This window comes from Clostridium sp. 001, from assembly GCF_019056555.1.
GTDB lineage: Bacteria > Bacillota > Clostridia > Clostridiales > Clostridiaceae > Clostridium_B > Clostridium_B ragsdalei.
Genome location: NZ_CP020473.1, coordinates 173,014 through 230,684, shown reverse-complemented (window position 1 = coordinate 230,684; position 57,671 = coordinate 173,014). Strand labels below are relative to the sequence as shown.

The 57,671-nt window shown below is 30.5% G+C and carries 58 protein-coding genes, 1 pseudogene and 4 riboswitches (2 of these 63 only partly in view); of the genes and pseudogenes, 46 read left to right on the top strand and 13 right to left on the bottom strand.

Features of this window, described 5'->3' with window-relative positions:
- From B5S50_RS01100 to B5S50_RS01060, 9 genes are all read left to right on the top strand, one after another.
- On the top strand, positions 1–865 hold the 3' end of the coding sequence (locus B5S50_RS01100; RefSeq protein ID WP_065079278.1) for a cell wall-binding repeat-containing protein. Its footprint begins 1,025 nt before the window's first position; 865 of the gene's 1,890 nt are visible here — the last part of the coding sequence; its start codon lies off the left edge, out of view; it ends in the stop codon at positions 863–865.
- A 35-nt stretch (positions 866–900) separates the two neighbouring features.
- The gene (locus tag B5S50_RS01095) at positions 901–1,608 is read left to right on the top strand and encodes an ECF transporter S component (RefSeq protein WP_242872159.1); all 708 of its coding nucleotides are present in this window, start codon (positions 901–903) and stop codon (positions 1,606–1,608) included.
- A gap of 21 nt (positions 1,609–1,629) precedes the next feature.
- On the top strand, positions 1,630–2,373 hold the full coding sequence (locus B5S50_RS01090) for a DUF4430 domain-containing protein (protein WP_065079277.1): 744 nt from the start codon (positions 1,630–1,632) through the stop codon (positions 2,371–2,373).
- Between the two features lie 22 nt (positions 2,374–2,395).
- Complete coding sequence (locus B5S50_RS01085) at positions 2,396–3,151, top strand: efflux RND transporter periplasmic adaptor subunit (protein WP_217302866.1); 756 nt, start codon at positions 2,396–2,398, stop codon at positions 3,149–3,151.
- A gap of 18 nt (positions 3,152–3,169) precedes the next feature.
- Positions 3,170–3,877: an efflux RND transporter periplasmic adaptor subunit gene (locus tag B5S50_RS01080; RefSeq protein ID WP_217302865.1), complete on the top strand. Its 708-nt coding sequence runs from the start codon at positions 3,170–3,172 to the stop codon at positions 3,875–3,877.
- A gap of 12 nt (positions 3,878–3,889) precedes the next feature.
- Positions 3,890–4,858, top strand: coding sequence for a TIM barrel protein (locus B5S50_RS01075; protein WP_065079275.1), 969 nt, complete (start codon positions 3,890–3,892; stop codon positions 4,856–4,858).
- A gap of 200 nt (positions 4,859–5,058) precedes the next feature.
- Positions 5,059–6,312 carry a transposase gene (locus tag B5S50_RS21390; protein ID WP_254306610.1) on the top strand — a complete coding sequence of 418 codons (1,254 nt, stop codon included), beginning with the start codon at positions 5,059–5,061 and terminating at the stop codon, positions 6,310–6,312.
- A 264-nt stretch (positions 6,313–6,576) separates the two neighbouring features.
- Positions 6,577–6,753: riboswitch (cobalamin riboswitch) on the top strand.
- Positions 6,754–6,904: 151 nt separating this feature from the next.
- Positions 6,905–7,579: an energy-coupling factor ABC transporter permease gene (locus B5S50_RS01065; protein ID WP_065079274.1), complete on the top strand. Its 675-nt coding sequence runs from the start codon at positions 6,905–6,907 to the stop codon at positions 7,577–7,579.
- 2 nt (positions 7,580–7,581) lie between these two features.
- Positions 7,582–7,941: a hypothetical protein gene (locus tag B5S50_RS01060; protein ID WP_065079273.1), complete on the top strand. Its 360-nt coding sequence runs from the start codon at positions 7,582–7,584 to the stop codon at positions 7,939–7,941.
- 99 nt (positions 7,942–8,040) lie between these two features.
- A riboswitch (cobalamin riboswitch) is annotated at positions 8,041–8,217 on the top strand.
- Between the two features lie 230 nt (positions 8,218–8,447).
- On the opposite strand, the gene B5S50_RS01055 is transcribed toward B5S50_RS01060, so the two are convergent.
- Both B5S50_RS01055 and B5S50_RS01050 read right to left on the bottom strand, forming a co-directional pair.
- The gene (locus tag B5S50_RS01055; protein ID WP_217302864.1) at positions 8,448–9,623 is read right to left on the bottom strand and encodes a phosphoribosylaminoimidazolecarboxamide formyltransferase; all 1,176 of its coding nucleotides are present in this window, start codon (positions 9,621–9,623) and stop codon (positions 8,448–8,450) included.
- Between the two features lie 52 nt (positions 9,624–9,675).
- Positions 9,676–9,756, bottom strand: a riboswitch (ZMP/ZTP riboswitch).
- Positions 9,757–9,817: 61 nt separating this feature from the next.
- Positions 9,818–10,750, bottom strand: a complete 933-nt coding sequence (locus B5S50_RS01050) for a metal ABC transporter substrate-binding protein (RefSeq protein ID WP_217302863.1) — start codon at positions 10,748–10,750, stop codon at positions 9,818–9,820.
- A gap of 443 nt (positions 10,751–11,193) precedes the next feature.
- Here B5S50_RS01050 and B5S50_RS01045 point away from each other — a divergent pair, with 443 nt between their 5' ends.
- From B5S50_RS01045 to B5S50_RS00995, 12 genes are all read left to right on the top strand, one after another.
- Positions 11,194–11,667 (top strand): HAD family hydrolase, encoded by a 474-nt coding sequence (locus tag B5S50_RS01045; protein WP_065079270.1) that lies wholly within the window; start codon positions 11,194–11,196, stop codon positions 11,665–11,667.
- A 363-nt stretch (positions 11,668–12,030) separates the two neighbouring features.
- Positions 12,031–13,713: a DNA mismatch repair protein MutS gene (locus tag B5S50_RS01040; protein ID WP_217302862.1), complete on the top strand. Its 1,683-nt coding sequence runs from the start codon at positions 12,031–12,033 to the stop codon at positions 13,711–13,713.
- 570 nt (positions 13,714–14,283) lie between these two features.
- Positions 14,284–15,105 carry a molybdate ABC transporter substrate-binding protein gene (gene modA, locus B5S50_RS01035; RefSeq protein ID WP_065079267.1) on the top strand — a complete coding sequence of 274 codons (822 nt, stop codon included), beginning with the start codon at positions 14,284–14,286 and terminating at the stop codon, positions 15,103–15,105.
- Positions 15,106–15,132: 27 nt separating this feature from the next.
- Entirely contained in the window at positions 15,133–15,819 is a 687-nt protein-coding gene (modB, locus tag B5S50_RS01030) for a molybdate ABC transporter permease subunit (RefSeq protein WP_065079266.1), read from the top strand.
- 2 nt (positions 15,820–15,821) lie between these two features.
- Positions 15,822–16,886 carry a sulfate/molybdate ABC transporter ATP-binding protein gene (locus B5S50_RS01025; RefSeq protein WP_065079265.1) on the top strand — a complete coding sequence of 355 codons (1,065 nt, stop codon included), beginning with the start codon at positions 15,822–15,824 and terminating at the stop codon, positions 16,884–16,886.
- A gap of 96 nt (positions 16,887–16,982) precedes the next feature.
- Positions 16,983–17,189, top strand: a complete 207-nt coding sequence (locus tag B5S50_RS01020) for a molybdopterin-binding protein (RefSeq protein ID WP_013238864.1) — start codon at positions 16,983–16,985, stop codon at positions 17,187–17,189.
- 298 nt (positions 17,190–17,487) lie between these two features.
- Positions 17,488–17,850 carry a response regulator gene (locus B5S50_RS01015; RefSeq protein ID WP_065079264.1) on the top strand — a complete coding sequence of 121 codons (363 nt, stop codon included), beginning with the start codon at positions 17,488–17,490 and terminating at the stop codon, positions 17,848–17,850.
- Between the two features lie 25 nt (positions 17,851–17,875).
- Complete coding sequence (locus B5S50_RS01010; RefSeq protein WP_217302861.1) at positions 17,876–19,861, top strand: chemotaxis protein CheA; 1,986 nt, start codon at positions 17,876–17,878, stop codon at positions 19,859–19,861.
- A 28-nt stretch (positions 19,862–19,889) separates the two neighbouring features.
- The gene (locus B5S50_RS01005; RefSeq protein WP_065079262.1) at positions 19,890–20,378 is read left to right on the top strand and encodes a chemotaxis protein CheW; all 489 of its coding nucleotides are present in this window, start codon (positions 19,890–19,892) and stop codon (positions 20,376–20,378) included.
- 20 nt (positions 20,379–20,398) lie between these two features.
- Entirely contained in the window at positions 20,399–20,968 is a 570-nt protein-coding gene (locus B5S50_RS21385) for an MCP four helix bundle domain-containing protein (protein ID WP_254306659.1), read from the top strand.
- 30 nt (positions 20,969–20,998) lie between these two features.
- Positions 20,999–22,066 carry a methyl-accepting chemotaxis protein gene (locus B5S50_RS21380; RefSeq protein WP_254306658.1) on the top strand — a complete coding sequence of 356 codons (1,068 nt, stop codon included), beginning with the start codon at positions 20,999–21,001 and terminating at the stop codon, positions 22,064–22,066.
- A 76-nt stretch (positions 22,067–22,142) separates the two neighbouring features.
- Complete coding sequence (locus tag B5S50_RS00995; RefSeq protein WP_065079308.1) at positions 22,143–23,162, top strand: chemotaxis response regulator protein-glutamate methylesterase; 1,020 nt, start codon at positions 22,143–22,145, stop codon at positions 23,160–23,162.
- Here the strand turns inward: B5S50_RS00995 and B5S50_RS00990 are convergent.
- Positions 23,159–23,941, bottom strand: a complete 783-nt coding sequence (locus B5S50_RS00990) for an SDR family oxidoreductase (RefSeq protein WP_217302860.1) — start codon at positions 23,939–23,941, stop codon at positions 23,159–23,161. The two genes, B5S50_RS00995 and B5S50_RS00990, sit on opposite strands and share 4 nt — an antisense overlap.
- A 748-nt stretch (positions 23,942–24,689) precedes the next feature.
- Here B5S50_RS00990 and B5S50_RS00985 point away from each other — a divergent pair.
- From B5S50_RS00985 to ribE, 8 genes are all read left to right on the top strand, one after another.
- Complete coding sequence (locus B5S50_RS00985; RefSeq protein WP_065079259.1) at positions 24,690–25,052, top strand: response regulator; 363 nt, start codon at positions 24,690–24,692, stop codon at positions 25,050–25,052.
- 25 nt (positions 25,053–25,077) lie between these two features.
- Positions 25,078–27,063, top strand: coding sequence for a chemotaxis protein CheA (locus B5S50_RS00980; RefSeq protein WP_217302859.1), 1,986 nt, complete (start codon positions 25,078–25,080; stop codon positions 27,061–27,063).
- A gap of 28 nt (positions 27,064–27,091) precedes the next feature.
- Positions 27,092–27,583: a chemotaxis protein CheW gene (locus B5S50_RS00975; protein ID WP_065079257.1), complete on the top strand. Its 492-nt coding sequence runs from the start codon at positions 27,092–27,094 to the stop codon at positions 27,581–27,583.
- 20 nt (positions 27,584–27,603) lie between these two features.
- Complete coding sequence (locus B5S50_RS00970; RefSeq protein WP_217302858.1) at positions 27,604–29,259, top strand: methyl-accepting chemotaxis protein; 1,656 nt, start codon at positions 27,604–27,606, stop codon at positions 29,257–29,259.
- A gap of 87 nt (positions 29,260–29,346) precedes the next feature.
- Positions 29,347–29,462: riboswitch (FMN riboswitch) on the top strand.
- 172 nt (positions 29,463–29,634) lie between these two features.
- Entirely contained in the window at positions 29,635–30,753 is a 1,119-nt protein-coding gene (gene ribD / locus B5S50_RS00965) for a bifunctional diaminohydroxyphosphoribosylaminopyrimidine deaminase/5-amino-6-(5-phosphoribosylamino)uracil reductase RibD (RefSeq protein ID WP_065079255.1), read from the top strand.
- Positions 30,754–30,768: 15 nt separating this feature from the next.
- On the top strand, positions 30,769–31,425 hold the full coding sequence (locus B5S50_RS00960) for a riboflavin synthase (protein ID WP_065079254.1): 657 nt from the start codon (positions 30,769–30,771) through the stop codon (positions 31,423–31,425).
- 52 nt (positions 31,426–31,477) lie between these two features.
- Positions 31,478–32,683, top strand: coding sequence for a bifunctional 3,4-dihydroxy-2-butanone-4-phosphate synthase/GTP cyclohydrolase II (locus B5S50_RS00955; protein ID WP_065079253.1), 1,206 nt, complete (start codon positions 31,478–31,480; stop codon positions 32,681–32,683).
- Positions 32,684–32,704: 21 nt separating this feature from the next.
- Positions 32,705–33,166, top strand: coding sequence for a 6,7-dimethyl-8-ribityllumazine synthase (gene ribE, locus B5S50_RS00950; protein WP_013238856.1), 462 nt, complete (start codon positions 32,705–32,707; stop codon positions 33,164–33,166).
- 98 nt (positions 33,167–33,264) lie between these two features.
- On the opposite strand, the gene spoVB is transcribed toward ribE, so the two are convergent.
- Positions 33,265–34,602 (bottom strand): stage V sporulation protein B, encoded by a 1,338-nt coding sequence (gene spoVB / locus B5S50_RS00945; RefSeq protein ID WP_065079252.1) that lies wholly within the window; start codon positions 34,600–34,602, stop codon positions 33,265–33,267.
- Between the two features lie 129 nt (positions 34,603–34,731).
- On the opposite strand from spoVB, the gene B5S50_RS00940 reads away from it, so the two are divergent.
- From B5S50_RS00940 to B5S50_RS00915, 6 genes and pseudogenes are all read left to right on the top strand, one after another.
- On the top strand, positions 34,732–36,039 hold the full coding sequence (locus tag B5S50_RS00940; protein WP_217302857.1) for a hypothetical protein: 1,308 nt from the start codon (positions 34,732–34,734) through the stop codon (positions 36,037–36,039).
- Between the two features lie 40 nt (positions 36,040–36,079).
- A complete protein-coding gene (locus B5S50_RS00935) occupies positions 36,080–36,784 on the top strand; it encodes a zinc dependent phospholipase C family protein (RefSeq protein WP_217302856.1) in 705 nt (234 codons plus the stop codon).
- A 93-nt stretch (positions 36,785–36,877) separates the two neighbouring features.
- On the top strand, positions 36,878–37,402 hold the full coding sequence (locus B5S50_RS00930; RefSeq protein ID WP_217303746.1) for a class I SAM-dependent methyltransferase: 525 nt from the start codon (positions 36,878–36,880) through the stop codon (positions 37,400–37,402).
- 31 nt (positions 37,403–37,433) lie between these two features.
- Positions 37,434–39,146, top strand: a complete 1,713-nt coding sequence (locus tag B5S50_RS00925; RefSeq protein WP_217302855.1) for a B12-binding domain-containing radical SAM protein — start codon at positions 37,434–37,436, stop codon at positions 39,144–39,146.
- 25 nt (positions 39,147–39,171) lie between these two features.
- A complete protein-coding gene (locus B5S50_RS00920) occupies positions 39,172–39,480 on the top strand; it encodes a hypothetical protein (protein WP_063599835.1) in 309 nt (102 codons plus the stop codon).
- Positions 39,481–39,516: 36 nt separating this feature from the next.
- Positions 39,517–39,665, top strand: a pseudogene (locus B5S50_RS00915) (response regulator transcription factor); the annotation flags it as partial.
- 169 nt (positions 39,666–39,834) lie between these two features.
- On the opposite strand, the gene B5S50_RS00910 reads toward B5S50_RS00915, so the two are convergent.
- From B5S50_RS00910 to def, 5 genes are all read right to left on the bottom strand, one after another.
- Entirely contained in the window at positions 39,835–40,011 is a 177-nt protein-coding gene (locus B5S50_RS00910; protein ID WP_217302854.1) for a hypothetical protein, read from the bottom strand.
- 43 nt (positions 40,012–40,054) lie between these two features.
- Positions 40,055–40,114: a hypothetical protein gene (locus B5S50_RS00905; RefSeq protein ID WP_254306744.1), complete on the bottom strand. Its 60-nt coding sequence runs from the start codon at positions 40,112–40,114 to the stop codon at positions 40,055–40,057.
- 506 nt (positions 40,115–40,620) lie between these two features.
- Positions 40,621–41,358, bottom strand: coding sequence for an IS21-like element helper ATPase IstB (istB, locus tag B5S50_RS00900; protein ID WP_217302853.1), 738 nt, complete (start codon positions 41,356–41,358; stop codon positions 40,621–40,623).
- A gap of 2 nt (positions 41,359–41,360) precedes the next feature.
- On the bottom strand, positions 41,361–42,926 hold the full coding sequence (istA, locus tag B5S50_RS00895) for an IS21 family transposase (protein ID WP_217302852.1): 1,566 nt from the start codon (positions 42,924–42,926) through the stop codon (positions 41,361–41,363).
- Between the two features lie 182 nt (positions 42,927–43,108).
- The gene (def, locus tag B5S50_RS00890) at positions 43,109–43,579 is read right to left on the bottom strand and encodes a peptide deformylase (protein ID WP_065079246.1); all 471 of its coding nucleotides are present in this window, start codon (positions 43,577–43,579) and stop codon (positions 43,109–43,111) included.
- Between the two features lie 201 nt (positions 43,580–43,780).
- On the opposite strand from def, the gene helD reads away from it, so the two are divergent.
- Positions 43,781–46,078, top strand: coding sequence for an RNA polymerase recycling motor HelD (gene helD, locus B5S50_RS00885; protein WP_217302851.1), 2,298 nt, complete (start codon positions 43,781–43,783; stop codon positions 46,076–46,078).
- Positions 46,079–46,245: 167 nt separating this feature from the next.
- Positions 46,246–47,415: an FprA family A-type flavoprotein gene (locus B5S50_RS00880; protein WP_217302850.1), complete on the top strand. Its 1,170-nt coding sequence runs from the start codon at positions 46,246–46,248 to the stop codon at positions 47,413–47,415.
- Positions 47,416–47,441: 26 nt separating this feature from the next.
- Here the strand turns inward: B5S50_RS00880 and rocF are convergent, their stop codons facing one another.
- Entirely contained in the window at positions 47,442–48,341 is a 900-nt protein-coding gene (gene rocF, locus B5S50_RS00875; protein ID WP_217302849.1) for an arginase, read from the bottom strand.
- Between the two features lie 220 nt (positions 48,342–48,561).
- Positions 48,562–48,726 (bottom strand): aspartyl-phosphate phosphatase Spo0E family protein, encoded by a 165-nt coding sequence (locus B5S50_RS00870; protein ID WP_023161755.1) that lies wholly within the window; start codon positions 48,724–48,726, stop codon positions 48,562–48,564.
- Between the two features lie 349 nt (positions 48,727–49,075).
- Between B5S50_RS00870 and B5S50_RS21375 the strand changes: the two genes are divergently transcribed.
- The 5 genes from B5S50_RS21375 (at position 49,076) to B5S50_RS00845 (ending at position 53,925) form a co-directional block, all read left to right on the top strand.
- On the top strand, positions 49,076–49,390 hold the full coding sequence (locus tag B5S50_RS21375) for a DUF896 domain-containing protein (RefSeq protein ID WP_242872158.1): 315 nt from the start codon (positions 49,076–49,078) through the stop codon (positions 49,388–49,390).
- Between the two features lie 11 nt (positions 49,391–49,401).
- Positions 49,402–50,322: an HPr(Ser) kinase/phosphatase gene (hprK, locus tag B5S50_RS00860; protein ID WP_217302848.1), complete on the top strand. Its 921-nt coding sequence runs from the start codon at positions 49,402–49,404 to the stop codon at positions 50,320–50,322.
- On the top strand, positions 50,315–50,860 hold the full coding sequence (locus tag B5S50_RS00855) for a 5-formyltetrahydrofolate cyclo-ligase (protein WP_217302847.1): 546 nt from the start codon (positions 50,315–50,317) through the stop codon (positions 50,858–50,860). The genes hprK and B5S50_RS00855 overlap by 8 nt, the downstream gene beginning before the upstream one ends.
- Before the next feature lie 253 nt (positions 50,861–51,113).
- On the top strand, positions 51,114–52,052 hold the full coding sequence (locus B5S50_RS00850) for a magnesium transporter CorA family protein (protein WP_065079240.1): 939 nt from the start codon (positions 51,114–51,116) through the stop codon (positions 52,050–52,052).
- 472 nt (positions 52,053–52,524) lie between these two features.
- Positions 52,525–53,925 (top strand): aminopeptidase, encoded by a 1,401-nt coding sequence (locus B5S50_RS00845; protein WP_217302846.1) that lies wholly within the window; start codon positions 52,525–52,527, stop codon positions 53,923–53,925.
- A gap of 56 nt (positions 53,926–53,981) precedes the next feature.
- On the opposite strand, the gene B5S50_RS00840 is transcribed toward B5S50_RS00845, so the two are convergent.
- Entirely contained in the window at positions 53,982–54,821 is an 840-nt protein-coding gene (locus B5S50_RS00840; protein WP_065079238.1) for a PHP domain-containing protein, read from the bottom strand.
- A 246-nt stretch (positions 54,822–55,067) separates the two neighbouring features.
- On the opposite strand from B5S50_RS00840, the gene B5S50_RS00835 reads away from it, so the two are divergent.
- Complete coding sequence (locus B5S50_RS00835; RefSeq protein ID WP_013238836.1) at positions 55,068–55,268, top strand: alpha/beta-type small acid-soluble spore protein; 201 nt, start codon at positions 55,068–55,070, stop codon at positions 55,266–55,268.
- A gap of 50 nt (positions 55,269–55,318) precedes the next feature.
- Here B5S50_RS00835 and B5S50_RS00830 read toward each other — a convergent pair whose 3' ends face one another.
- Positions 55,319–55,645 (bottom strand): hypothetical protein, encoded by a 327-nt coding sequence (locus B5S50_RS00830; RefSeq protein ID WP_023161741.1) that lies wholly within the window; start codon positions 55,643–55,645, stop codon positions 55,319–55,321.
- Positions 55,646–55,866: 221 nt separating this feature from the next.
- Here B5S50_RS00830 and B5S50_RS00825 point away from each other — a divergent pair, with 221 nt between their 5' ends.
- The 3 genes from B5S50_RS00825 to B5S50_RS00815 all read left to right on the top strand — a co-directional run.
- Entirely contained in the window at positions 55,867–56,229 is a 363-nt protein-coding gene (locus B5S50_RS00825; RefSeq protein WP_023161740.1) for a phage holin family protein, read from the top strand.
- A 207-nt stretch (positions 56,230–56,436) separates the two neighbouring features.
- On the top strand, positions 56,437–56,868 hold the full coding sequence (locus B5S50_RS00820) for a bacteriohemerythrin (protein ID WP_065079237.1): 432 nt from the start codon (positions 56,437–56,439) through the stop codon (positions 56,866–56,868).
- Between the two features lie 36 nt (positions 56,869–56,904).
- Positions 56,905–57,671, top strand: the start of a protein-coding gene (locus B5S50_RS00815) for a MutS family DNA mismatch repair protein (protein WP_217302845.1). The gene runs 1,054 nt beyond the window's last position; 767 of the gene's 1,821 nt are visible here — the first part of the coding sequence; it begins with the start codon at positions 56,905–56,907; the stop codon falls past the right edge of the window.

The following is a 57,671-nucleotide window of genomic DNA, read 5'->3' as shown; positions in this document are numbered from 1 at the left end:
TGGAGTTTCTTCTTCTGTAGACAATTCCTTAAATTCAGCTGTAAGCAAAATACTAAGTAATGCAGAAAAAGAAGGATTAGATGATTGGCAGGCATTAGCAATATCGAGATATAGGGCAGCAGTTCCTGCAAGTTATCTGAGTAATCTTCAAAATAGCATAAGTTCTGTAAATGGAGAATTAACACAACCTACTGATTATGAGAGGACTACTTTAGCACTTATGGCCATAGGACAGGATCCTACAAATTTTCAGGCTGGTGATAAAAGTTATAATCTCATAGAAAAGATATATAATAACAAAGATATATCGGAACAGGGAATAAATGCAGAAGTATTTGCACTTATAGCTCTGGATTCTGGAAACTTTAACATACCACAAGATTCTGCATGGACAAGAGATAAATTAATAAGTGAAGTCTTAAAGAATAGAACAAATGATAAAGGTTGGGATTATGCTGGGGAGAAAGCTGATCCGGATATGACTGGTATGGCACTTACGGCTTTAGCACCTTATAAAGATAAAGAAGATGTGAAGGATGCTGTTAGTACAGCTTTTGATAAACTTTCTTCTATGCAAGATGCAGATGGTGGTTATTCTTCCTGGGGAGTATCTAATAGTGAGAGTATATCACAGGTCATAATAGCTCTCTGTGCCAACGGAATAGATCCTACAAGTGAATCTTTTACTAAAAATGGGAAGACCACAATAGATGCCCTTTTAAGTTATGAAGTAGCAGGTGGAGGATTCTGCCATGTAAAAGGAACAGGATACAATGCTATGGCAACGGAACAGGCAACTCAAGCACTTGAGGCATATAAGATGTTTAAGGGAAATGCAGGGAGAGGTATATATAAATTTAAATAGACTATTAATGTATTAAAAATATTGGAAGGTGTAAAATGATAAAAAAAATAGTAATTCCATTTACGGCTGTTATTATTATAGCTCTTATGGCTCTTACATTTAAAAATGATGTTCAAACAGGAGCTTCTCTTATGTCTACAATTGGGGTATTTGCCATACTTTTTTTAAGCTATTTTTATTTTGAAAAAAGCAATGCAGGTACAAAGGAAATAGCAATTATAGCTACATTAAGTGCTTTTGCAGCTGTTTCAAGAGTAGCTTTTGCACCTGTTCCAAATGTAAAGCCGGTAACTTTTTTAGTAGCACTAACTGGTTTTGTGTTCGGTCCTTATGAAGGTTTCTTAGTGGGAAGCAGCACAGCTTTTTTATCTAATATATTTTTTGGACAAGGACCTTGGACTCCATGGCAGATGTTTTCCTGGGGACTTGTAGGAATTATAGCGGGTTTTTGGGGTAGAAAGGGAACTAAAGTTTCAGCTATAAAGTTTTCTCTTGTATGCTTTTTGTTTGGATTTATGTTCGATTGGATTATGAATATATGGTATGTATCTGCATTTATAAAACCTATAAATATAGCAAGTATTATAGGAGCATATATATCAGGACTTACCTTTGATATTTTGCATGGAGGGGGTTCTTTCATATTTTCAATTATATTTTACGATAGTTTTTTTCCTGTCCTACAGAGGTATAAGAAAAAGCTTAGCATAACTTATATAAATGGCGAAAATATAGTAGATTAAGGGAAAAGGAGATGATTGTGATTGAATAAAAAGAAAAAATATATTATAGCTGTAGTAGCATTTGTGGTCTGTGCCATCTTATTTACATTTGCTATAAAGGCTGAGAGAATGTATAGTGATAGCCTTACAAATAAGCAGACAAGTTCTCAAGATACAAATAGTAAATCAAAGGCACTTAGTCAGTCACAGGGTGCTAAAGATAAAGAAAATGGAAAATCAAAAGATTCATCTAAAAGCTCCAGTGGAGCACCTTCTTCTGAAACTCAAAAAAATGATAAATCCTCATATATAAGTTCTGCGGGAAGTGGCTCAGGGAGTAATTCCAGCCAGAAAGAAAATAATCCTGAAGCTTCCCAATCTTCAGGTGAAAATATAGTGGTTAAGTCGGGTGATCCAGAAGAAAATAATTCTTTTCAGTTTATTGATACAGTTAATGGTAATAGTGTTTTTTTAAGAAAAGATGTAAACAACATGGACGGTGAAACGGTAGGTTACATAACGGAAAGAATTTTGGATGATGCTAAAATAAATTACAAATGTACGGGATCTGCTTCTACAGTATATTTTGCAGCTATAAAAGGGCTGGAAGAGAAAAAGGCAGGAAGGCTTTCTGGATGGTGTTATTATGTTAGAAAAAAGGGACAAAGCAAGTTTGTAAAACCAAACGTTGGAAGTGGTCAGTGGATATATCATACTGGGGATATAGTTGTATGGAAATACTTAGCTGATGGCATACATGACGGTTATTCAGATGATTGGAAATAATATGATTCATGGGAGGATGCAGATGAAAAAAGCTATTTTATTTTGTTTAGCTATTGGAATATTTTTTAGTGGATGCAGTTCTACAAATAGTATAAGTAATACTAAATCTACAAACTTAGCTATATCAAATTCTGATACTAACTTTATAATGGGTGGAAAGATTGCAACAAATGACAATGTAGATATAACTTCTAATATTTCCGGAAGAGTTTCTGAAATATTCACAGAATTAGGTAAAAAGGTAAATTCGGGAGATGTTGTTATTAAATTAGATACATCAGATTTACAGAGCAAAGTTGATCAGGCTAAGTCAGCAGTAAATGCAGCACAGGCAAACCTATCTAGTGCAACTATTTCAACTGCATCTAATATTTCTGAATATCAATCTGAGCTGGCTCAGGCTCAAGCTCAATTAAAAACTTCAGAGGCATCTTTAAAAGATGCCTCTATTACAGCACCTATTTCAGGTACAGTAAGTTCACAAAACATTAATGTAGGAGACATGGTTATTCCAGGTAAACCACTTGTTTCAATAGTTAATGCAGAGAATCTCTATGTAAATGTATATGCACCAATAAACATTTTAAATCAAATTCAAGTTGGGCAGAGTGTAGTGATAAAAGTACCAGATATCTCAGATAATGAGTTTTCGGGAAAGATAGCTGTCATAAATTCAAAAGTGAATTTACAGAGCCAGGATGTTCTTGTAAAGGTAACTTTAAATAGTAAAAATGGACTTTTAAAACCAGGTATGTTTGCAGAGGTTGGATTGAAATAATGAAAAAGGTGGGTTAATATGAAACTTGGTACAGTCATTAATATAATTAAAAATCGTAAAAAAGTGGTTATAGGAATATTAGCATCAGTTTTAATGATAGCTATTGGTTGGGTTTCCTATTATGTATATGAACACGTGTATTATGTAGCTGCTGATGATGCAAAAGTTACTGCTGATGTGATTAAAGTAGGTTCACAAATTCAAGGAAAAGTACTACAATTTAATGTAAACGAAGGAGATTTAGTTAGCAAAGATGAAATATTGGCACGTCAGGATATGGGTAATCTTCCGGACTCTAGTATAGAACAATCTTTAATAAAATCACCTATTGACGGTATTGTTGTAAAAAAGGAAGTGAATGCAGGGAAAGTTTTATCTCCAGGAAAAACTGCAGCACTTTTAGCAGATCCTGAAAATTTTTATGTTACTGCAAAGATAGATGAAACAAAAATAAGAAGATTAAAGGTTGGACAACCTGTTCAGATAACTATAGATGAATATGGTTCACAAAAATTTCAAGGAAAAATAAAATCTATAGGTGAAATGACAGAAGATGCGTTAAATCCCACAGCATATTCAACTGACGGAAAGCATAACAGAAAAGTTGAAAAAATACCTGTAAAAATTGTATTTGACAATTCTAAAAAATTAAAAAGTCAACTTACTATGGGTACCAATGCGTCTGTAAAAATTTGTGTAGTAAACGAAAATACTAAAAGTAAATAGGAGATATAAAAAATGCTAAAGTTAATGAATTTGTCTACATATAATTATGATGTTGAAAGATTTGATTGTAATAAAAATAATATCATAAAATTTTTAAAAAAACATAAAATGAATGGTATTGAGCTTTTGCATCCCATAGGGTTAGATGAAAATATTATTCCATGTAACCTTGTTAAAGGCGTCCATTTAAAGTATTATCCTACATGGCTAGATTTTTGGAATAATAATACACAGGAACTTTTAAAACAATTCAAAAGTTTGGATGTTATTGAAAAATATTATGGTGGTACTAACAGAGAAATTATGATAGAGCACTACAGAAAAGAGATTAAAATGGCTGATAAGATTGGTGCAGAATATGCTGTTCTTCATGTAGCTCATGTACAAGAAAAGCATGTTTTCAATTATGATTTTACATATACTGATAAAGAAATTATAGATGCTGCTAGTGATCTAATAAATGAAGTTTTTAAAGGCATGGATACAAACATAAAATTACTATTTGAAAATGAGTGGTGGCCTGGATTTACCATGTTAAGTTATGAAAATGCGTATAGGTTATTAGATAAAGTTAATTATTCAAATAAAGGATTTGTATTGGATACATCACATTTAATGAATACAAATTTGCATCTTAAAAGTGAAAAACAGGGAATTGAATATATAATAAATACTGTAAAAAATTTAGGAGAATTAAAAAAAATAATAAAGGGTATACATCTTAATTGTTCTTTATCAGGTGAATACGTAATGGAAAAAATAAGTAGCACAAGAGGAAAAGAGTTTACGTTACCTCCAATGAGTGAAGAAATGTATATGCATGTTTTTAATATAGACAGCCATAAGCCTTTTACAGACACTTGTGTAAAAAAGCTGCTGGATTTTGTAAAACCGGAGTATCTTGTCTACGAGCTTGTTGGAAACTCTATTGGAGAGCTAGAACAATATATCGACACTCAAGATGCAGCTTGTTTACTATAATAGGCACATTAAACAGAAGTTTAGCACTTAAAAAATTTTTAGGACGGTAGTCCTTTGGATTATAAAGTCTTATGAATATTTACAGTAGAAGTAATAGATTCCGATTTTTACTGGAAATTATACGGAAAAAATTTGCATAATAAAAGCATCCTTTTTATAATGGTTTTGCTGAAAACTAAAAATAAAAGGATGCTGATAAAATGAGTAAAAGTTATTTAAAACAATTACTTACTTATATTAATAAAGTATATGATATAGGTGAAAAAATCAATAGTTTAAAAGATAAAAGAGTAAAATCTCCAGTAAAAGTTTCAACAATAGTTTTCGTAGTGTTATTTGGATTCATGCTTCAAATAAGAAGTTTCAATAGATTAGAACATTGGATTGAAAAGAATAAATTTAAAAAAGTGTTACCTAAAAATACTAAAATGCTGCACATTGACGCAGTCAGGCGGTGTTTAAGTAACTTTGATATGGATGGCTTGAAAAACATTCATATCAGCATAATAAAAACAACTATAAAAAACAAAGTATTTCGAAATGGTACTATTGATGGTTTAAAAGTAGCTGCCATAGATGGTGTAGAGTTATTTGAAAGTACTAAAAAATGTTGCAATAAATGCCTTTCTCGAGAGAATAGAGATGGAACTACCCATTATTTTCATAGATCTGTAGTGTGTGCAACAGTAGGATCAGACCCACATATTATTTTAGGTCAAGAGATGCTTGAACCTAAAAAAGATAGTTCAAGTAAAGATGAAGGTGAAATTACGGGTAGTAAACGACTAATTAAGAAGTTATATAAGAAGTATCATCATTTCGCTGACATCATAGTGGCTGATGCTCTTTACTGTAAATCTACTTGGATAAAAGAAGTTCTTTCTATAGGAATGGATGCATTGGTAAGAGTAAAAGATGAAAGGCTGCACATTGTAAAAGATGCATTAGCCCTATTTAAATGCCGGGAGGCAGATAAAGATTGGACTGTAAAGGAAAATGTAAATACCTATAGAAAGATTAAAGCGTGGGATGATGATAATTTTCAAATGTCTGATTCAAGTATAGAAGTAAGATTCATAAAATTTATAGAAGAAATTCATACTGGAGATAAAGCAGAAATTAAAGAAGAATGGATCATAACAACAGATAAATTTATATCAGTAGAAACTTTATGGAAAATAATGCATAAAAGATGGGATATTGAAAATAATGTATTTCATCAGTTGAAAACTGAATGGCATTTAGATCATTGTTTTCTTCACAGTTCTACAGGGGTAGAGACAGTTTTAATGTTTATGATACTAGCATTTAATTTAATGCAGTTATATTTTTTTAGGTGTATCAGAGGTTTTAGGAAGAAAAAAATGCTCCAAATAGATATTATTGAAGATATAAAAGATGAAAGATTTACTATAGAAGATGATTGGGATAATCCACTATTCATAAAGACGTAATTTTAAAATAAAAACTGGAAACTTTGCATTAAGATTTTTAGGGGTAGGGGAGTGTATAACAATTTTTACGATCTACCGGTTTAAGGGCTTACCAGACCTTTAAATAAGTGTAAAAAAATATAATTCCAGTAAAAATAAAATTTTCACTGGAATTTAGGTGCTAAATCTCTGCACATTAAAGATCATACTTGACATAAAAGAGAAATTGTGAGAAAATTAACGTAAATAATTACATAATGCAATTTTACAGTAATTATCATAAAAGAATATAAAAAAGATATAGGTGCATTATTATGCTGAAAAGGGAAGCCAGATGAAAAGTCTGCACGGTCCCGCCGCTGTGAGAAAAGGAGTCCTTATTTATATGTCACTGGGAAACTGGGAAGGCTATAAGGATGATGATCTTAAGTCAGAAGACCTGCCTATATTGTTTAGAAACCATTAAGCTCTACGAGTGATAGGGAGGTGACTTAATTTTAGTATACTAATTTATTTATTATACATTTAACCCTCTTAGTTTAGTCTAGGAGGGTTAAAATCGTTTACGATGCGTAAGAAGAAGTAACTTATTAAAATTGGAGGTCTTATAAAAATGCATATTGAAGATGGAATTTTATCACCACAGGCCTGGGGTACATGGTATGTAATAAGTGCCATGTTTATTGTACCGGGTATTAAAGAGATTAAAAGAAGAGTTAAGGAGAATTTATATTATAAACCTTTTCTTGCTATGATGGGAGTGGCAGTATTTGTTATTTCTTGCATGCACTTTCCTGTACCTGTAACCGGTTCCTGCTCTCATCCTTGTGGCACACCACTGGCAGCTATTGTAGTAGGACCACTGGCTACTGCTGTAATTTCAGCTATTGGATTGTTTTTTCAAGCCATATTTTTGGGACATGGTGGTATTACAACTATAGGTGCCAATGATTTTTCCATGGGTATTGCAGGAGGAATTTCAGGATATTTTTGCTGGAAGGTTTTAAGACATTTTAAAAGCCCTATATGGCTTGCAGCTGGAGTGGCAGGTTTTGTTGGAGATATAGTTACATATTTAGTAGCAGCTTTGGAACTTGCAATAAGTTTGCATGGACATATCCCTATAGTCAAGCAGTGGATGATATTTTTTGCAGGGTTTGGACCTACTCAAATACCTCTAGCTATAGGCGAAGCAGTATTTACAGCTGTAATTCTGCAGGTTATGGTAAGCAGGCGTCCTGATTTAATGCCAGATGTACTTGGACGGAAATATAAGGAGGCAAGATAGTGATGAAATCAACTACAAATGCAGTAGATGTAGAAAATAAGAAAGGTACAAGCATTAAGTTTATAGATGGATTTACTAAATCTATTCTAACAGTATTGTTAATTTTGTTGGTTCTTATATTTGGAGCAGGTAAGTATATGAGCAGTCATAACATGGAGGCAGGTGGCACTGATGACAAGGTAAACACCATGGCTTCAAGCAAAATTAAAGCAGATCATCATCCATTTATTGAATTGCCTGGTGATGCAGAAGTAGGAGCTTTTTCTGTGGCAAATTTTTGTGCAGGATTGATAGTTGGACATCATTGGGAGAAAATATTTGGCAAATCAAAGTCAAATAAAAAATCTTTAGAGGAAGAGTAGAGTATAAATAAGTCATTATTACAGAATTTTTTTATAATTAAAATATTTAATGCATTTTACTTGACAAATGAATGACATAAGTATATAATGTAAACATAATCAAATAGTAAAGTATGTGGTTTACGTAGGTAATTAAAAGGGAAAATGGTGAAATTCCATTACAGCCCCCGCTACTGTATTGGGTGACGATTTTAAATTTCCACTGGAGTATTCTGGGAAGGAATTAAAGAGGATGATCCTATAGTCAGGAGACCTGCCTATACTTTTGAAATAATCTTTCGGAGGGAAAGATTAATGCATTGGTAATTTTTAAGCTATGTTTTTACAAAATTGATATAGCTACATAATGTGTTAATTAGGGACTTCCAAAAGAAGTCCCTTTTTATATATTGGTGTTAACTTAAACATATCTAATCCCTTTAATACTGCTGTTGCAATGGTGTGCAACAGCAGTTTTTTTAGATCATTACTTAAACTTTAAATGTAACTACTTAGATAATCTATAATTAATGATGAAATAATCTTAAATTTGAAAATGCCATTACCATATTATAATCGTTACAAGCTTTTATTACAATGTCATCTCTTATAGAACCACCTGGCTGAACAATGTACTTCACACCGCTTTTAGAAGCTCTATCTATATTATCTCTAAATGGGAAAAATGCGTCAGATCCTAAAGATACACCTTGAAGTTTTGAAAGCCAATCCGTTTTTTCATCTAAAGTAAATCTTTTAGGAATTTCAGTAAATACATCTTTCCATCCCATAGTTTCTTCAGGAGTTACGTCATCACGGAGATACTGGTCTATTACATTATCCATTTCAGGTCTTTTAAGTCCTTCTTTAAAAGGAAGGGATAGTACCGTCGGATGTTGTCTTAAAAACCATATATCTGCCTTTGATGCAGCAAGTCTTGTACAGTGAACTCTTGACTGTTGGCCTGCTCCAACTCCAATTACCTGACCGTCTACTGCAAAACAAACTGAGTTAGATTGTGTGTATTTTAGGGTGACCATTGAAATTAGAAGATCTCTTTTAGCGTTTTCTGGCATATTACTATTATCTGTTACTATGTTTTTTAAAAGATCATCTGTTATAACTGCATCATCCCTTTTTTGTTCAAAAGTTACTCCAAATATCTCTCTTTTTTCCATTTCTTCTGGTTCATAATTTGGATCAATTTGAATTATACAGTAGTTTCCTTTTTTCTTTGTCTTTAGAAGCTCTAGTGCTTCCTTGCTATAGGATGGGGCAATTATTCCATCTGAAACCGATGCTTTAAGTATTTTAGCAGCAGATAAGTCAACTTCATCACTTATAGCTGCAAAATCTCCGTAGGAGGACATCCTGTCTGCTCCTCTTGCTCTTGAATAGGCAACAGCTGCAGGGGAGAGTTTCATATCTGAAACTGCATATGCCTTTTTTAATACATCATTTAGAGGCACTGCAACTGCAGCACCTGCAGGACTTACATGCTTAAAAGAAGCAGCACTACAAAGTCCTGTGGCATTTCTAAGTTCCTTTACAAGTTGCCAGGAATTAAAAGCGTCCATAAGATTGATATATCCGGGTCTTCCGTTTAAGATCTTAAATGGAAGAGTACCTTCTTTCATATAAACTCTTGCAGGTTTTTGATGTGGGTTACACCCATATTTAAGTACAAATTCATTCATTTCCATTTATAAAATACCTCCATTTTAAATTTAAGCATAAAAAACCTGGGCAAATTATATAATTTACCCAGGCGGTCGATATCTTTTTTAATCATGCTCCCTATGGTAAACTCCATTTCCGCCAGTTACATGATTATTTTATGCAATTTATTAAATTATATTATATTGAAAAAGTCATGTCAAACAAATTGTTGAAGAATTTATTTTAAGCTGTTATAAATCATTTGCAAATTATATTTCATACTTTGTATGTAATTTTTATTATCTTCATTTCCCTCTATTGTATATATTTTTTCTACTTTTGCTCCAACTTCCTTTGCAAGGGTATTTGATACTTTAGGGCTTACCATGTCTTCCACAAAGATAGTTTTTATTCTATTTTGCTTGCAGTAGTTTACAAGTCCCTCTAATTTTTTAGGTGAGGGTTCTCCTTCTGCAAATACATCTTCTACACTATTTTGTTTTAAACCAAAATCTCTACAGAGATATGCAAAAGCAGCATGGCCTGTTACAAAACTTTTATTTGAAACTGTCTGAAATTTTTTGTTATATTCGTTGTATAAATCATCAAGTTGTTTTGAAAAATCATTGTAATTTTTTTCGTAAAATTTTTTGTTTGATGGATCTGCTTTGATTAAGGCATCTTTTATGTTTTTAGATTGATTCTTGGCATTTTTTAGACTTAGCCACATATGAGGGTCATATTGCCCATGCTCTTTTGTTTCATCACTATCAGTATTTTTAATTGGAACTGAACCTTTTGAAGTATCTACTGCAATCAAATCTTTATTATTTATAGATTTTAAAACCTTGTCTTTCCAGGATTCCATACCCAATCCATTATATATAAACACATTAGCATCACTCAAGTTTTTGAAATCTTTTGCAGTTGGTTCAAAATCGTGAGGCTCTGTGCCAGTAGGTATCATTGTAATAATATCAATTTTATTCTTTCCAATAGCTGAAGTAAATTCTCTCATTGCGTTAAAGGATACAACTACTTTTATTTTGGATTTGGATTCTTTAGTATTATTTGAAGCTGTTCCCGCAGCACAACCTCCCAAAATGAAAATAATGCAGGTAAAAATAAGGGCTAGTATTGTAAACTTAATTGGCGTATTTCTTTTAAGCATAAACTTCCTCCTAAAATATTATATATGCAAATGCAAACAAATTGCATTTGCATATATAATATTACTAGCTGAAAAGGAATTTGTCAATAAATACTAGAAACTTAAGATTTTTATCTTTGGGAATATGATGGTAAAGTTAACATTGACAAGTTATGTTTGAATAGTTTACAGTAAAATTAAGTAATTTGTAAAATGTTATCTGATGGCTACCTACTGTAACACTCCCACGCACACAGCGAAAGCGACTATACCAAATCAAAGATTTGGAATATCTGCTTTTCTATCAAAGTGGGAGATAACAGTAGCTACGCCCCTAGATAATTCATCTAAACTTAGTGGGAGAAACAAAACTCTAAAGAGAAAGCGACTATCACCAAATCAAAGATTTGGGATATCTGCTTTTCCCACTAAGTAAGATTCATTGATAAAGGGGATAATTAAAAATGATAATGTTTGATATACCTGGGAGCAGTAGTATTACAATAAAAAATGTTATTTTTGATTTTAATGGTACTCTTGGACAAGACGGGATTTTAATTGACTCTGTAGGGGATAAATTAAAGGAGTTGGCAGGCAAAGACGTTAATATTTATGTGATTACAGCAGATACTTACGGAACTGTAAAAAATCAGTGCCAGGGTCTTCCAGTTAAAGTTAAAGTATTTAATAAAGAAGATTCATCTAAAGATAAAAAGTATATGGTTGAAAAACTGGGATGTGATGTTACCGCATCTGTTGGCAATGGAAGAAATGATCTGGAAATGTTTAAAAGTAGTATTATATCTATTTGTGTTATTGGGAGAGAAGGATGTTTTACTAAATCTTTGATAGAATCTGATATAGCAGTTACAAATATTTTAGATGCTGTAGATTTATTGTTAAACAATGATAGAATTAGAGCTACACTTAGAACTTAAGCAAAAGTAAAAAACATATAAATTTGTAGGGCTTCTAAGTAGAAAGTTTACTTATACCAGCCATATACTAACAAATTTTATCACACGAAAAACTTTTAATAAGTCTGAAGTTCGGTATTTTGAAAATCTAAAGAAACTTATATAAACTCGTACCTCAGACATATATAAGCTTCTAAGATTTTCTAAAATACCTCACTAAGACTTATAAAAAAAGTTTTTAAGTGTGATTTCAATTTTGTTAGTATATTTTATGTATAAGCTAAAATTTCAATTAGAATCACTATATTTCAATAGATTTGTATATTTTTTTATTTGTAGTATAATTTTTAATTATTCGTTGATAAAATAAAAGGAGGAATAAATATGTGGGTTGTACTCGGATACATAGCTGCTATTATATTAGTAAGTATATTAATATCAATATTTTCAAACATTAAGTCAAATAATGAAATTAGGAGAAGAATAGAAAATGCTTGGGGTGCAGAGGATGAAGAAAAATATACGGAAGATGACCTAAAGAGTACAGCTGAATACTTTAGTAATAGAAAAGAAGCGGAAAAAGAAACAGTTTTTATTGATGAAATTACCTGGAAAGATCTTGATATGGACAGTATTTTTAAAAAAATAAACAATACAGAAAGTAGTCCTGGAGAACAGTACTTATATAATATGTTAAGAGAACCCATATATGATGAGGAGAAACTTAAACATAGAGATGAATTGATAAAATTTTTTCAGAATAATGATAAAGAGAGAAAAAGTATACAATATATACTTGCCAAACTAGGCAAAAATAGGGCTTGTTTTATAACTGATTACTTTTACAATAAGGGCAATAAGAGAAAATCATTACTGCTTTACTATAGAATTTTGTCTTTGATCCCCTTTGCAGGTGTAGGATTAATATTTTTAAATCCATATATTGGGCTGACTGCCATCATATTGTCCTTTTCCTACAATATATTTGTATATTACAAAGAAAAAAATAAGATAAAGCATAAATTTGAGTCCTTTATGTACATACTTAAAATAGTAAAATATGCTGGAGATATTTTGAAACAAGATGTAAAAGAGTTTAAAGATTACAATGAAAAATTAAAGGGGGCTCTTAAAGAGCTAAGATCTATAAAAAGACTTTCTTTTGCTTCAAGAAATAATGGTACGGATGTAGGGATAATAGCTGAGTATACTAGTATGTTTTTACTCACGGATTTAATTAATTATGAAAAGATGTCAAATGCCCTTATGGAAAGAAACAGTGAGTTTAAAGTAATATTTGAAGTAATTGGAGTAATAGACAGCTGTATGTCTATTGCAGCTTACAGGAGAAGAATAAAAAATTATGTTACTCCAGAGCTTACGAAATGCAGAAGAAAGCAGGAAAATGTGAATGTGTTTAAAGATATAAGGCATCCCCTTATGAAAAAATCTGTGCCGAACTCCATAGAGATTTCGGATTCCATTTTAATTACAGGGTCCAATGCATCGGGTAAATCAACTTTTTTAAAAACTGTAGCTATAAATATTATTTTAGCTGAGACAATATATACATGTCTTGCTTCAAAATTTAAATGCAGTTATTTCAAAATATATACATCTATGGCTTTGAAAGACGATATATTTAGCAATGAAAGCTATTATATAGTAGAAACTAAATCTTTAAAGAGAATTATAGATAATTTAAATGAGGATATGCTTACTATATGTTTTGTAGATGAAATTTTAAGGGGAACTAATACTGTAGAGAGAATTTCAGCTTCTTCTCAAGTGCTGAAATATTTAACTTTAAATAATTGTATATGCATTGCAGCTACCCATGATGTGGAGCTTACTCATATACTTGAAAAATATTTTGAGAATTATCATTTTCAAGAAAGTATTGAAAACAATGAAATAAAGTTTGATTATACAATCCATGAAGGAAGGTCTACCACTCAAAATGCAATAAAACTTTTAGGTATTTTAGGATATAATGATACTATTGTAAAAAAGGCGCAGGATAAGGCAAACAAATTTTTAACTGAAGGTATATGGGAAGTAGAATAAATATAAAAACTTTGCGAAGCAAAGTTTTTGAGAGGACAGAGGACAATTGCCAGAGGACAGTGAAGGATGATTTTTCTCCGCTATGCTACGAAAAATCTTCAATATTAAAAGAACATAAGTTTCTTTTACTTTTCATGGGTACTCTTTTAGTAAGTAATTATCTGAAAATCATAGATTTTAGATACCTACTTAAGTGATGTTTTCCTTTAGTAAAACAAGCTTAAAAATAAATTAGTTTTCTGACGTAAGGAGGAAAACTTACCTTCATTGTCCTTTGTACTCTGTCAATTGTCCTCTGAAAAGTTGGTTATATAATTATAATAGTGAGCATTCAATTTACAATTGAATGCTTTTTGTATGAATTAATGCTTTTATGTTAAGTATTATTATAATACTTTTATGATAATGTTTACAAACGGGTTGAATAATTGCTTAAGTAGATGATATAATAAATATATCATAATAAAACACTATATTATGAAATAAAATGTTGTTTTACATAACCCTATATAATGTTATGTTATGATTAACTGAAAAATAATATAAGTCTTAAACACTGGGGGTATTTTAATGAAAAAACTAAAAAAAAGTTTAGTACTTATTCTCGTTTTAATTGTCACAACCATGGCAGCAGGCTGCGGCGGTAGTCAGAGTTCAAGTGAGAAAAAATCAGATTCATCTGCAAAACAAGAGAAAGCAGTGACTTTAACTGTATCTGCTGCTGCAAGTTTAAAGGATTCTATGAATGAAATCAAACAGTTATATGCAAAAGATCATCCTAATGTTACCATTACATATAATTTTGGAGCATCAGGAACTCTTCAACAGCAAATTGAACAAGGGGCACCGGCAGACATATTTATTTCTGCAGCAACAAAACAGATGAATGCATTAAAAGATAAAAATTTACTAGTAAATGATACTATAGCTAATCTTTTGAAAAATGATGTAGTACTTATAGTACCTAAAAATTCATCTTCTAACGTTAAGAGTTTTAACGATTTAGCAAGTGATAAAGTTAAAAAAGTAGCTCTTGGAGAAGTAAAAAGTGTACCAGTAGGACAATATTCCCAGGAAATACTTACAAATTTAAAAATAATGGATAAGGTTCAACCAAAGGCTATTTATGGTAAAGATGTAAAAGAAGTTTTGACCTGGGTTGAAACAGGAAATGTAGATGCTGGTATTGTTTATAAGACAGATGCATTAGTATCAAAGAAAGTAAATATTGTAGCTACGGCGCCAGAAAGCTCTCATAAGGCTGTAGTATATCCAGCAGCTGTAATTAAAGCTAGTAAAAATCCTACTCAAGCTAAAGATTTTCTTAAATTTTTATCAAGTGATAAAGCTAAAGCCGTATTTCAAAAGTATGGATTTAAACTTGGAAAATAATTCATTATAAATAGAGAGGATAAGTTTATGAATTTTGATGTTTCACCTGTATGGATTTCATTAAAAACTACATTTACAGCTACATTTATAACTTTTTTTATAGGAATTGCAGTAGCTTATTTAATGGTAAGTTATAATGGAAAGTTAAGAAATATTTTGGATACTATACTTACCCTCCCACTTGTTCTGCCACCTACGGTGGCAGGATTCTTTCTACTCCTTATATTTGGAATAAATAGTCCTATAGGTAAGTTACTTTCTAAGATTGGAATCAATATAATTTTTTCTTGGCCTGCTACGGTAATAGCAGCAGCTGTTATAGCTTTTCCTCTTATGTATAAAACTACAAAGGCAGCTTTTGAGCAGATAGATAGGAATATTGTAAGTGCAGCAAGAACATTAGGTGTTTCTGAATGGAAAGTTTTTTGGAAAGTTGTACTTCCTCTTGCCTGGCCCGGTATAGGGGCCGCTACAGTTCTTTCCTTTGCAAGGGCTCTTGGAGAATTTGGAGCTACTTTAATGATAGCAGGTAATATACCTAACAAAACTGAAACTATTCCTATAGCTATTTATTTTGCAGCTGAAAATGGAGAGATGGATAAAGCTTTTATGTGGGTGCTGTTAATAGTTGCAATTTCAACTATAGTAATTTTGCTTATGAATTATTGGAATGACTATCAACAGAAAAATATATACGGTGTTAGGAGAAGTTAAAAATGGGACTGTATGTAGATATTGAAAAGAAGTTACCAGGGTTTACTTTAAAAGTAAAGTTTAACAATGAAAAAAATATAATAGGACTTTTAGGGGCTTCGGGATCTGGTAAAAGTATGACACTTAAGTTTATTGCTGGGTTAGATACGCCTGATAGGGGAAAAATAGTATTAAATGAAAAAGTACTATATGATTCTGATAAAAAAATAAATATTCCAAGTAGAAAACGAAAAGTGGGTTTTTTATTTCAAAATTATGCCCTATTTCCAAACATGACTGTAGAGCAAAATATAGGGTTTGGATTGCAAAACATGGATAAAGACAAGAAAAATAAGATAATTTCTGAAAAAATAAATATGATGAACCTTAAAGAATTGGAGAGAAGATTCCCAAGTCAGCTTTCAGGAGGACAGCAGCAGAGGGTTGCTATTGCCAGGGCTCTTGCAATAGAGCCTGAAATACTTCTATTAGATGAACCTTTCTCTGCATTAGATACTCATCTGAGAAGTAAAATGGAAGAACAACTTATACATATATTATCAAGTTATAATGGACATACGGTATTTGTGTCTCATAATAGAGATGAGATATATCGTATTTGCAAAAATATAGCGGTAATTAATAAAGGTAAAGTAGAAGCTTTTGGAGATAGAGACTATATATTTAAAAATCCTCCCACTGTTTCAGCAGCACAGCTTACAGGATGTAAAAACATATCTAAGGTTGAGGTAATAGATGAACATACTATAGAAGCTGTAGATTGGGGATGTACTCTTAAAGTTAAGAATAAAATTGAAGGTAAGGTATCTTATGTAGGAATTAGAGCACATTACGTTGAATTAGCAGATGATAATAAAAATGAAAACATATTTAAATGCTGTGTAAACCATGTAAATGAAAGTCCTTTTACTGTTTCAATTTATTTGGACAGTGTAGAGGAGAAAACATATACTAAGACTAAAAGTTTACTGTGGGAAATTCCAAAGGAAAATTGGACTGCACTGAAAAAAATTAGCCAGCCCTGGAATATATATATAGACAAAGACAATTTCTTTTTAATTGAATAAAAACCACAAGATAGGGGGAAACTACAACTATCTTGTGGTTTTTATTTTATTTAAAGTAAAAACACTACAAAATAAATTAAGGGAAGGTAATTTAATATGAAAATCAGTGCAAGAAATCAATTAAAAGGAAAAGTTTCTGAAATTAAAGAAGGAGCTGTAAATGGTGAGGTTATAGTAGACTTAGGAAATGGAACAACTATATGCTCAATTATTACAATGGAATCTATTAAAAATTTAGGAATTAAAGTTGGTTCTGAAGTTACAGCACTTGTTAAAGCTTCTTCAGTAATTATTATGGCTTAAGGCACTTTCAAGTAAACAACCAAATTATTTACTAAATTAGCAAGTAGTGTTTATTACATAACTTGCTAATTTTTTATGCATTTCTATTTAGGAATGTAACTTCCCGCATTGTTATATACGATGAATTGTATAATAATAGTCCAAATTTTAATATATTTATATTTTCTATAATAAAAAAACAAAAAATAAAAGGAAAATAGACATAGATGTAGAATTTATAAACAAATGGAGATAATATAGAAAAATATAGTTAATAATTAAATTGATTTTAAAATTTAATTATAAGGGGGACAAATTTATGTCAAAAGTACTTATTGTTGATGATGCATCTTTTATGAGAATATCTCTAAAAACTATGCTTGCTAAAAATGGATTTGAGGTTGTTGGAGAAGCTGAAAATGGAGGTTCGGCAATTTTTAAATATAAGCAATATAATCCTGATATTGTAACAATGGATATTACAATGCCTGATATGGATGGAATTGAGGCACTTAAAAAAATCCGAGAATATGATAATAAAGCTAAGGTTGTTATGATAACTGCAATGGGACAAGAAGCTATGGTTAAAAGGGCAATAGTTAGTGGTGCTAGGTCATTTATTGTTAAACCATTTAAGGAAGATCAATTGGTTAAAGCACTTAATAAAGTATTATCAGTCTAAATATTAAAACTGGGGGTGGTAGATTGTGTCAGATAAAAGCTCAGATGATGTCATACTTGAATCCTATATATTTGAAACATCCCAGCTTATTGATCAACTTGAAACATTGATATTAGAAAATGAAAGTGGAAATTGCTATTCGGAAGAAACTATCAATGAGATATTTCGCATTATGCATACAATTAAAGGATCTTCAGCTATGATGTCCTATGAATATATTTCAAAGTTGGCTCACTCTATAGAAGATTTGTTTTATTTTCTCAGAGAAGAGAAACCTAAAGATGTAGATTACGAAAGTTTATCAGACTTGATTTTAAAATGTGTGGATTTTATAAAAGTGGAACTTGAAAAAATAAAGAATGGAGACAAAGTTGATGGCAGCTGTGATTCTATAATAGATAATAATAGAAATTTCCTTATAAAATTAAAAGATAGGAACTCTCAGGAGGACGTTAATAAGGAAAATGTAAGTGAAGCCAAATTAGCCATTAATGTGTATGAGGCAGTTGTATTTTTTGAAGATGACTGTGAGATGGAAAATTTAAGGGCTTATACTGTAGTGGAAACTTTGAGAGAGTTTTCAGAAGAGATTAACTATATACCTAAGGATATAATGGAAAATGATGATACCTGTAAAACAATACATGAAATCGGTTTCAAAATATTTATAAAATCTCATAAATCTTATGATGAGCTTTCTGAAATTTTAAACCATACAGTTTTCTTAAAAACCTTTAAACTTAAAAAACTGGAAGATACTGAACAGCTTCAGCAATCTACTGAACTCAATCAGAGCAAAAACGTATGCGGTGAAAATACAAAGGATAAATCAATTATACAAGATTTTATAAATGTAAAAGTGGACAAACTAGATAAATTGATGTATTTAGTAGAGGAAATGGTTATTGCTGAAGCTATGGTTACCCAAAATCCTGATTTGAGAGGAATGAAACTGAGTAATTTTGAAAAATCCTCAAGGCAGCTTCATAAAATTACAAGTGAGCTTCAGGATGTGATAATGTCTGTAAGGATGGTGCCTATATCTATAGTATTTCACAAAATGAATCGTATAGTGCGGGATATGAGTAAAAAATTAAAAAAACAAGTTCACTTAAAATTAATTGGAGAGGATACTGAAGTAGATAAAAATATAATTGAACATATATCAGATCCCCTTATGCATTTAGTACGTAATTCTATTGATCACGGAATAGAATCGGTAGAAGATAGAAAATGTCTTGGAAAAAGTGAAAATGGAACCGTTACATTAGAAGCGAAAAATGAAGGAAATGACATTGTTATAACTGTAAAAGACGATGGTAGTGGATTAGATAAAAAAAGCATATTGGAAAAAGCCATTTCAAATGGGATACTTAAGAAAAATCCAGAGGAAATGAGCGACCAAGAAATTTATAATTTAATCTTTATTCCAGGGTTTTCCACTAACGAAAATGTTACAGAATTTAGCGGCAGAGGGGTTGGCATGGATGTGGTAGTTAAAAACATTCAAAATGTAGGTGGATCAGTTTCAATAGATAGTTTGGAGAATAGTGGATCTATTACAACTATGAAAATACCTCGAACCCTTGCAATTATAGATGGTATGAATATAAAGGTAGGAAATTCATATTATACTATTCCTATTACGTCTATAAAAGAACTTTTTAGTGTGGAAAAAAATAATGTAATTTCTAATATGAATGATGATGAAATGATAATGGTAAGAGGTGAGTGCTATCCTATCGTGCGTATACACAAATTATACAATATAACTACTAATGTTAAAAATTTAAAAGATGGAGTAATTGTTATGGTAGAAAAAGACAATAGGGGACTATGTATATTTGCAGATGAATTAATTGGACAGCAGCAGGTTGTAGTAAAGTGTTTACCTAATTATATAAAAAAAATAAGAAATATAGATGGAATTGAAGGGTGTACCCTCCTTGGAGATGGGAGTATTAGTTTAATACTTGACGTAGGTGAACTTGTAAATATGCTTGGCGAATAAAAACTCATAGTGAAAGGAGAATGTAAATATGTCGGAAGTTGTAGTAGATGATTTAATTGAAGAAGAAGATACGCAAAAGAATAAATATCTTACCTTTACTCTTGAGAATGAATTTTATGGTATAGAAATTAAATACGTTATTGAAATAATAGGAATCCAGCCCATAAGCGAAATACCTGAGCTTCCTGAATACATAAAGGGAATTATAAATTTAAGAGGCAAAATAATACCTGTAATGGATGTTAGGTTAAGATTTAAAAAGGAACCACTTGAATATAACGACAGAACATGTATTATTGTAATTCAGATTGAAGATATTTGTGTAGGACTTATTGTAGACGGTGTCTCTGAGGTAATAGATATACCTGACTGTCAAATTGTAGAACCTCCAGAGATCAGCAAAATCAAAAATAAGTTTATAAAAGGTATAGGAAAGGTTGAAGATAATGTAAAATTACTTTTAGATTGTGACATGTTGCTAAATCATGAGGACGCAGACAGTTTAAGTAATATTTAATATCAAAGGAGTGGATAGATGTGAAATTATTTAATAATTTAAAAATAAGTATAAGATTATTTATAGGTTTTACTTTAATTACAGTTATTGCATGTATAATTGGAATATTTGGATTAACAAGTATAAATAAGATAGATAATTTGGACACTCAATTGTATGAAAATAGGACAGTTCCACTAGGAAAGTTGACTGAAATTACTCTATCTTCTGGGGATATAAGATCAAATTTAAAGGATGTAATCTTAGAAGATAACCAATCGGATATAAATCAATCTATAAATAAGGTAAATTCTTTTAGCTCTAATTTTGATAGACAATTAGATGAATTTTCAAAGTCAACTTTGACTGATTCTGGGAAAGAGGCAGTTGATAATCTTAAATCCTCTAAAGCAAAGTATATGGAAATAGCTAATGAAATCATGGAAAAGTCAAAAAACGGAAATAACAAAAGCGAAATAAATTTACTTAATAGTAAGCTTGCTGCGGCACAGAATGATGTGGCAAATAGCTTAAAAGTGATTATAAATTTAGAGGAAAGTAGTGCCAAAAGTTTTTCAGAGAGTAATGATAAAACGGCAAGTGCAAGTTGAAAATTAATTATAATTTTTATAATTATAGGAATGGCCGCTGCTGCATTACTAGGAACAATTATTTCATTATCTATAATAAGGCCTATTAAAGAACTCATGGTATCTGCAAATAAAATTGCAAGTGGGGATTTAAATGTACATATAAATACTAGTGGAAAAGATGAAGTGGGAATACTTTCAAAGTCATTTAAAAAGATGTCAGATAGTTTAAATGAAGTTATAACCAATATTGAAGCTGCAGCAAACCAGGTAGCTGCTGGGGCTAAACAAGTATCAGATTCAGGTATAGCTCTTTCAGAAGGTTCTACGGAACAAGCAAGTTCTGTGGAGGAACTGACAGCTTCTGTGGAAGAGATTTCTTCACAAATAAAACTCAATGCAGATAATGCAGGCAAGGCAAATAAGCTTACTGAACACGTGAAAGTTAATGCAGTTAAGGGAAATTCACATATGAAGGAAATGCTTAAAAGTATGGATGATATAAATGCAGCTTCAGGCAATATATCTAAAGTTATAAAGGCTATAGATGATATTGCTTTTCAAACAAACATTTTAGCTTTAAATGCTGCGGTTGAGGCTGCAAGGGCAGGTAAATATGGTAAAGGATTTGCAGTAGTTGCTGAAGAAGTAAGAAATTTAGCTGCAAAATCACGGGATGCTGCAAAAGAAACTACTGCATTAATAGAAGATTCCATTAAAAAAGTGGATACAGGTACTAAAATTGCAAATGAAACGGCTGAAGCTCTTGGTGAAATTGTAGAAGGAGTTACAAAAGTAGCAGATTTTGTGGAAAGCATAGCAGAAGCTTCTAATGAACAGGCGACTGGTGCAGAACAGATTAATAGCGGAATAATGGAGGTATCCCAGGTGATTCAAGAAAATTCTGCTACAGCTGAAGAAAGTGCATCAGCAAGTGAAGAACTTTCAAGTCAGGCAGATATTATGCTAGAACAGGTTAAAAAATTTAAAATAAGAAGAGCAAATTCTAGTTATGATAAAATGGAAAATATAAATCCAGAAGTGCTTAACATGTTAAAAGATATGAAGTCAAAAAAGAAATATCATGGAAAAATTGATTTAGGTGACGAAGAATATTAAATAGTTCCAATAGGCAGTTAGCTGCATGCCTATTGGTCATTTTAAATCATTCTATTTACAGAAAGGAAAAGACAAAATGGAGGCAAAAAAAATAAGGGTTCTAATTGTCGATGACAGTTTAGTGTTTAGAGAAGTTATATCCATGGGCATTTCTTCTGAACCATATATAGAAGTAGTAGCTAAAGCAGTTGATCCTTTTGATGCCAGGGATAAAATACTTGAATTTCATCCTGATGTGATGATATGTGATGTGCAGATGCCAAAGATGAATGGCATTGAGTTTATAAAAAGATTGCTTCCACAGTATCCACTTCCTATAATAGTTGTAAGTTCTATAAATAAATCATTAGTAGATGCAATGGAAGCAGGTGCTGTAGATTTTGTTTCAAAGCCAGATGTACAATCTACAAATAGTGTAAAAGATTTTATAGGCACTTTGATAGAAAAGATCAATACGTGCTATGGTGTAAATGTAGTATCTGGCAAAAAAAAGAAATCAGTTTCATTTAATATAAGTCAGCAAATTAACACAAATAAGATAATTGCAATAGGATCATCTACAGGAGGTACTGAAGCTGTATACAATATACTTAAAACATTTCCTGAAAACATGCCTGGTATTTTAATTGTACAGCATATACCACCTGTCTTTTCAAGAATGTTTGCAGAAAGACTTAATAGTCAAACAAAATTACAAGTAAGAGAGGCACAAGGTGGGGAGTATGTTGAAACGGGAAAGGTATTAATTGCCCCTGGTGATAAACATATGACCATTAAAAGGATTGGAAATAAGTATAAGATTCAACTATTTCGTGGTGAAAAAGTCAATGGACATTGCCCTTCTGTTGATGTACTTTTTGAATCGGTAGCAAAGGAAGCCTCTAAAAATGCAATTGGTATTATACTTACTGGTATGGGCTATGATGGGGCTAAGGGACTTCGTTATATGAGGAGAAAAGGAGCTCAAACTATTGGACAAGATGAGAAATCATCTGTAGTATATGGTATGCCAAAAGTTGCCTACGAAATAGGAGCTGTAGAAAAACAAGTATCTCTTGATAATATACCTGAGGTGCTGTTTGGTATGCTGCGCTAACTATGAGTTCTATGCTTTTTTGCCCATATTTTAAATACTAGTGCGTTTATAATATCATATATACCATAAATGAATGGAAAAACACGATTTATAGTGTAATAACTAAGGGCATATAAAGGTGAAGGGTAAACGGAATGAAAGTTAAACTTTATACCTATGAGCATACAGAAGGCTACCCATTTAGGTGGATGAATAGGGAATGGAATGGGTGCTTTTTCACCTGCATTCTTAAAAAAATTTGATGCAGTTGCTACTGGATAAACAAGAGTGAGTTTCCCTCTGTCATTTTTTTCAAAACGGTATGTGTGAGCAAAGTGGTCTATAGCTGCTTTTGTTGAACAATAAAGGGCATAACCGGGAAGGGGCACATGGCTTACTGCAGAACAGGTTATTACTACAGTATAATGCCTTCCCTTATTTAGCTCTTTCATTTTTTCAAAGGAGTATATTGGTGAAATTACGTTTGTTTTAAAAATATTTTCTATATGATCCCAATCAGCTTTGTTTAGTTCTTCACAATAGGCAAAACCTGCATTTGCAATGAATAGATCTATTCCTCCCATCTTTTTTATAGCAAAGTCAAATAATTTATCTATATTTTCTTTCTGAGATACATCACATTTGTAGGGAGTTATTTTATTATTTATATCAGATATATTTTCTATATTTCGTCCCACTGCAATAATTGTAGTATCATATTTTTCTAGCATTTTTAGTAGTTCTCCTCCAATCCCAGAAGAAGCACCTGTAATTATAATTCGTTTTCCATTTAAGTTCATAGTATCCTCCTTTAACTAATTCAACTTTCGAACATATAAAATTTGGACTTAATATAAAAAATTACGAAGCAAAGCTTTTGAAAATAATAAAGTTCAAATAGCAAAGAACAAATAAAGATGATTTCCATCGTATCTCAGGAAATCCATAATTTTAATATTTTCTGACGTTAGGAAGAAAATTATCCTTATTTAATATTTGAACTTTGGACTTTATTCTTTAAGAAAATTACATCGTAATTTTTTTAAACTGCAAAAGTTGATTTACTAATATTATACTATTTTCAAAAGGTATTAGGACAAAAACATAAACAGAGTTCTTGGTATCAGATGGAGTTTTGACTCCACCTGATGCTTATTAACAGGATTCTTAGTGCTTCAGCACTTAGAAGGCGTTATCCTTTAGGGAAAATCGTTATCCAGGGACGTAGCTGCTCTTTACGCCCACTTGGAGAAGTGGGCGTATTAGAGCAGGTAGTCATCGGATAAAAAATAGGTATACAATAAATGGTATAAAAATAATGCAAATTTTAATACAATTATATTTTTTATAATAAAAAGCAAAAAATAAAGGAATATGTATATAGATGTAGATGTTATAAACGAATATAAGTAATATAAATAATATTTTTAATTTTAATGCCAGTAAATTTAAGTCAACGATTACCAAATTAATACTTTTTATCAATAGTTTACCTTACAAAATCTTTTATAAAAACAGTCAATGCGTTAATATAAGGAGGACAAATTTATGCCTAAAATACTTATTGTTGATGATGCATCTTTTATGAGAATATCTCTAAAGGCTATGCTTGCTAGAAATGGATTTGAGGTTGTTGGAGAAGCTGAAAATGGAGCTTCAGCAATTTTTAAATATAAGCAATATAATCCTGATATTGTAACAATGGATATTACAATGCCTGATATGGATGGAATTGAGGCACTTAAAAAAATCAGAGAACATGATAATAAAGCTAAGGTTGTTATGATAACTTCAATGGGACAAGAAGCTATGGTTAAAAGGGCAATAGTCAGTGGTGCTAGGTCATTTATTGTTAAACCTTTTAAGGAGGATCAATTGGTTAAAGCACTTAATAAAGTATTATCAGTCTAAATATTAAAACTGGTGGTGGTAAATTGTGTCAGATAAAAGTTCAGATGATGTCATACTTGAATCCTATATATTTGAAACATCCCAGCTTATTGATCAACTTGAAACGTTGATATTAGAAAATGAAAGTGGAAATTGCTATTCGGAAGAAATTATCAATGAGATATTTCGCATTATGCATACAATTAAAGGATCTTCTGCTATGATGTCCTATGAATATATTTCAAAGTCGGCTCATTCTATAGAAGATTTGTTTTATTTTCTCAGAGAAGAGAAACCTAAAGATGTAGATTACGAAAGTTTATCAGACTTGATTTTAAAATGTGTGGATTTTATAAAGGTAGAACTTGAAAAAATAAAAAAAGGGGATAAAGTGGACGGAAACTGTGATTCTATAATAGAGTACAATAAAAATTTTCTTATAGAGTTACAAGATCAAAGCCCTAAAGAGAATATTAGTAGAGAGAATATAAATGAAGAAGTCAAATTGACTAATAGATATGAGACACTTATATTTTTTGAAGATGACTGTGAAATGGAAAACTTAAGAGCATATACTGTAGTAGAAACTTTGAAAGAATTTGCAGAGAAAGTTAATTATATACCTAAGGATATAATGGAAAATGATGATACCTGTAAAACAATACATGAGAGCGGTTTTAAAGTATTTATAAAATCCAGTAAGTCTTATGATGAAGTTTCTGAAATTTTAAACCAGACAGTTTCTTTGAAAACCTTTAAACTTGAAAAACTAGAAGATGCTGAACAGTTTCATCAATCTACTAAACCCAATCAGAGCACAAACGTATATGGTGAAAATACGAAGGATAAATCAATTATACAAGATTTTATAAATGTAAAAGTGGACAAGTTAGATAAATTGATGTATTTAGTAGAGGAAATGGTTATTGCTGAAGCTATGGTTACCCAAAATCCTGATTTGAGAGGAATGAAATTAAGTAATTTTGAAAAATCCTCAAGGCAGCTTCATAAAATTACAAGTGAGCTTCAGGATGTGATAATGTCTGTAAGGATGGTTCCTATATCCGTGATATTTCACAAAATGAATCGTATAGTACATGATATGAGTAAAAAGTTAAAAAAACAAGTTCACTTAAAATTAATTGGAGAGGATACTGAGGTAGATAAAAATATAATTGAACATATATCAGATCCTCTTATGCATTTAGTACGTAATTCTATTGATCATGGAATAGAATCAATAGAAGATAGAAAAAGCTTTGGGAAAAGTGAAAACGGAACTGTTATCTTAGAAGCAAAAAATGAAGGAAATGATGTTGTTGTAATTGTGAAAGACGATGGTAGGGGATTAGATAAGAAAAGCATATTAGAAAAAGCCATTTCAAATGGGATACTTAAGAAAAGTCAAGAAGAAATGAGTGACAAAGAAATCTATAATTTAATCTTTATTCCTGGCTTTTCTACCAATGAAAATGTTACAGAATTTAGCGGAAGAGGGGTTGGTATGGATGTAGTAGTTAAAAATATTCAAAATGTAGGTGGATCAGTTTCAATAGATAGTTTGGAGAATTGCGGGTCTACCATAACTATGAAAATACCTCGAACCCTTGCAATTATAGATGGTATGAATATAAAGGTAGGGAATTCATACTATACTATTCCTATTACATCTATAAAAGAACTTTTTAGTGTGGAAAAAAATAATTTAATTTCTAATATGGATAGCGGCGAAATGATAATGGTGAGGGGTAAGTGTTATCCTCTTATCCGTATACACAAATTATATAATATAAAAACTAGTGTTAAAAATTTAGAAGATGGAATAATTGTCGTGGTGGAAAAAGACAATAGTGGATTATGCATATTTGCAGATGAATTAGCTGGACAACAGCAGGTTGTGGTAAAGTGCTTACCTACCTATATAAAAAAAACAAAAAATATAGATGGACTTTCAGGATGTACTCTTCTTGGAGATGGAAGTATTAGTTTAATACTTGATATAGGTGAACTTGTAAATATGCTTGGAAAATAAAAACTTGCAGTGAAAGGAGAATATAAATATGTCAGAAATTGTAGTAGATGATAGCTTAATTGAAGAAGAAGATACGCAAAAGAATAAATATCTTACTTTTACTCTTGAAGAAGAATTTTATGGTATAGAAATTAAATATGTCATTGAAATAATAGGAGTTCAGCCTATAAGTGAAATACCTGAACTTCCTGAATACATAAAGGGAATTATAAACCTAAGAGGTAAAATAATACCTGTAATGGATATTAGGTTAAGATTTAAAAAGAAACCAATAGAGTATAATGACAGAACATGTATTATTGTAATTCAGATTGAAGAGATTTATGTAGGACTTATTGTAGATGGTGTATCTGAGGTAATAGATATACCTGATTGTGAAATTGTAGACCCTCCTGAAATCAGCAAAATCAAAAATAAGTTTATAAAGGGTATAGGAAAAGTTCAAAATAATGTAAAACTACTTTTGGATTGTGACGAACTGTTAAACCACGAAGATGTAGATAGTTTAAGTAATATTTAATGCAAAAGGAGTGGATGGATGTGAAATTATTTAATAATTTAAAAATAGGTATAAGGCTATTTGTAGGATTTTTTTTAATTGTACTTATAGCGTGTATAATTGGAATATTTGGATTAATCAATATGAATAAAATCAATAATTTAGACACTCAATTATATGAAAATATGACAGTTCCGCTGGGAAAATTGACTGAAGTTACTTTATCTTCTGGGGATATAAGAGCAAATTTAAGGGATGTTGTTTTAGCAGATAACCAATCGGATATAAATCAAATTGTAAATAAGATAAATTCTTTTAGCACTGATTTTGATAGACAATTAGATGAATTTTCAAAGTCAACTTTGACTGATTCCGGGAAAGAGGCAGTTGATAATCTTAAATCCTCTAAAGCAAAGTATATGGAAATATCCAATGACGTTATTGATATGGCAAAAAAAGGCGATAACAAAAGTGCAATAAGTTTAATTCATACTAAGCTTACTGCAGTACAGAACGATGTTCGAACTAGTTTAAAAAAGATTATAAATTTAGAGGAGACTAATGGAAGAAACTTATCGGTAAGCAATAATAAAACAGCAAGTGCAAGTGGAAAACTTATTTTAATTTTTATAATTATAGGAGTGATTGCTGCTGCATTACTAGGAACAATTATTTCACTATCTATAATAAGACCAATTAGGGAGCTTATGATTTCTACAGATAAAGTTGCAGATGGAGATCTAAATGTAAATATAGATACTAGTAGAAAAGATGAAATAGGAATACTTGCCAGGTCATTTAAAAAGATGAATGATAATTTAAATGAAGTTGTAACAAATATTCAAGCTGCGGCAAACCAGGTGGCTGTCAGTGCAAAACAGGTATCAGATTCGGGTATAGCTCTTTCTCAAGGATCTACGGAACAAGCAAGTTCTGTAGAGGAATTGACGGCTTCTGTAGAAGAGATTTCTTCACAAATAAGGCTTAATGCGGGTAATGCAGGTAAGGCAAATGAATTGACTGAACAGGTGAAAGATAATGCAGTTAAGGGAAATTCACATATGGATGAAATGCTTAAAAGTATGGATGATATAAATTCAGCTTCAGGTAATATATCTAAGGTTATAAAGGCTATAGATGATATTGCTTTTCAGACAAATATTCTGGCTCTAAACGCTGCTGTTGAAGCTGCGAGGGCAGGCAGGTATGGTAAAGGTTTTGCAGTAGTTGCTGAAGAAGTAAGAAATTTAGCTGCAAAGTCACGGGATGCTGCAAAAGAAACTACTGCATTAATAGAAGATTCCATTAAAAAGGTGGACACAGGTACTAAAATTGCAAATAAAACGGCCGAAGCTCTTGGTGAAATTGTAGAAGGAGTTGCAAAAGTAGCAGATTTTGTAGAAAGCATAGCAGTAGCTTCTAATGAACAGGCGACCGGTGCAGAGCAGATTAACAGCGGAATAATGGAGGTATCCCAGGTGATTCAAGAAAATTGTGCTACATCTGAAGAAAGTGCAGCAGCAAGTGAAGAACTTTCAAGTCAGGCGGATATTATGCTGGAACAAGTTAAGAAATTTAAAATAAGAAGAGAAAATTCTAGTTATGATAAAGTGGGAAATATAAATTCAGAAGTACTTAATATGTTAAAAGATATGGAAGCAAAAAAGAAATATCATGGAATTGATTTAGGAGAGTAAGAATAAAAAACATAAAAAATTGTAAAATTACCATTGACAATAGAAAAAAATAGGTATATATTGAAAGCATAATAAAACTTAATAAAGTTAAACTTTCGGGGCAGGGTGAAATTCCCGATCGGCGGTATAGTCCGCGAGCTTTTATAGCATGAACTGGTTTGATTCCAGTACCGACAGTAAAGTCTGGATAAAAGAAAGTAAAGATATAGTTTAAGCTATGTTTTTATGTGTTTTGTAATTTTATTCCCTGAAGGTTGCTTCAGGGAATTTTTATATGCAAAATTTCAATAAAAGTGGGGGTTCTATAAATAGGCAATGTTATATTTTTATAAAAAAGTAAATAAATATATAATTTAAATTATGGAAGTGAATCTTATGGAAAAAGAAAATACAGATGAAAAGTATATGAAAGAAGCTTTAAAACTAGCTTTATTGGGAAAAGGATTTGTTAATCCAAACCCCCTTGTGGGAGCTGTGATAGTTAAAAATGGAAAGATAATAGGAAAAGGTTATCATAGGTTTTTTGGAGGGCCTCATGCAGAAGTATATGCACTTAGAGAAGCAGGAGATAATGCAAAAGGTGCAGATTTGTATGTAACTTTAGAACCTTGTTCACATTATGGAAAAACTCCGCCTTGTGCAAAAGCTATAGTAGAAGCTGGAATAAAAAGGGTAGTAATAGGAAGTGTAGATCCAAATCCTCTTGTATCAGGAAGAGGTGTAAAAATTTTAAGAGATAAAAATATAGAAGTAGTTACCGGGGTTATGGAAAGAGAAGCTGTAAAAATAAATGAGATATTTATGAATTATATAAAGTCAAAGTTACCTTTTGTAATTTTAAAAGCGGGAGTCACTTTAGATGGGAAAATAGCTACAGTTAGTGGTGAATCCAAATGGATAACAGGTGAAAAATCAAGGTTAAAAGTTCACCAGATGCGAAATAGAGTTATGGCAATTATGGTTGGAGTAGGTACTATGATTTTAGATGACCCTCTTTTAACTACAAGGCTTGAAGAAAAGTGCAAAAGTCCTAAGGCTGTAATTGTAGACTCAAAGCTGAGAGTACCTGTTGAATCTCAAATTTTTAAAACCTCTCATGAAAGGGAAATAATAATAGCATGTACAGAAAAGTTTGATAAGGACAAGGCAGAGTCTTTAAAATCTATGGGAGTAAATATAGTTGTCTGTCCAGAAAATAAAGAAGGAAGGGTGGATTTAAAATATTTAACTAAAGAACTTGGAGAAATGGGTATAGATAGTGTACTTATTGAGGGAGGCGCAGAACTTAATTTTTCTGCACTTAAGTCTGGAATTGTAAATAAAGTTATTTATTTTATTGCACCTAAAATACTTGGAGGTAAGAATGCTAAAACTTCAGTTGAAGGATATGGAATTGAAAACCTCTCAGACAGTATAAAATTAAGAGATATATGCGCAGAAAATGTGGGAGAGGATATTATGATACAAGCCTATGTAATGAATGCTGAAAATTAGAAAGAAGGGATAAACTTGTTTACTGGTCTGGTAGAAGAAATAGGAGAAATATTAAAAGTATCAAAGAGAAGAAATTCTTCAAAAGTGTCCATAAAAGTAGGAAATTTACTAGATGGAGTTAAACTGGGAGACAGCATTGCTGTAAATGGAACTTGTGTTACTGTAGTTGATTTAAAAAAGGATTCTTTTACTGTAGATATTATGGCTGAAACCTTGAGAATGAGCAGTTTAAAAGATTTAAAAATAGGAAGCAAAGTTAACCTGGAAAGGGCTCTAAGGCTTGGAGATAGATTAGGTGGACATATAGTAAGTGGACATATAGATGGTACTGGAAAAATTATAGATGTGAGAGAAGAGGACATCTCAACCTGGATAGATATAGAGGCGTCTTCTGATTTACTTAGATATATAGTACGAAAAGGTTCTGTGACTATAGATGGTGTGAGCCTTACTGTAGCAGAATTAAATAAAAATTGTTTTAGTGTGTCCCTTATACCCCATACTAAGATGGAAACTATTTTAGATTATAAAAAAATAGGGGATTTAGTAAATATAGAGTGTGATTTAATAGGAAAATATGTAGAAAAAATGGTTTTGAATCCAAAAAAAGAGCCAGAAAAAAGCGGCAGTATAGATGCTTTAAAACTAAAGGAATATGGCTTTATGCAATAAGGCATTTTCTTTTAGATGCCTAAACATTTATTTTTGAAGGGAGATAAAAATCATGAATTTTAAATTTGATACTATAGAAGATGCAATAAAAGATCTTAAACAAGGGAAAATGATCATAATTGTAGATGATGAGGGAAGAGAAAATGAAGGTGATTTAGTTATACCTGCAGAAAAGGCAACTGGAGAAAATATTAATTTTATGATCAAATATGCAAAAGGCCTCTTGTGTGCACCAATTGAAGAAGAAATAGCAGTAAAGCTTGGATTAAATCCTATGGTTCAGCACAATACAGACAATCATGAAACAGCATTTACTGTAACTGTTGACTATAAAGATACTACAACGGGAATATCAGCTTTTGAAAGGGCACATACCATAAATATGATAGCTGCTTCAAATTCTAAAGATGACTTCAGAAGACCAGGACACATATTTCCGCTTATAGCTAAGGAAAATGGAGTGTTTGACAGAACTGGTCATACGGAAGCTTCAGTCGACTTAGCTAAGCTTGCAGGATTTAAAGGTGCAGCAGCAATATGTGAAATAATAAAAGATGATGGAACTATGGCAAGAAGAGATGACTTGATGGAGTTTACTAAAGAACATAATTTAAAAATTGTTACTATAGTGGATTTAATAGCCTATAGAAAGAAAACAGAGAAATTAGTTAAAAGAGTGGCTTCTGCTAATCTTCCAACTAGATTTGGAAAATTTAAAATTATAGGTTACAAAAATATATTAAACGGTGATGAGCATGTGTGTCTTGTAAAGGGAGATAACTTTGAAAAAGAACCTGTCCTTGTAAGAGTACATTCAGAGTGCCTTACGGGAGATGTATTCCATTCACTTAGATGCGATTGTGGACAGCAGCTTCAATCTGCGCTTAAACAGATAGAAAAAGAAGGCAAAGGTGTACTTTTATATATGAGTCAAGAAGGAAGAGGCATAGGAATTTTAAATAAGATAAAAGCTTATAAGCTTCAAGAAAATGGAATGGATACAGTAGAGGCAAATTTAGCATTGGGATTTCCAGCAGATATGCGTGATTATGGGATAGGAGCACAAATACTTGAAGATATAGGTATTAAAAAAATAAAACTTCTTACGAATAATCCAAAGAAAATTGAGGGACTTTCAGATTATGGATTGGAAATAGTAGAGAGAGTACCTATTGAAGTAGATTGTTCACAGGAAAGTAAGAGATATATGAGAACTAAACGAGAAAAGATGGGACATTTATTAAAATTATATAAATAAAAATAGAAAAGAGGATTATTTATGAAGATGTATGAAGGAAAATTAGTTGCAGAAGGTTTAAAATTTGGAATTGTAATTGCAAGATTTAATGAATTTATAGGCACGAAATTGTTAGAGGGTGCTTTAGATTGTTTAAAAAGACATGGAGCACAAGAAGAAGACATTGAGGTAGCCTGGGTTCCAGGAGCCTTTGAAATACCAATGGTTTCAAAGAAAATGGCTTTTTCTAAAAAGTATGATGCAGTTATTTGTCTGGGAGCAGTAATAAGAGGACAAACACCTCATTTTGATTATGTATCAAATGAAGTATCAAAGGGAGTAGCAAGCGTTTCCCTTGAAAGCGGCATGCCAGTAATATTTAGTGTTCTTACCACAGATAATATAGAGCAAGCTGTAGAAAGAGCAGGAACTAAAGGTGGAAATAAAGGATATGATGGAGCTATGTCAGCTATAGAAATGGCAAATTTGATGAAACAGTTTTAGATCAATTCACAATGAACGATGCACAATTCACAATTAAGGATGATTTTCTGTTGTCATAGAAAATCTACCGAAATTGTGCATTGTGAACTGTGAATTGATTATAGAATATGACAGCAGCTCCTGCTGCTTTTTTTTATTTCTTTTATATTTAAAATTAAAGTGGTAGATGAAGTTATCATTAAACTTATTGCGGTACTGTATATATTTATCCATGATATGCCTGCAAGTATGTATATTAATATGACTTCTAAAATGGCAGAAATCAAAGAGTTTTTTAATAGTATATTTTGTTTGCCAATGCCATTTAAAATACCAAAAGTAGAGAAGGAGACAAAGGTAACAGGAGCAGCTAGTGAAGCAAATTTTATATAATTTCCCAGGTCATTTCTATTATAAAATAATTGTCCTAAGTAATCTCCAGTGGAAAGGCAAATTACCATGGTACAGATACCTAAAAATAAAGATACTTTTATAATTTGATGAATCCTTTTTTCTATAGACCAGTAATTTTTACGGCTCATCTTTTCTGATAAATCTGGAATGAGAACCATGGATATGGAATTTATAATTGTAATTGGAAAAAATATTATATTTAGAGCCATGCCATCAAATTTGCCTATCATAGCTAGGGCTAAGTTGTACTCTATGCCAGATGATACAAGCCTTCTTGGAGTTATAAGTGTAGAGACAGCACCAAGTGCAGTAGACAAAAATCCATTTAAACAAAGGGGAAAAGATAGTACCAGTATATTGAATAAAAGCTGAAGTTTGTCCTCGGGATTTGAACAACTAGATCTAAATTTTCTCCTCCTAGTTTTATACATGATGTAAAGTAATATAAAACTTATAAATTCTCCTATAGTTAAAGTTATGTAAGCTGCTGTTACAGTGCTACTTACATCTTTCAAGGAAAATATAGTTATTATGCTAATTATTATGACAATGCGGAGAAATTTTTCTGATATATCTATAAGTGCAGGTATTTTAACTTCAGATATTCCATAAAAATATCCTTTTAGTATAGAGGATAATCCTATAAAAAACATTGCCGGGCACATAACCTGCAGGGCATGTACCGATCTAGAGTCATCTACTATTTTAGTACCTATGTAAGGAGCATTTATAAATACGGTACAGACTATAAGTAAAGCAAAGAGTGAATTAAAAGTTAGAGATGCATCTATGGAATTATTTAAATTATTAAAATCATCTTTGCTAAAATACACGGCAGCTATTTTGGAAATGGCTGCTACCATACCTCCCGATATAAGGCATATGAACAAATCATATATAGGCATTATTAGTCCATAGAGACCTATTCCTTCAGCCCCAAGTTCTCTAGATAATATTATGGGAAATATAAATGCAAATATAGAAGTAATTAAATTTGAACAAATTAAAATAAGTGAATTTTTTAAAAACCTGTCTCTTTTCATAAAAACTCCCGTAATTAAAATTAGAATTAATATTAATAATTATGATAAGAATTATTTAGTTATTCATATGGAGGGTTCTTTTTTAATATATATATTCTAGGATCTATAATTTTGAGGAGAGTAGTGTATATGAAAAAAATTATAAAAATTTTATTTACAACTACAGTTGTATTTGTGTTAACCTTTGTAATTGTAAATTATTTTTCTAAAACTCATTATAAAGTTGAAATTCAAATGAAGGACAATAATCTAAGTTATGATTTAAAGTATTCCAGATTAAAAGGTGCAGTTGACTTTACAAAAGATGAAAAACAAAATTATTACATAGCATATAGTAATAGAATACAGATTATAAAAGATAGCGGGAAAAGTTATGACATATTGAAGAATTCAAATTTGAATATTCACAGCATGGACTATTATAAGGGCAATCTATATTATTCTTCAGGAGATAGCATATATTGCTATAATATGAATGAAGGTAAAAATACAATTTTAATAAAGGGATTGCCTAATTATGGTGATTATAAGGACAGTTTAGTAAAAGTAAGCAATGCATGTTTATATATTTCCATAGGTTCTGCTACTAATTCAGGTGTAGTAGGAGATGATAATAAGTGGGTAAATGGCAATCTTTACGCCCATGATATGAGCCCAGAGAATATAACTCTTAGGGGAATAAATTTTGGAAAGAGTAAGACAGGTGCTTTTCAAAGCTATAATACTAAAAGCATAAAAGGTCAAATAGTTCCAGCACATTTCCCAGGAAATGCTTGTATTATAATATATAATTTGGAAAGCGGTACAAGTGATACTTTTGCTTGGGGAATAAGGAATGTTACAGGAATGGGTTTTACAGACAGCAGCAAATTAATATGTGCTGTAGGGGGGATGGAAAATAGAGGAAGCAGACCTGTTATTGGGGATACAGATTATATATATGAAGTAAAAAAGGGAAGGTGGTATGGATGGCCAGATTATAGTGGGGGAGATCCAGTTACTTCACCTAAGTTTAAAAGTGTGAAGAATTCTCCACTGCAATTTATACTGGACAATCACCCTACGACAAATCCACAAGCTCCTATATATCAGCATAAAACAGTAAGTAGTATTGGAACTCTTGCAGTGGATTCAAAAGGTGACTTAAACGATAGAAATTGTATATTTTTTTATGATAATATTGATAATATAGTATATAGCTTTCGAGGAACAGGCTTACCGGAGGAAAAAGTTAAATTTAGTGAAAGAACTAAAATTTCAAGTATAAAAATATATGATAAATCTTTATTATTACTTGACGGTAAAGAAGGTTATTTATATAGTATAAAAAGAGGTAAGATTAAGAAAGTTTCAGAAATAAATAAAAATATTTATCCATACATACTTATGACAACAGTACTTGGAATAATATTAATTTTAAAAGTTCAAGGACGTTGATTTAAGTGTATATTTAAATTAAAGAGGAGATTGTAGTTAGATGAAACAAGAAATTGAAAAAACCTATGGAAGTGCTGTAAGAAAAATATTTTTCGCAGTTAACCCACTTAAGAAAAAAATTATGAAAACTAATTGTACTGTTCACAAATTTATAATCATACGTGCTATTGAAATATTAAAAAATGATAATTATATGGAAGAGTATGAGTTTTTTAGAAAACATGTTAAAAGGTTAAATGCAGGAGTTACATGGGCAGATCAGGACTTTAAGAGTTCAAATCATTTTTACCATGTGAGTAAAGGAAAAGGGTTATATGGATTTTCGGATGCACTTACAGAATGTGAGAAATATTATGATAAATCAATACAATTTCTAAAGAATAAAGAAGTGGAAAGAGCTCTATTTTATTTTGGTGCATCCTGTCACCTTATTCAAGATGTAACAGTCCCTCATCACGTAAATAACAAACTTTTGAACAGCCATAGAAGATTTGAGCTGTGGATAATAGGAAGGCTTATGACAGATTATTCTTTTGTAGCTGAAGAAGGTGCTATAGTATATGACAAAGTGGAGGATTTTGTAAAAAACAATGCAATAATGGCCAATAGCATATATATGAAGAATATAAATATACAATCTAGAGATGAAAGATATTCTAAAGTAGCTGCAACAATTATAAAAGAAGCTGAGAGAACCACAGCAGGTTTTATGATTAAATACTATAGGGAGCTAAAAAAACTTTAATATTTTTCCATAAACTGGAGGATTTTTTCTACTTTTACAGAACATATATAATAAAGATTTAATTGTAATTATATATGTTGGTAAAGGATAGTGATTAAATTGAGTAAGGATATATTTATAAATATGGAAAAAGAAATATTCAAAGGAAATTTGTTGGATATAGGTATGGATAATCAAGGCATAATTTATAATATATATAAGGAATTTAATGATAATGTAAACGTGGAATATTTAAGTGGGAAAGAAGAAGGCAAAAATATAAAAAAAGATTATTATGATAATTGTATATTATTATTTTCCTTTAATAAATTATGGGTAAAATTTAAAAAGAAAAATTTTATAAAAGATATATACAACCATTTAGCAAAAAAAGGGACTATCCATATATGGGATATTGATAAAGGGTATGGAAAAATTTTTAATGCAGATATAAAGATATTAATACCTGAAGGAAAACTGAGGAAAATAAAAATAAGGGATTTTAACATTTTAAAAGATAATTCTAAGGAAAGTACCCTACGACTACTAGATAATTATTTTAAAATTTTAGAATGTAGAAATTCTGACGGACTTTATTATATAAAGGCTGAAAAAAAGAACTTGGTTTGTAAAAGCTAGGACAACTAAAAAAGGATGGGAGACTCATATTATGAAGGTACTATTAGCAGCACTTAATTCAAAATTTATTCACAGCAATTTAGCAGTGAGATATTTAAAGGCTTATACAAAAAAACTTAATTATAATTGTACTATAAAGGAATTTACTATAAATGATAGAAGGGAAAAAGTATTAGAGAAAATTATAGGGGAGAAACCAGATGTAGTGGCTTTCTCCTGTTACATATGGAATATAGAATACATAAAATCTTTAGCGGTACTCATTAAACTTATAAATCCTAAAGTGGAAATTTTGTATGGGGGACCTGAGGTGTCTTATGATAGTAATAGCTTTTTGAAAAACATACCAGGGGAGTATGTAATAGTAGGTGAAGGAGAAGAAACCTACTATGAATTTGTAAAACTCAGGGCAAAATATTTTGAGACTTCGGGAAAAGTTGATAATAAAGAGTTTTTCTTAGAATTGAGAGATATAAAGGGCCTTTGTTTCAAACAAAATGGAAATGTAATTTTAAATGAACAAAGGCAGCCAATGGATATGAACAAGATAGTATTTCCCTATACAAAAGAAGATAATTTAAAAAATAAAATTGTGTATTATGAAGCTAGCAGAGGATGTCCCTTTAAATGTAAATACTGTCTTTCTTCTACGGGTTTTGAAGTAAGGTTTTTAAATATAGAGAGAGTAAAAAAAGAACTTAAATTTTTAATGGACAAGGATATAAAGCTAATAAAATTTGTAGATAGAACTTTTAATTGTAATTATGAATTTGCTATGGAAATTTGGAAATTTGTAATAAATGCAGATACAGATGCTACATTTCACTTTGAGATTTCTGCGGATGTTTTAAAAGATGAAGAAATAAAACTTCTTAATACAGCTCCTAAAGGAAGAATTCAACTTGAAGTAGGAGTACAAACTACAAATGATACTGTGTTAAATAATATAAATAGATATGTTAAATTTAATTATATATATGACAGGGTGAAGAAAGTTCAAAAGTATCACAACATAAACCAGCATCTTGATTTAATAGCAGGACTTCCTGGAGAAGATTTTGAGTCCTTTAAAAAATCTTTTAATGATGTATATTCTATAAAACCAGAGGCTCTTCAACTTGGATTTTTAAAACTATTGAAGGGTTCATCTATGATAGAAGAAGTCTCCAAATGGGGAATGGTGTATTCACCCTATGCTCCTTATGAGATATTAAAGACAGATAGTATAAGTTATGATGAAATTGTTATATTGAAAAGAATAGAGGAAGTCTTTGATAAATACTATAATTCTGGCAAATTTAAAAATATACTAAATTATTTTGTACCTAAATTTGAAACAGCTTTTGATTTTTACTATGAACTTGGAAAGTTTTTTCATGATAGAGGATATTTAAATAAAAATATATCTTCCTCAGATTACTATAAAGTATTTATAGAATTTGAAAATGAGTGCTTAAATGAAAAAAATATTGGATTAGAAGAGATAATAAAGTATGACTACTTGAAATTTAATAAGAAAAAATGGCTTCCAGATTTTTTAATGAGAGAAAGAAATAAGAAAGAAGAAAAAACTATAAAAGCTAAAATTGAGAATGGATTTATAGAGGTATCAAAAAAATATCATATAGAAAAGTTTTTTATAAATATAGAAAGACTTTTAAATGATTCTGTATTGGAGAAAAAAGAAGGGTATGTAATATTTGATATTGAAAATGATAAAGAGATATATTTATTTCACGAATAAATATATTTAAAAAGGGGTCGGTATTGTGAATATAACTATTGAAGATAAAGCCCTAAGTTATGCAAAGGAAAAAGAAGGGGATTTTGTAGTAAGGAGTATTTCTGCACCAGGAGGATGTTTCTCTATGGATGTAAGAGAAATAACTGTAGAATTTATAAAAGATTTTAAAGTAAATGAAAAGATATTTAACAGTTATAGTTATAAAGAAATAAATGTATTTATAGAAAAAGGTCTGGAAATAAAAGATGATGAGGTACTTATATATCAAAAAGCCAAATTACCTTTTATAGGAGAAAGATTTGGAAGTAAAGGGGTTTCTGTAAAATACCTGTAAATATAGAATGCCATGGACGGATTAAATGTATTAAACATTTGCAAAAGTATACGCACCCAATATAAGTACCCTATAATAATGATTACTGCAAAGACAGCAGATCAAGATAAATAACAGGGCTTACTTATGGTGTGGATGATTATATAACTAAGCCTTTTAATCCTTTGGAAGTTATGGCAAGGGTTAATTTATATTGGCCGCGCCTTAAAGATATATTAATATTTATAGCTGTTTTTGACTTTTTTATTTTAGAAATTGCTGTTTATTTTGCATGAAAATATTCAAAGAATAAAGAGCGAAAAGGTGACATCAAAGGGGGTTAATTATTCAAGCAAAAACCAGCAAAAAACACAGCTATTGACTGTGTTTTTTGCTTTCTTCTAATACTTCTTCAATTTCTGATTCCATTTCAACTTCTTTAATAGTATATTGTGGTCCAGCACCATTTACTATATCTGAAGCTCCTAAATTTATCTCTTTTCCATTTTGCATGTTTCCATTTTTATTAATTTCTTGTTTTATATGAGTCATGTTTTATCACCTCATAGATTATTTTTACCGAATAAAAGTGTAATTATTCTTTTATCAAGTAACTACTACAATCATTTGAGCGTTGAAAAAATCGGTATTCTATTAAGGCTCTTCTAATAGCTGCATATTTTTCAAATTAATAGGAACTACAATAAATGTTTCCTATATAATTATTGTTTTATTTATCAATATACCATGGAGATTCTCTCAAATTATCTTAAATGCACTTCCAATGGCATCCTCACAGGTGATACAAGAGGTTTCTGGATTTCGTTTTGATATGTGGCTTTGGAGACCATACGCAGTTACGGTCAGTATGGTTGTTGTATTCATTGTTTTTGGTATGTTGCTCAGCTATGCAATTTGCAGAGATGAAATATAATTAAATGATTTTAGAAAATCTGATATGGATTTAAATAATAATGTTGAAAAATTATAGAACCGATAGTTTGATGTAAATTTATACTATCAAGTTATCGGTTTTTACACGTATCTCGGATTCCACCCTTTTGATGTATATGTCAAGTGAAATTTAGGTCATCTGCTCATTGAATTTTAGGTCACTAATTATAAGACGTTACACCTATGAATTTTCATAGGTGCTAAGTTTTAGCATTGGCTAAGAGACTCACGAAGTCTATAGGAGTCACCTGTCATGTCTATGATATGTGCTTTGTGTGTAAGCCTGTCTACCATAGCACTTGTTATAACTGGGTCACCAAATATTTCTTCCCACCGGTCAAAGGATAAATTGGTGGTTATTATTATTGATTTTCTTGATGCCCTTAAAGAAAGATTTGTAAAGAGCAGCTCAGCACCTTCTTTATCAAAAGAAATATACCCAAGTTCATCTGCTATCACTAAGTCATACTTTTCAAATCTACGTTCAAAATAAGTTAATATTTTCTGGCTGTTACATTCCTTAAGTTTAGTTATTAGCAATGGAATAGTGGTAAACAACACTTTGTATCCTTCCATACAAGCTTTTATACCTAGTCCTATACTTACATGCGTTTTACCTGTACCTGGATTACCTACTAAAATTACATTCTGACCTTTTTCTATAAATGCCAGAGTACTGAGTTCAGGAAGCTTTTTCTGCATACCTTCAGGCAGATATCTTATGTCAATATCATCAAGATATTTTCTATATGGAAACTTTGCATTACGTATCCGGCACTCAACTCCACGTTTATCTTTTTCATCAATCTCAAGCAGCAGTAGTTTGTGCAAAAATTCTTCATAATCTCTAGATTCCTCAATAACTTCCTCAAAGTGGTCATGTATTCCTCTGAGTTTGAGTATATTGCAGAATTCTTTAATCTCTTCATTGAATTTTATTTTCATTCCTACACCGTCCTTTCAAATTGTAGATTAGCAAGCTTATTGTACAAAGAAAGGCTTGTCCTTGACTTTTCCGACAGGGCATCTGTATAGTTTTTCTTAGTACTACATTTAGTTTGTGAAGCATAATCACAAATAGCCATCACTTTATCTCTACTCATATCCAGTGGCGATATTCTTTCTAATTTTATTAAGGCACCCGCAACATCATCAACACCTCTTTCATAGATAATCTCTAAAACTTCTAGAAATGTTTTTGCATCTTTGCTATAATATTTATTGAATATGTTTTGTATTTTGGTGTCCTCTTGAAGCAGTGCTGTGCTTTTATGTAGGGCACCTGGTTTTTTATATAGAGTTTTAAGATAATGTTTAAGCTGAATATTCCAGCTGTGATTAAGATAGTTTCTTTTATGAACTGCAACAATGTTATTTTCATGATAAATAACAATTTTATCTGTATATACTTTAACTAGCAGCATTTTCCCAACCAGGAAATCAGGTACTGAATAATGATTTTGACTTATTATAATAGTTGAATATTTGTCTACTCTATATTCCAGGGCAATACAACTTTCAAATATAGGCAAGTGTGGGTTTAAATGCACTTTTTCCTGATGAAATACTTCTAATGGAACTGTATCATTAGAAATAGGTTTACTATTTATCTGCATACAGCATTCTAATAGATGCTTGTTAGCATCTGAAATAGAGTCAAAACATTCCTTAATTTTAAATGCCTTTCTTCTTACAAATTCAACGCTTCTCTCTACGTGACCTTTTTCATTTCCAGCAGCAATGTTGCAAAATCGAAAATTGAATCCATAATATATAGAGAGTCCCATAAGAGCTTTTGTTGGTTCTTTTTCATAGGGCCCGACAAACTTTCTAACTGCAACTTTCATATTGTCATACACCATACTTCTAAACGAACCCTGACAGTGTTCAAAAAAATCAGCATGTGCCTGTTGAAATGCTGCAGTATCCTGTGATTTAAACAACATTGCAAAGCGATAGTTGCTTTTAGCAGCAGTAAATACTGCCATCTGATATTTTTTAAAGCCTTCTTCACCTATATTAAGTTTAACTTCTCCCCAGTCAAATTCACACACATCACCATAATCATATTCCTGGCGAATAAAGGCTTCTTTGTGTCTTTCACATATCTCTTTTACAAGACGTTTTACAGTGGCATAACTTATATTAAAACCTTTTTTTAACAATTCTTCATGTATATCAAGTTTCTTGAGAGTTTGTTTTTGTCTTCCTTCTGCACGTTTTTTACGGTTGAGTTCTAAAAGAGCTTCAATTTCCTCCATCATTTCAGGTGTTACTTTAGTAGGCCTGCGTCCATCAGAATTATATTTAGGTTTCTCTACAATTGCTTGAATAAGCTCTGAAGGGTCCATTTCTGGATTAGTTTGTAGTAATTCTGACTTTTGATTCTGGTATTCTTTAATGTACTTGTTGACGGTATCCTTGCTAATATGTAACTCCCTTGCAATGGCTCTATTGCTCATTCCTTCAATGTGTTTTAAAATAATTTTCTGTTTCTGTAACAATTCAATCACTTCCCACTATCCTCCTATTAGCATATTGCTAATAGGATATCATAATTTCTTTGTGAAGTGACCTAGTTTTCAATGAGCACTTGACCTAATATTAGATTAGCATAAACATTTGAACTGTTTGGGGTACGAATTTTCAAAAGGATTTAGATTTTTGAAATTTTTTGCTGATGCAATTAGTTCAATTAGAACTCATCTACTTTGTATATTTTCTTTGCCTTATCTGTATATAAAACGCCATCTAGATGATCTATTTCATGACAAAAAGCCCTGGCAAATAGTCCTTCTGCATTGTATCTAACCTCATTCCCATTTATATCTTCACCTGATACAATTACTTTTTTAGGTCTAACTACAATGCCCTCATGACCATTATAACTTAGGCAGCCTTCTGGACCTTCATTTCTACCCATTTTTTTTACTATTTTAGGGTTTATTAAGATTACAGGATTGGTATTTTCTTTTCTCAAATCAATAAATATTATTCTCTTAAGAATACCTATCTGTGGAGCAGATAATCCAACTCCAGAACTAGCATATAAAGTATCCTTCAAATCTTGTACAATACCTAAAGTTTCTTCATCTATATTTTTGACTTTTCTGCTGACTTTTCTGAGTAATTTATCACCAAACTTCAATATTTCTTTTACGGCCAAATGTATTACCTCCTCTAAGTAAGTATATTTAAATTATACAGTTATTTGATTAAACAATCAATAAAGGAAACTTTTGGATGATATGTAAAGTAAGGTATTCCTATCTTGACATACGGTGTTATTAAATATAAAATTTACTTTTGTACTTGTATATTTATTGTAAAAACTATAGACTTCTATAGTATATGGGAGGGAAGAGATATGGCTATAAGTGTTATGAATATGGAAAATGAAAAAGAACATTTAGAAGAAACCTTGAATTGGATAGATATTCAGATTAAAAACGTAAATTCGGAAGATGAAAAGTTAAAAATAATTATAGATGGACTTAGAAAGCAATCTAGAGGCAAATATAATGAAGAATTAGAAACAAAAGAAAAGCTATATAATATAACTCATAAGAATCTTGAAAAATATATGGAAAGTAAGAATAAGCCTTATTTTGGAAGAGTGGATTTTAGAGAATACAAGGGAGAAGAAGAGACTTTCTATATAGGAAAATTTGGACTTGGAGATATGGAAAAAGGCGATGAAAAGGTAATTGACTGGAGGGCTCCTCTAGCAGATCTTTATTATAGTGGAGTTTCAGGAGAAACTTTTTATAGATCTCCTCAAGGTATAATAAATGGAGAACTTAATTTAAAGAGAAAATTCTTGATTGAAGATGGAAAATTAAAAGATGCTTTTGATGAAGGAATAAATGAAATAATACTCCAGTCTGCAGATGAAAATGAAAATGTCCTAGTAGATGAATTTTTGAAAATAAATTTGGAACAAAGTGCAAATAGCAAACTTAAGGATGTAGTTGCTACCATACAAAAGGAGCAAAACAATATAATAAGAACTGAAAAAAATATTTCACTTGTAGTTCAAGGATCTGCAGGTTCTGGAAAAACTACAGTAGCACTTCATAGGCTTGCCTACCTACTTTATAGATATAAAGGTAAAATCCAAGGGGAAGATATTGTAGTTGTAGCCCCTAATAAATTGTTTTTAAATTATATTTCAGATGTACTTCCAAATTTAGGCATAGAAAAAGTCAAACAGGTAACCTTTGAAAAAATGTGCTGCCAGATGTTGAATTTAAAAAGCAAAGTATATACCAAAGATAAAAAGCTGTCTAGCATAATAGAAAATGAAAAATATAGTAGTGTAGAAAATACACTTGAATCCAGTCGTGTTAGGGGAAGCATTTTATATAAAAATTTAATTGATAGGTATATAGAATATATAGAAGAAAGAGATGTAAATATTGATGATATAAAGATAGATAATTATATCCTATTTAATAAAGAAGAAATATGTAGATTGTATTCAAGTGATATGAAACATCTGCCTATAAATAATAGGAAGCATGAGATAAAGAGGTATTTTCTGCTGAAGATAGATGATAAGATAAATAAAATAATGGACAAAATAGATTTTTATTATGAGTATATGATTGCAAGGCTGAAGAAAAGCATGGAAGATGGTCCAGATAGGAGAAAGACACTCACAAGTGTATATAATGAAAGAGATAAAAAGAAGAAAGATACTAAAAATAGGGCAATACAGGCTTTTGAATGTTATTTTAATAGATGGAGTGAGATTGATACAGAAAACCTCTATGAAGAGTTTTTAAATGACAAAGAAGTATTTGACAAGATTATAAAGGAAAATATTTCGAAGAACATATGGAATAATATAAGACAGGAAGTAAAGGAAAATAGAGAAAAAAAAGTAATAGATAGTGATGATTTGGCTCCTCTTTGCTACTTGAAATTTAAAATAGAAGGAGTTTCTAAAAAGTTTAAGTATAAGCACATTGTAGTGGATGAGGCGCAGGATTATAGTGCTTTTCAGATGACCATTTTAAAAGAAATTAGTATAAATGATTCCATGACTATAGTCGGAGATTTAGGACAGGGTATATACTATTATAAGGGAATAACTAGTTGGAAAGGTTTAATAGAAGATGTATTTGATTCTAATGCAAAATATACTCAACTTGAACACAGTTATCGTTCTACAATGGAAATAATAAAATTTGCAAATAAAGTTCTTAAGCTTCAGAAAAACAATTTAAAGCCTGCAGTACCAGTGCTTAGACATGGCAAAGTACCACAAGTAATAGAATTTAAAAACAATAGAGAATTTGGTGATGCTTTAGATAGGATTGTAGAGGAAGTTTACAGTGCAGGTAAGAAAAGCATAGCTGTTATAGGTAAAACTTATGATCAGTGTAAGAAAATCAGAGAGTATTTAAAAAAGTACAGTTCTTATAGTTGGAGTCTAATAAGGGAAAATGACAATAATTTAAGTTTTGAAAACATAATAATCCCATCTTATATGACAAAAGGATTGGAATTTGACTGTAGTGTAATTTACAATTGCAGTGAAGAAAATTATGGTGAAAATGAACTTGATAGAAAGATATTATATGTAGTTCTTACAAGGGCACTTCATATGGAATATATATTTTATTCAGGTAAAAAATCTAAACTTATTGAAAACATTTAGTTATGAGTTTAATTTTGTAAACATAATAGCATGTATAAGATATAATTAAAAAATAATTATTATTACCAAATATTTAGTTTTACATTTCTAAAATTATGTGATAGAATATCAATAGTTAGATAAAATATAAATGTATTCATATTAAAAAAATAGGATGGTGAATAACTATGGAAAATGTAAAATTAAAAGAAAATATTTATTGGATTGGTGTAAAAGATCCTGAATTAAAAATCTTTGACATAATAATGAATACTAAAGAAGGAAGTACTTATAATTCTTATTTAATTGATGATGAAAAAGTAGCAGTAATAGATACTGTAAAGGATAAAGATGTTTTTTTTGAAAAATATATATCAAATATAAAAGGTATAATAGGTAAAAGAAATATTGACTATATAATAGTACAGCATACAGAACTTGATCATAGTGGATCACTTGCAAAACTCATTGACTTATATCCTGAAGCTGTTGTAGTAGGTACTAAAGCAGCATTGATGTATTTAAAGGATATAACAAATAAAGAATTTAAGAGCATGGAAGCTCCAAATGAATTGAGTCTTGGAAAGACTAATTTGCAATTTATAAAGTCACCAAATTTACACTGGCCTGATACGATGTTTACTTATATACAAAATAGAAAAGTATTATTTACCTGTGATTTTCTAGGATGTCACTATTGCCCTAAAGGTTCAATTACTGATAATTCAGCTGATTATGATCATGAGATGAAATATTATTTTGATGTAATAATGGGACCATTTAAAAAATTTGTACTTATGGGACTTGATAAAATTAAGAATTTAGATTTTGATATGGTAGGTCCAAGTCATGGACCTGTTCATATAGATGATATAAAGAAATCTATTGAATCCTATAGAAAGTGGGCTCTTACAGAATCTAAAGAAAAAAATGTTCAAATATTTTATATATCAGCTTATGGAAATACAGAAAAAGTTGCCAGATATATAGAAAATGTAATTAATTCAAGAGGAATAAAGGCAGAAGCACATGAAATAACTTCTATTCCTATGGAAGAGGCTATTTCTCTCATTGAAGGAGCTTCAGGTATATTAGTGGGATCACCTACTATAAACCAGGATGCAGTGAAACCTGCATGGGATATGCTCTCACTTGTATGTGCTATAACAAATAGAGGAAAGGCAGCTGGTGCATTTGGTTCTTATGGATGGAGCGGTGAAGGTGTACCTATGCTAACAGAAAGATTAAAGTCATTGAAATTTAAGGTAGCTAGTGGCTTTAGATTCAAATTTGTACCTAATGAGGAAAAGTTAAAAGAAGCAGATGAGTTTATAAATGAATTTTTAAATTTACTCTAAAATAAGGAAGGGCATATGTCCCTTTCTTATTTTAAATGCTGAAAAGTCCAGGAAAGCAAATCTATACATAAATTAGAAGTTTTGTCGTCCTGATCCAATCTAGGATTTAACTCTACCATATCCATGGATTTTACAAGTCCGGTTTCCATTAAATATTTTAATATATATTTAACTTCTGTAACGTTTATGCCTTTTTTAACTGGGGTACCTGTCCCAGGGACTAATTGAGGATTTAAAACGTCTATATCGAAACTTAAGTGAAGAGATTGTATTTTATTTTTTTTTAATTTTAAATAAATTTTAGCCATTATATTTTTTATACCCATCACATGAATGTCCTTAGTGGAGTATACACTTATATCTTGCTCTTTTAAAAGATTCTGCTCACCTTTATCTAAAGATCTAGCACCTAGTATAAATACATTTTCTGGCTTTACTTTAGGACCTTTATAATAGAGATTAGAAAGTTTATCATACCCAAATCCCATAGCAGCTGAAAGGGGCATTCCATGTACATTGCCTGAAGGGGAAGTCTTATCTGTATTTATATCCCCATGGGCATCTAGCCATATAACTGCAATATTTCCATTATATTTGCTTGTACCTGAAAGACTTCCAAGACCTATAGAATGATCACCACCTATGGTCAAAGGAAAACTATGGGCACATAGTGAACTGTAAACTTGATGAGCTAAATTCTTATTTGCATCTAGTATTGGTTTTAAATACTTCATATGAGAATTAAATGTATATTTTTCATCTTCAGGTATATTTAAAACATGGATATCTCCAGCATCATAAGTTGTATGGCCACTTTTATTTAAAATATCTATTATATTTTTTTGTCTCAACTTTTTAGGACCGTATTCTGTGCCTTTTCTATCAGAACCAAAAAAGATAGGTACACCTATTACACTAACGTCCATTTAAGCTACCTCCCTAATTTAACTTTTGGTAAAATGCAAATTTAAGTTCAATGTTATTTTTAGAATTTATTTTAAGTATTATTCTATTTTAATTTTACATATATGGTTGAAATATCTATACCTTAAAATTCAAATGAATGTAATGATTTTAAGTTTATTGAGAAGAATAAATTTGAAAAGAAAAAAATAGAAAGAAAAAATAAAATTCAGCTAAAATAAATTAACTAAATTTATTTTCCTTTTGGTATTGTAGAATTAGCCTGTCCAATTTTTCACTGCACTTTACAACAATTTCATCCGTAAGACTACTAGTTTTCATTAATAGATATAAAGTTTCCTTTAGATTGTTTATTTCAACATCTAAAATTCTCAAATTATCATTCATTATCATTCCTCCACAAGAAACTTTGTACTCTTATATTTTACCAGATAATAAGAAAATAACCATATCTTTTATTAGTCACCAATTTGCAGTATATTACAAAAATAAACATAACTTCTGTAGATAAGGTGTGGATTATTCTGTGGAGAAAATGTGGAAAAAAGAAAAAAATGTCTGCATATACTGATATGAATCACAATGGATAAATTTTACAAATAAAAATAATGTCTAAAAGTTTTTAGCATATTTATAAACTTACTATCTTAACTATTATAAAATAGTTGACAATATGGAGTAATTTGTGGAAAATAAAATTGAACAAATGTATCAATGAATCTTACTTAGTGGGAGTATGTTTCTCCCACTAAGTTTAGATGAATTATCTAGGGGCGTAGCTACTGTTAGCTCTCACTTTGATAGAAGAGGGAGTGTTACAGTAGGTAGCCATCAGATAAATTATAAAGTTAGGAGCTGCAGCTATAAAATGGACAAATTAACTGAAAGAATAAATTTTCTTTATAAAAAGAGTAAAACTTCACAACTTACAGAAGATGAAAAAGAGGAACAGAGAAGACTTAGAGAGAAATATATAAACAATATAAAGAAAAATTTAAAAGCTCAACTTGGAGCTATACAACCAAAATCTAATGAAGATGAACTCAATTAAGAGGTGAGAAAATGCCAGTAACAGTAGTAGATATTATAAATGATTTAAATTTGGAAGTTATAAATAGAGGAGAAAATGTAAATGAAATAAAGGAAAGTGATATAAATAGACCTGGACTTCAATTTAGTGGGTTTTATAATTATTACGCTAATGAGAGAGTCCAGATAGTAGGTAAGGCGGAATGGAGCTTTTTAGATGCTATGCAGCCTGAACTTAGAAAAAAAAGGCTTGGGAAATATTTTGAATTTGACAATCCATGTACCATAATAACTAGAAATTTAGTACCTCATAAGGAGTTCTTAGAGAGTGCTATCTTAAACAAAAGGTGGATATTAAGAACTGATAGTATATCTACAAGGTTTATAAATAAGGTTATGAATTATTTAGATGATAAATTAGCACCTGAAACAAGGATACATGGCGTGCTTGTAGATGTTTATGGTATTGGAATACTTATAACTGGAGAAAGTGGTATAGGAAAAAGTGAGACTGCGCTTGAACTTATAAAAAGGGGGCACCGTTTAGTAGCAGATGATGCAGTAGATATAAAGCAAATAGATGGGGTACTTCATGGAACATCGCCATATATTACTTCAGGAATGATAGAAGTTAGAGGAATGGGGATAATTGATATACCTGCCCTTTATGGATTGAGTTCTGTACTTAAGGCAAAGGATATTAACATGATAATATATCTGGAGCAGTGGAAAGAAGATGAAAATTATGATAGACTTGGAATAGACAAGGAGTATTTAAATATATTAAATGTACCTGTAAGAAAATTGAAAATTCCAATTAGACCAGGAAGAAACCTGGCAGTCATAATAGAGGCCGCTGCAGCAAATTACAGATACAGTCTTATATCAAATGTAACTCCTGTAGATGTAATAAGTGAAAGAATAAATGAGGTGGCGAGGAAGAAGAATGGATAAGAGTATTATAAGAAAGAAAATGAAAGAAGAGAGAAATAAATTATCTAATTTACAAAAAGAAAAATTGGACAACAGTGTACTTCAAAAGGTTATAGAAAGTGAAGAATATAATAAGGCTAACATCATATTTATATTTGTAAGTTATGGAAGTGAAGTGGACACTCATAGAATTATAAAAAAGGCACTTGAGCAAGGAAAAAATATTTGTGTTCCTAAAGTTATATCCAAAGAGGATGGAATGGTTGCAGTTAGAATACATGATTTTAATGAATTAAAAAGTGGGGCATATGGTATATTGGAACCAGAAGATACAAAATTTAAAGTAGAAGAAGCCTCTATAGATTTATGTTATATTCCAGGAGTAGCCTTTGATAAAAGAGGTGGGAGAGTTGGATATGGAGGAGGATATTACGATAGGTTTTTTAAAAAGCTTAGAGAGAACTCCAAAAAAATTGCCCTTGCATATAGGTTTCAGGTACTAGATGAAGTCCCCATGGAAAAACATGATATGTTTATAGATGGTATCATTTCTGATTAAAATATTTACAATTTTATTATATTATCTATTTAAAATATTCATAGATAGATATTAAAAGTATTGTGTCCTTTATATTGTTGAGGGGATTTATGCACAATACTTTTTTTATTTTGTTTAACTTTGCTGCTATAGTATTTTTATACTATAGTTTTTGTCATAAAATTACATCTACCAAGCAATGAATTATTTCTAATTAAAATTAACACACTAATAAGAATGAACTTATTTTTATGTTTACATTGGTGGTGGTTTTATGAAAATACTTGATATAGATAATGGTTTTCAAGAAGTTACGGAAGAAATTGATTTTATAAGCAGCCATTATTGGATATTACTTCATGCAGATGAAATTGAAAAGTTAAAGGATTTTGTAGACATAGATAGAGATAGTATAGAGGAATGTAAAAGTTTTTCACAAGTATCAAAAATAAACTTTTTCAATGGGTACCTCTTTATAATACTTAATGTACTCAATTATGTAGAAGAAATAGTAATTCCTAGAGAATTGAATGTATTTTTAAGTAGAAATTATATAATAACTGTATACAAAGATAAAATTGATATATTAGATGATTTAATACAAGATATATATGACTCTAAAAATTGTTTTGTACTAAAGGACAATCCAAAGGCATCTATATTACTTTACTATATTTTAGACAGAATAGTTATAAAAAATTATGACATAATATCAGCACTAGAGGTTAAAGCAGATAAAATTGAAATAGATGTTTTAAAAAATCCCAAACATGATCAGATAGATAGTTTGATAACCTTGAGAAGACAGGTTTATAAAATAAGAAAATATTTAAATCCACTTATATACATAGGAGATAGCTTGGTTATGAATGACAATCTGGTAATAGAAAAAGACATCTTAGAATACTTTAGCAATTTAAATAGAAAAATAGAAAAACTTATGTTTTCTGTTGAAAGCTTAGTTCAAGATCTGGCTTTAGTAAGAGAGGCCTTTGAATCTGAAACTGCAAATAAAACAAATGAAGTTATGAAAGTTTTTACCGTAATAGCTAGTATATTTTTACCATTAGATCTTATAAGTAGTATCTATGGTATGAATCTAAAAGGAATACCATTTATGGAGATAGAAAATGGATGCCATTATGTAGTAATAATTATGTTTCTTGTGGCAGTCATTCTTATATGTATATTTAAGAGGAAAAAGTGGTTTTAATATAGATATACAAGGTTGACTACTCACTGATTAGTTACTAACTTTCACAGTTTAAAAACTTTGTGAAGCAAAGCTTCGCAAGTTAAGAATTAATAATGAAGAATTAATAATGAAAGATGATTTTTAGCTGTCGCAAAAAATCTTTAAATTTATATAAATCAGCAATGTTTCGCTTTAGCGAAACGAGTGATGAAAAGCTTAATCAAAGATTTTTTGTAGTGTAACGGAAGTACACATTAACTATTAATTCTTCATTCTTAACTATTAATTAAAATTTTATATGTGCTAAAGTTGAATTAATTAGTGTGTCAGCTCTTTTAATGGATGATTTTTTACACTAATACTTCAGAAAATCTGAAATATAAATATTAATATATTGGTGTATTTTGTGATAGAATATAATTGTTAATAAAGTGAGGTATAACATTTATTTGCTAATACAATAACATTAATATAGAAGAGGAGAGATAAAATGTCAAAAAGTTTAACTAAGGAATATAAATATGCATGGGACAAATATTCAAAAAAAGATTTTAAAATACTCTTTAAAATTTCAGATGAGTACGAAAAATTTATGTCTAAATGCAAGACAGAGAGAGAATGTGTAAAAGAATTTATATTGAGAGCTGAAAAAAACGGATATAAAAATATAGAGGATATAATGAATGCAAAATCTACTTTAAAAGCAGGAGATAAGGTTTATGCTAATAATAAGAATAAAAATTTAGCTCTTTTTGTAATAGGTACGGAGAATATGGGAAAAGGGATGAGGATACTTGGAGCTCATATAGACTCTCCACGGCTTGATTTAAAGCAAAATCCTCTTTATGAGGATGCTGATCTTGCATTGTTTGACACCCATTATTATGGAGGTATAAAGAAGTATCAGTGGGTTACCCTTCCACTTGCCATTCATGGTGTAGTTATAAAAAAAGATGGAACTAAGGTAGAAATAGTAATAGGAGAAGAGGATGGAGATCCTGTAGTTGGAGTATCTGACTTACTTGTACATCTTGCAGGAGACCAGATGGATAAGAAAGGAAATAAAGTTGTAGAAGGAGAAGATTTAAATGTTCTAATTGGAAGTATTCCAATAGAGGATAAAGAAGCTAAAAATAGAGTAAAAAAGAACATATTGAGAATTTTAAACGACAAATATGGAATAGAAGAAGAGGATTTTGTATCTGCAGAATTAGAAGTAGTTCCAGCAGGGCCTGCCAGAGATTTTGGACTTGACAGTAGTATGGTTATGGCTTATGGCCATGATGATAAAATATGTGCCTATACTTCTTTTGATGCTATGATGAAAATAGAAAATCCAAGCAAGACCTGTGTTACTCTTTTAGTAGATAAAGAAGAAATAGGAAGTGTAGGAGCTACAGGAATGCAATCAAGGTTTTTTGAAAATACAGTAGCCGAAGTAATGTCACTATGCGAAGAATACAGCGATTTAAAACTTAGAAGGGCTTTAACAAATTCGAAAATGCTGTCTTCTGATGTAAGCGCTGCCTTTGATCCAAATTATCCTTCTGTAATGGATAAAAATAATGCAGCATATTTTGGAAAGGGAGTAGTATTTAACAAATATACTGGTGCAAGAGGAAAATCAGGTTGTAATGATGCAAACCCAGAATATATAGCTGAAATAAGAAATATAATGGATAAAAACGATGTATCCTGGCAAACAGCAGAACTTGGCAAGGTAGACCAGGGCGGTGGTGGAACTATAGCTTATATACTGGCGGAGTACAATATGCAAGTTATAGATTGTGGAATAGCACTTCACAATATGCATGCACCTTGGGAAGTAGCAAGTAAAGCAGACATATATGAAGCTGTAAAAGGATACGTTGCATTTCTAAAAGAAATATAAGAAATAATTTGTGGAGACTTTAACTTAATTAAAGCCTCTGCAGATTATTTTTAAAACTATAAACTTTTAAGTTTGCTTAAAAAATCATTTATTTGATTTTCATCTAAATAAACTTCACCTATAGTATGACCGTGCTTTAAACTTTTTTTGTTTGTAGAATGGAAATCAGATCCTGCAGTTATGATTTTTTTATACTTTTTAGCATACTTTATGAATTTCTCTGTATCACAAACTTTATTAGCAGGATAAATAGCTTCTATACCATGAAATGGAAGCTTGATTAAATCTTCTATATTTATATCTTTTACAAGTACAGGGTGGGCAAGTACAACCATAGCACTTAAAGACGTAAGCATTTTTATTCCTTCTATTGTAGAAAGTTTTTTGTTTGGAACGTAGGCAGGACTGGAATCTCCTATAAAATTTGAAAATATGTAATCAAAACTGTAATTATAACCTGCATTTATTATGGCTTTTGCTATATGGGGTCTTGCTACAACTCCATTAGCTATCTTTAATATGTTTTCAAAATCAAGTTTTATATTGAAAAATTTATATAAATTATTTACTATTTTTTTTGCTCTGTTTATTCTGTATAAGTTCATTTCTTTTAAAAAGTCTTTGAATTTTGGAGATATATGAGAGATATCTTTAAAATACCCCAGTATGTGAACGCTTCTATTTTCATACAAGGTAGATAATTCTATTCCAGGAATAACTTTGATACCTATTTTTTCTCCTTCTTTTAAAGATTCATCTATACCAGATAAGGTGTCATGGTCTGTTATTGCAATAATATCAACACCTTCTCGTTTTGCCATACATACTAGTTTTGACGGAAATAAGTTACCATCCGAAGCATTAGTATGTAAGTGAAAATCTCCTTTTTTATACAATAAAATCACCTGCTTTTAAAATTAACTTATATTTATTATACTACTTTAATCATGCAAAGTTTCAAAAAGCTTTAAATTTAAGGCTTTTTACAGTATAATAGAGAAAAATTTTCATTTATAAAAGTTTCTAGATACCCTATAATATAGTATATTTTCATTTAATTTTATAGAGTAATAATTTTTATATGGAGCAAACTGATAGTGTAATACAAAACAAATAATTTAAAAATGAGGAGGGGAACAATTATGGCAAACAGTAGAGGAAACAGAGTCTTAGTTCCACAAGCTAAAGAGGCTTTAGATAAATTTAAAATGGAATCAGCTAGAGAAGTAGGAGTAGATTTAAAGGAAGGCTATAATGGAGATCTTACATCTAGAGAAGCAGGTTCCGTAGGTGGAAACATGGTTAAAAAGATGGTTCAGGCCTATGAACAGGGCTTAAAATAAGATATTGAATATAGGTAAAAGCCAGATGATAGTTTCATCTGGCTTTTGCACTATTTGATTCCAGATATTTTACCTCTAAGTGCTTTTATACGGCCATTTACATAGCTTAAAAGTTCTGACTTATTGTCTTTTATATTCACTGGTGCATTAATAACTATAGTCAAAATGTCCAGTTTACTGTATTTTATCTGATTTGCAATTTCATAAGCCAAATATTTATTTTTTATTTTCCAGTATGTAGTGTTAAATTCATTTGACTGTCTTTGATTATAATATCCTTTTTCTATACCAAATTGAAATAGATCTGCAGCAGATTCTAACTCATCTAAATCTTTGGCTTGTAAAGTTTCATCAATAAGAGTTTGAAATGTTTTCATTGTTACACTCCTTTTTAGTAATTTATAAGTATTTACTATACAGACAATATTACTTATACCTTTTTTCTTAAATTTTGTCAATATTCATTTTGAATTTAGTTTTATCTAAAAATAAAATAGTTATAACTTCTATTTAAAAAATTTTTTATTTTTAAATATTTTTTATGTTTTAGGTAAAAATATAAGTGAATAAATATTTTATTGAAAAAGGAGTGACTTCCATGGGTGATACAAATAAACAACCTGAAAGATCTACATTGGGAGGTTATATATTAAGATTTGTTTTAACAGTAGTTGTATTGGCAATAACTTCATTTTTAACACCTGGTTTCAAAATATCAGGATTATGGTCATATGTAGCTGCAGCAGTTGTAATAAGTTTAATAGATTATTTAGTAGAAAGATTTATGAATGTAGATGCTTCTCCTTTTGGAAAGGGAGTAAAAGGTTTTGTAATTGCAGCTGTAATATTATATTTAACTCAATTTTTAGTTCCATATATGAGAGTTACCATAGTAGGAGCTATTTTGGCAGCAGTAGTTATTGGAATATTAGATGCCGTAATTCCAGGAAGGGTTATGTAAAAATATTTCCTACAGATCCAATAAGTGAATAATTTTTTATTTTCTTTACGCCGCCGGTATTATTCCGGCGGCGTTTTAAATTAGTAGTAGTTTACTAATTCAAATTTTGTTATAATAATATGTATAGAAGCAGCACAATCAGTAAGTTATAGAAATTAAACTTATTTATCAAATTTTACAATAAAATATTTAGAAAGGAAGTATACTATGTTTGAATGGAAAGATGAATATGCTTGTGGAATTAAGAGAATAGATGATGAGCACCAAAAGTTATTTGAAATAGGACAGTCCATATATGAGTTAGCTGTCAATGAAAATCATGTGGACTATTTTGGTGATATTTTAAATTTAATTGACGATTTAAAAGAGTATACTGTTTATCACTTTGAGGATGAAGAAAAGATTATGAAAATGTATGACTATCCAGGTTATTCGGAACAAAAACGAGTGCATGATAAATTTATAGAAAAAATAGAGAGCTTGGATTTAGATGAAATAGATGAAGATACACAAAAATCAATTTTGGATATTTTGGATTTTGTGTACAATTGGATATCAAGTCATATATTAGGCATGGATCTGAAGATAAAAGATTATTTTGATGAGTTAAAAGTAAGTAGGCTAAAAAATAGCAAATAAAAACATAGACGTAGTGAGAAAAGAGGAGAAATATACTTGAAGGAAATTGAAAAAATCTACTGCAGAAGAAAAAAACATTACGACCATCTTGTGAAAAGGCAAAGTTCTGCTGCAGTACGTATGAGTAGGTTACGTTTTTTAATATTTTTGCTAGGAATAATCTTTATAGTAGGTTTCTATATTAAAAACTATCACTATATGAGTTTAAGTATTTTCCTGGTTTCAGCTATATTGTTTGTACTTGCTGTAAGAATCCATGAAAAGTTAAAACAAAATACAGATTTTACAAAAAAACTAGTAAGAATAAATTGTAATTCGCTAAAAAGAATAGTTGGTGATTGGAAAGAATTTAACGAAAAAGGGGAAAGTTTTAAGGATGTAGAGCATAATTATTCCTGGGATCTTGATATATTTGGTGAAAACTCATTATTTCAATGTATTAATTGCTGTAATACTTATCTTGGAAAGGAAAACTTAAAAAATGTGCTGTCATCACCTTTAGGAAATTCTAAAGATATAGAAAAAAGACAAAGTGCAGTTTTGGAATTGTCCCATAAATTAAAGTGGAGACAGCATCTAGAGGCACAGAGTTCATCCATAGAAGATGATAGGGAGAGTGTTTCAAAGCTTAAAGAAATAGTTTCAACTGAGAATTCAATGTACAGAAATAAATACATTATAGGTGTATTTAAAATAATTCCTATTGTAACTATAATGCTTTTGCTTATGAGTTTTGTATTTCACTTTTTTAATAATTCTATAGGGTATGCAGCACTTGTAGTTCAAATAATTTTACTTTTACC

Excerpts from the sequence above, each read along its gene's own strand:
- B5S50_RS01095 (WP_242872159.1), top strand. The coding sequence starts at position 901 with ATGATAAAAAAAATAGTAATTCCATTTACGGCTGTTATTATTATAGCT.
- B5S50_RS01085 (WP_217302866.1), top strand. The coding sequence starts at position 2,396 with ATGAAAAAAGCTATTTTATTTTGTTTAGCTATTGGAATATTTTTTAGT.
- B5S50_RS01080 (WP_217302865.1), top strand. The coding sequence starts at position 3,170 with ATGAAACTTGGTACAGTCATTAATATAATTAAAAATCGTAAAAAAGTG.
- B5S50_RS01075 (WP_065079275.1), top strand. The coding sequence starts at position 3,890 with ATGCTAAAGTTAATGAATTTGTCTACATATAATTATGATGTTGAAAGA.
- B5S50_RS21390 (WP_254306610.1), top strand. The coding sequence starts at position 5,059 with ATGAGTAAAAGTTATTTAAAACAATTACTTACTTATATTAATAAAGTA.
- B5S50_RS01065 (WP_065079274.1), top strand. The coding sequence starts at position 6,905 with ATGCATATTGAAGATGGAATTTTATCACCACAGGCCTGGGGTACATGG.
- B5S50_RS01060 (WP_065079273.1), top strand. The coding sequence starts at position 7,582 with ATGAAATCAACTACAAATGCAGTAGATGTAGAAAATAAGAAAGGTACA.
- B5S50_RS01055 (WP_217302864.1), bottom strand. The coding sequence starts at position 9,623 with ATGGAAATGAATGAATTTGTACTTAAATATGGGTGTAACCCACATCAA.
- B5S50_RS01050 (WP_217302863.1), bottom strand. The coding sequence starts at position 10,750 with ATGCTTAAAAGAAATACGCCAATTAAGTTTACAATACTAGCCCTTATT.
- B5S50_RS01045 (WP_065079270.1), top strand. The coding sequence starts at position 11,194 with ATGATAATGTTTGATATACCTGGGAGCAGTAGTATTACAATAAAAAAT.
- B5S50_RS01040 (WP_217302862.1), top strand. The coding sequence starts at position 12,031 with ATGTGGGTTGTACTCGGATACATAGCTGCTATTATATTAGTAAGTATA.
- modA (WP_065079267.1), top strand. The coding sequence starts at position 14,284 with ATGAAAAAACTAAAAAAAAGTTTAGTACTTATTCTCGTTTTAATTGTC.
- modB (WP_065079266.1), top strand. The coding sequence starts at position 15,133 with ATGAATTTTGATGTTTCACCTGTATGGATTTCATTAAAAACTACATTT.
- B5S50_RS01025 (WP_065079265.1), top strand. The coding sequence starts at position 15,822 with ATGGGACTGTATGTAGATATTGAAAAGAAGTTACCAGGGTTTACTTTA.
- B5S50_RS01020 (WP_013238864.1), top strand. The coding sequence starts at position 16,983 with ATGAAAATCAGTGCAAGAAATCAATTAAAAGGAAAAGTTTCTGAAATT.
- B5S50_RS01015 (WP_065079264.1), top strand. The coding sequence starts at position 17,488 with ATGTCAAAAGTACTTATTGTTGATGATGCATCTTTTATGAGAATATCT.
- B5S50_RS01005 (WP_065079262.1), top strand. The coding sequence starts at position 19,890 with ATGTCGGAAGTTGTAGTAGATGATTTAATTGAAGAAGAAGATACGCAA.
- B5S50_RS21380 (WP_254306658.1), top strand. The coding sequence starts at position 20,999 with ATGGCCGCTGCTGCATTACTAGGAACAATTATTTCATTATCTATAATA.
- B5S50_RS00995 (WP_065079308.1), top strand. The coding sequence starts at position 22,143 with ATGGAGGCAAAAAAAATAAGGGTTCTAATTGTCGATGACAGTTTAGTG.
- B5S50_RS00990 (WP_217302860.1), bottom strand. The coding sequence starts at position 23,941 with ATGAACTTAAATGGAAAACGAATTATAATTACAGGTGCTTCTTCTGGG.
- B5S50_RS00985 (WP_065079259.1), top strand. The coding sequence starts at position 24,690 with ATGCCTAAAATACTTATTGTTGATGATGCATCTTTTATGAGAATATCT.
- B5S50_RS00975 (WP_065079257.1), top strand. The coding sequence starts at position 27,092 with ATGTCAGAAATTGTAGTAGATGATAGCTTAATTGAAGAAGAAGATACG.
- ribD (WP_065079255.1), top strand. The coding sequence starts at position 29,635 with ATGGAAAAAGAAAATACAGATGAAAAGTATATGAAAGAAGCTTTAAAA.
- B5S50_RS00955 (WP_065079253.1), top strand. The coding sequence starts at position 31,478 with ATGAATTTTAAATTTGATACTATAGAAGATGCAATAAAAGATCTTAAA.
- ribE (WP_013238856.1), top strand. The coding sequence starts at position 32,705 with ATGAAGATGTATGAAGGAAAATTAGTTGCAGAAGGTTTAAAATTTGGA.
- spoVB (WP_065079252.1), bottom strand. The coding sequence starts at position 34,602 with ATGAAAAGAGACAGGTTTTTAAAAAATTCACTTATTTTAATTTGTTCA.
- B5S50_RS00940 (WP_217302857.1), top strand. The coding sequence starts at position 34,732 with ATGAAAAAAATTATAAAAATTTTATTTACAACTACAGTTGTATTTGTG.
- B5S50_RS00935 (WP_217302856.1), top strand. The coding sequence starts at position 36,080 with ATGAAACAAGAAATTGAAAAAACCTATGGAAGTGCTGTAAGAAAAATA.
- B5S50_RS00925 (WP_217302855.1), top strand. The coding sequence starts at position 37,434 with ATGAAGGTACTATTAGCAGCACTTAATTCAAAATTTATTCACAGCAAT.
- B5S50_RS00910 (WP_217302854.1), bottom strand. The coding sequence starts at position 40,011 with ATGACTCATATAAAACAAGAAATTAATAAAAATGGAAACATGCAAAAT.
- istB (WP_217302853.1), bottom strand. The coding sequence starts at position 41,358 with ATGAAAATAAAATTCAATGAAGAGATTAAAGAATTCTGCAATATACTC.
- helD (WP_217302851.1), top strand. The coding sequence starts at position 43,781 with ATGGCTATAAGTGTTATGAATATGGAAAATGAAAAAGAACATTTAGAA.
- B5S50_RS00880 (WP_217302850.1), top strand. The coding sequence starts at position 46,246 with ATGGAAAATGTAAAATTAAAAGAAAATATTTATTGGATTGGTGTAAAA.
- rocF (WP_217302849.1), bottom strand. The coding sequence starts at position 48,341 with ATGGACGTTAGTGTAATAGGTGTACCTATCTTTTTTGGTTCTGATAGA.
- B5S50_RS00870 (WP_023161755.1), bottom strand. The coding sequence starts at position 48,726 with ATGAATGATAATTTGAGAATTTTAGATGTTGAAATAAACAATCTAAAG.
- B5S50_RS21375 (WP_242872158.1), top strand. The coding sequence starts at position 49,076 with ATGTTTCTCCCACTAAGTTTAGATGAATTATCTAGGGGCGTAGCTACT.
- hprK (WP_217302848.1), top strand. The coding sequence starts at position 49,402 with ATGCCAGTAACAGTAGTAGATATTATAAATGATTTAAATTTGGAAGTT.
- B5S50_RS00855 (WP_217302847.1), top strand. The coding sequence starts at position 50,315 with ATGGATAAGAGTATTATAAGAAAGAAAATGAAAGAAGAGAGAAATAAA.
- B5S50_RS00850 (WP_065079240.1), top strand. The coding sequence starts at position 51,114 with ATGAAAATACTTGATATAGATAATGGTTTTCAAGAAGTTACGGAAGAA.
- B5S50_RS00845 (WP_217302846.1), top strand. The coding sequence starts at position 52,525 with ATGTCAAAAAGTTTAACTAAGGAATATAAATATGCATGGGACAAATAT.
- B5S50_RS00835 (WP_013238836.1), top strand. The coding sequence starts at position 55,068 with ATGGCAAACAGTAGAGGAAACAGAGTCTTAGTTCCACAAGCTAAAGAG.
- B5S50_RS00830 (WP_023161741.1), bottom strand. The coding sequence starts at position 55,645 with ATGAAAACATTTCAAACTCTTATTGATGAAACTTTACAAGCCAAAGAT.
- B5S50_RS00825 (WP_023161740.1), top strand. The coding sequence starts at position 55,867 with ATGGGTGATACAAATAAACAACCTGAAAGATCTACATTGGGAGGTTAT.
- B5S50_RS00820 (WP_065079237.1), top strand. The coding sequence starts at position 56,437 with ATGTTTGAATGGAAAGATGAATATGCTTGTGGAATTAAGAGAATAGAT.